The 46,628-nt window shown below is 66.3% G+C and carries 27 protein-coding genes and 1 pseudogene; 10 read left to right on the forward strand and 18 right to left on the reverse strand.

The features are described from left to right. Positions 1–1,315, forward strand: a pseudogene (locus tag ACIBK2_RS31530) (hypothetical protein); the annotation flags it as partial. Between the two features lie 96 nt (positions 1,316–1,411). On the opposite strand, the gene ACIBK2_RS31535 reads toward ACIBK2_RS31530, so the two are convergent. The 8 genes from ACIBK2_RS31535 to ACIBK2_RS31570 all read right to left on the reverse strand — a co-directional run bounded on the left by ACIBK2_RS31535 (position 1,412) and on the right by ACIBK2_RS31570 (position 12,780). Beyond that, on the reverse strand, positions 1,412–2,224 hold the full coding sequence (locus ACIBK2_RS31535; protein WP_396972441.1) for a hypothetical protein: 813 nt from the start codon (positions 2,222–2,224) through the stop codon (positions 1,412–1,414). 59 nt (positions 2,225–2,283) lie between these two features. Then, a complete protein-coding gene (locus ACIBK2_RS31540; protein ID WP_396972442.1) occupies positions 2,284–2,994 on the reverse strand; it encodes a response regulator in 711 nt (236 codons plus the stop codon). Next, positions 2,991–4,091, reverse strand: a complete 1,101-nt coding sequence (locus ACIBK2_RS31545) for a sensor histidine kinase (protein ID WP_396972444.1) — start codon at positions 4,089–4,091, stop codon at positions 2,991–2,993. The genes ACIBK2_RS31540 and ACIBK2_RS31545 overlap by 4 nt, the downstream gene beginning before the upstream one ends. Positions 4,092–4,325: 234 nt before the next feature. Beyond that, the gene (locus ACIBK2_RS31550) at positions 4,326–5,855 is read right to left on the reverse strand and encodes an alpha/beta hydrolase (RefSeq protein ID WP_396972446.1); all 1,530 of its coding nucleotides are present in this window, start codon (positions 5,853–5,855) and stop codon (positions 4,326–4,328) included. Between the two features lie 207 nt (positions 5,856–6,062). Then, on the reverse strand, positions 6,063–7,364 hold the full coding sequence (locus tag ACIBK2_RS31555; RefSeq protein WP_396972448.1) for a hypothetical protein: 1,302 nt from the start codon (positions 7,362–7,364) through the stop codon (positions 6,063–6,065). Positions 7,365–7,666: 302 nt separating this feature from the next. Next, positions 7,667–8,149 carry a hypothetical protein gene (locus tag ACIBK2_RS31560; protein WP_396972450.1) on the reverse strand — a complete coding sequence of 161 codons (483 nt, stop codon included), beginning with the start codon at positions 8,147–8,149 and terminating at the stop codon, positions 7,667–7,669. Between the two features lie 219 nt (positions 8,150–8,368). Further along, on the reverse strand, positions 8,369–12,022 hold the full coding sequence (locus tag ACIBK2_RS31565) for a DEAD/DEAH box helicase (protein ID WP_396972452.1): 3,654 nt from the start codon (positions 12,020–12,022) through the stop codon (positions 8,369–8,371). A 311-nt stretch (positions 12,023–12,333) separates the two neighbouring features. After that, positions 12,334–12,780: a MarR family winged helix-turn-helix transcriptional regulator gene (locus ACIBK2_RS31570; protein WP_396972454.1), complete on the reverse strand. Its 447-nt coding sequence runs from the start codon at positions 12,778–12,780 to the stop codon at positions 12,334–12,336. Between the two features lie 213 nt (positions 12,781–12,993). Between ACIBK2_RS31570 and ACIBK2_RS31575 the strand changes: the two genes are divergently transcribed. Further along, positions 12,994–14,103 (forward strand): NADH:flavin oxidoreductase, encoded by a 1,110-nt coding sequence (locus tag ACIBK2_RS31575; RefSeq protein WP_396972455.1) that lies wholly within the window; start codon positions 12,994–12,996, stop codon positions 14,101–14,103. A 14-nt stretch (positions 14,104–14,117) separates the two neighbouring features. Here ACIBK2_RS31575 and ACIBK2_RS31580 read toward each other — a convergent pair whose 3' ends face one another. Continuing rightward, positions 14,118–14,609 carry a helix-turn-helix domain-containing protein gene (locus ACIBK2_RS31580; protein ID WP_396972456.1) on the reverse strand — a complete coding sequence of 164 codons (492 nt, stop codon included), beginning with the start codon at positions 14,607–14,609 and terminating at the stop codon, positions 14,118–14,120. Positions 14,610–15,107: 498 nt separating this feature from the next. Here ACIBK2_RS31580 and ACIBK2_RS31585 point away from each other — a divergent pair, with 498 nt between their 5' ends. Further along, a complete protein-coding gene (locus tag ACIBK2_RS31585; protein ID WP_396972520.1) occupies positions 15,108–15,644 on the forward strand; it encodes a DUF5753 domain-containing protein in 537 nt (178 codons plus the stop codon). A 141-nt stretch (positions 15,645–15,785) separates the two neighbouring features. On the opposite strand, the gene ACIBK2_RS31590 is transcribed toward ACIBK2_RS31585, so the two are convergent. The 4 genes from ACIBK2_RS31590 to ACIBK2_RS31605 are packed head-to-tail and all read right to left on the reverse strand — an operon-like array spanning position 15,786 to position 32,918. Continuing rightward, positions 15,786–17,390 carry an FAD-dependent monooxygenase gene (locus tag ACIBK2_RS31590; protein WP_396972458.1) on the reverse strand — a complete coding sequence of 535 codons (1,605 nt, stop codon included), beginning with the start codon at positions 17,388–17,390 and terminating at the stop codon, positions 15,786–15,788. Then, positions 17,387–22,216: an alpha/beta fold hydrolase gene (locus tag ACIBK2_RS31595; protein WP_396972460.1), complete on the reverse strand. Its 4,830-nt coding sequence runs from the start codon at positions 22,214–22,216 to the stop codon at positions 17,387–17,389. Before ACIBK2_RS31595 ends, ACIBK2_RS31590 begins: the two co-directional genes overlap by 4 nt. Continuing rightward, the gene (locus ACIBK2_RS31600; RefSeq protein WP_396972462.1) at positions 22,213–27,513 is read right to left on the reverse strand and encodes a beta-ketoacyl synthase N-terminal-like domain-containing protein; all 5,301 of its coding nucleotides are present in this window, start codon (positions 27,511–27,513) and stop codon (positions 22,213–22,215) included. Before ACIBK2_RS31600 ends, ACIBK2_RS31595 begins: the two co-directional genes overlap by 4 nt. Then, positions 27,513–32,918: a type I polyketide synthase gene (locus ACIBK2_RS31605; RefSeq protein ID WP_396972464.1), complete on the reverse strand. Its 5,406-nt coding sequence runs from the start codon at positions 32,916–32,918 to the stop codon at positions 27,513–27,515. Before ACIBK2_RS31605 ends, ACIBK2_RS31600 begins: the two co-directional genes overlap by 1 nt. Before the next feature lie 732 nt (positions 32,919–33,650). On the opposite strand from ACIBK2_RS31605, the gene ACIBK2_RS31610 reads away from it, so the two are divergent. Next, complete coding sequence (locus tag ACIBK2_RS31610) at positions 33,651–34,760, forward strand: methyltransferase (RefSeq protein WP_396972466.1); 1,110 nt, start codon at positions 33,651–33,653, stop codon at positions 34,758–34,760. Between the two features lie 56 nt (positions 34,761–34,816). Here the strand turns inward: ACIBK2_RS31610 and ACIBK2_RS31615 are convergent, their stop codons facing one another. Further along, entirely contained in the window at positions 34,817–36,007 is a 1,191-nt protein-coding gene (locus ACIBK2_RS31615) for a cytochrome P450 (RefSeq protein ID WP_396972467.1), read from the reverse strand. Then, positions 36,004–36,747: a tRNA-dependent cyclodipeptide synthase gene (locus ACIBK2_RS31620; RefSeq protein ID WP_396972468.1), complete on the reverse strand. Its 744-nt coding sequence runs from the start codon at positions 36,745–36,747 to the stop codon at positions 36,004–36,006. The genes ACIBK2_RS31615 and ACIBK2_RS31620 overlap by 4 nt, the downstream gene beginning before the upstream one ends. A 307-nt stretch (positions 36,748–37,054) precedes the next feature. Here ACIBK2_RS31620 and ACIBK2_RS31625 point away from each other — a divergent pair, with 307 nt between their 5' ends. After that, the gene (locus tag ACIBK2_RS31625; RefSeq protein WP_396972470.1) at positions 37,055–38,302 is read left to right on the forward strand and encodes a hypothetical protein; all 1,248 of its coding nucleotides are present in this window, start codon (positions 37,055–37,057) and stop codon (positions 38,300–38,302) included. Here ACIBK2_RS31625 and ACIBK2_RS31630 read toward each other — a convergent pair. Continuing rightward, positions 38,293–38,508 carry a DUF6881 domain-containing protein gene (locus tag ACIBK2_RS31630; protein ID WP_396972472.1) on the reverse strand — a complete coding sequence of 72 codons (216 nt, stop codon included), beginning with the start codon at positions 38,506–38,508 and terminating at the stop codon, positions 38,293–38,295. The two genes, ACIBK2_RS31625 and ACIBK2_RS31630, sit on opposite strands and share 10 nt — an antisense overlap. Before the next feature lie 53 nt (positions 38,509–38,561). Beyond that, positions 38,562–39,365, reverse strand: a complete 804-nt coding sequence (locus ACIBK2_RS31635) for an alpha/beta hydrolase (RefSeq protein ID WP_396972474.1) — start codon at positions 39,363–39,365, stop codon at positions 38,562–38,564. 89 nt (positions 39,366–39,454) lie between these two features. On the opposite strand from ACIBK2_RS31635, the gene ACIBK2_RS31640 reads away from it, so the two are divergent. Further along, on the forward strand, positions 39,455–40,174 hold the full coding sequence (locus ACIBK2_RS31640) for a Type 1 glutamine amidotransferase-like domain-containing protein (protein WP_396972476.1): 720 nt from the start codon (positions 39,455–39,457) through the stop codon (positions 40,172–40,174). On the opposite strand, the gene ACIBK2_RS31645 is transcribed toward ACIBK2_RS31640, so the two are convergent. Then, entirely contained in the window at positions 40,164–41,444 is a 1,281-nt protein-coding gene (locus tag ACIBK2_RS31645; RefSeq protein WP_396972478.1) for a helix-turn-helix domain-containing protein, read from the reverse strand. The two genes, ACIBK2_RS31640 and ACIBK2_RS31645, sit on opposite strands and share 11 nt — an antisense overlap. 80 nt (positions 41,445–41,524) lie before the next feature. On the opposite strand from ACIBK2_RS31645, the gene ACIBK2_RS31650 reads away from it, so the two are divergent. From ACIBK2_RS31650 to argS, 4 genes are all read left to right on the forward strand, one after another. Then, complete coding sequence (locus ACIBK2_RS31650; protein WP_396972479.1) at positions 41,525–43,042, forward strand: pyridoxal phosphate-dependent decarboxylase family protein; 1,518 nt, start codon at positions 41,525–41,527, stop codon at positions 43,040–43,042. A gap of 98 nt (positions 43,043–43,140) precedes the next feature. Then, positions 43,141–43,959, forward strand: coding sequence for a class I SAM-dependent methyltransferase (locus tag ACIBK2_RS31655; RefSeq protein WP_396972480.1), 819 nt, complete (start codon positions 43,141–43,143; stop codon positions 43,957–43,959). After that, entirely contained in the window at positions 43,956–44,711 is a 756-nt protein-coding gene (locus ACIBK2_RS31660) for a hypothetical protein (protein WP_396972481.1), read from the forward strand. Before ACIBK2_RS31655 ends, ACIBK2_RS31660 begins: the two co-directional genes overlap by 4 nt. A 32-nt stretch (positions 44,712–44,743) precedes the next feature. Further along, positions 44,744–46,510: an arginine--tRNA ligase gene (gene argS, locus ACIBK2_RS31665; protein ID WP_396972483.1), complete on the forward strand. Its 1,767-nt coding sequence runs from the start codon at positions 44,744–44,746 to the stop codon at positions 46,508–46,510. The last annotated feature ends 118 nt before the right edge of the window (positions 46,511–46,628 follow it).

Raw genomic sequence — 46,628 nt, forward strand, 5'->3', positions numbered from 1 at the left:
CGCACCAATTGTCTTGGGGCTGCTGGCACTTGGCGCACTCGCCATCGGAGCAGTGGTCATCGGCGGACCAATCCTGTTGGGACTGGGCGCACTCGTGCTCGGGGCACTGGTCGTCGGCGCACCAATCGCCTTGGGCCTGCTCGCATTGGCTGTCGGGGCGGTCGTGATCGGCGGACCGGCGCTGCTGGCCGCGCTCGCTGCGGCCGTCGTCATCGGGGGGCCGATTGTCCTGGGGCTGTTGGCGTTCGGGGCACTCGTGACCGCGGCGGTCATCATCGGCGGGCCGCCGCTGTTGGCCGCTTTGGCTGCGGCGGCCGCGACGGTCGGCGGAGCGATCGTGCTGGGGGCGCTTATCTTCGGCGTGCTGGCGGCGGCTGCGGTGGCCATCGGTGGTTCGCTGGCCCTCGGTGCCATCGCCGCTGCGATCGTGGCCGCGCTTGCGGTGGCGGCCGTGGTGATCGGCACGCCGATTGTGTTGGGCGCGTTGCTTATCGGTGGGCTCGCGGTCGGCGCGGCGGTTGTCGGCGCTGCGGTGCTGTTCGGTGCTGTCGCCGCCGCGATCGGTGTGCCCCTCGTACTGGGTCTGCTGGCGATGGTCGCGGTCGCCCTGGCCGCGCTGGCCACATTGGCCGCGGGCGCGGCGGTGGTCGGCACGGTGATCGCGGCCGGTGCGGCGTTCCTTACGGCGGTTGTCGTCGGCGGTCCGTTGCTGGCGGGCGGTATTCCGATTCTCCTTGCCGCGCTGGCTCTTGCGGTGGCGATGATCGGTATTCCGGTGTTCGGCGCGTTCGTCTTGGGTGCGGCGGCCGCGGTCGCGGCGTTCGCGGTCGGCGGTTTCGCGCTGGCCGGGCTGGTCGCGGTGGCGGTGCCGATCGTGGCCCTGGCGCTGGCGGCGCTGGCGCTGCCGATGGTGGTCGTGGTGCCGCTGCTGTTCATCATCCCGATCGTGCTGATCGTGGTGGTGCCGATCATCAACATCAACATCAATAACAACACGGTGCAGACGAACTCCAATCCGGTAGTGGAGTATCTCATTTCGGCGCTGCGAGCTGGGCAGGACCAGTTCGGCCCCGATCGCGACTGCACCGGTGGCGCCATGCGGACGGGCACCCAACTGCTCGACGGCATTCCTCAGACGACACCCACCGCAGCGCTGATCGCCTCGCTGCAGCAGGTGCTCGCTCCGCTGCCGCGCACCGAGCAGGCCGCCGCACCGACGCCGCGCGAACCCGCACTGCCGCTGATCGGACACAACGCGGCGGACGGTTCGGTGCACACCGCGGCACCACGGGAGTTGGTCAGCGTCACGCTGTAAGGCACTGACCTGCTGCAGGACCGGTTCGGCGGCCATCCCCCTCGTCAGCGGCCGCCGAACCGATCCGTAATACCCGCCAAGGAACTCGCCGCGTGATCACCGGCCGCCCAGGTCCACCTGGGTGCCGACCTGGTCGTCCGAGGGCACGTCGATTCGTACGGGCGAACCCCAGTCGCGGTAGCGGACCGTGCTGCCGAGCGGGCCGATCTTCGGTATCGGGGTGACGACGGTGATCTTGGCGGGCAGGTCCTGCTCGTCGACCCAGAAGTCGACCTCCACGATCGAAATACCTTCGTCTGCAAGGTATTTCATCTGAGACCGCTGCTCGCTGTAGGTGGCATCCCTGGCAGCGGTGGCGGTATCGATGTGCAGGGTGTATCGAGTTGTCGCCGAGCCATCGATGGTGCCCGGCAGCACACGCACGATCGTGGCTCCTGCGGCCGGAATCATTTTCTCGGCAACGGTCAGATCGCGGATCTGCTCAGCGTCGATCCCGAACAGACCGGAGTCCGCACCTGGCCGAATCTTCAACCAGGACGTCCGATCGGAATGGCCATGTCCCGCAGGAATTTCGATGTACATCGCCGCTGGTGTCAGGACGAAATCGGCTCGACCGGGTTTGGCGCTTTCCACGCTGGTGAGCGTGCAACGGTAGGCGTAGTCGCTCGGCGACTCCGCGTGAAATGCACAGTTGCCCTTGCTTTCTCGACCGAGATCGAGATCCATCGATACGCTCTTGTGTTTGTCGACGGCGCGGGTGGCCGTGGCAAGCAACTCAGCGGCGCTGTGGTGCCAGGCGGCGGTTTCCGCGTCGCCGCTCGGCGACGCCCGACTCGCACCGGAACACCCGCAGAGCAGAAATGCCAACCCCGCGAGCACAACTCGTGCGCCTACCTTCGATTTCCTCATGTGTATCGACAGTAGGCAGCCCATCGTGCCTGGTCGTCACCCTGGAATGGCAACTCCGACTACCCCACCGGAGGTATCGCCCGACGATCGGACGGACGCCGTACGACGGCCGGGGTGACGAGTCCGGTCTCGTAGGCCACCACGACGGCTTGCGCGCGGCTGGCGAGCCGCAGTTTGGCCATGATCCGTTTGACGTGCGTCTTGACCGTCTCCGCGCTGAGCACCAGCCGTTGCGCGATCTGGGTATTGCTCAGCCCGTTCGCGACCAAGCCGAGCACCTCGATCTCCCGGGGAGTCAGCTCGGCCAGCTGCGGCGAGCTGAACACCGCGGATCGGTGCTGCTCGGCGAACGTCTCGATCAGCCGCTGCGTGATGGTCGGCGCGATCAGCATGTCCCCGGCGGCGATCGTGCCGATCGCGCCGATGATCCGTTCCGGCGGTGCGTCTTTGAGCAGGAACCCCGACGCGCCCGTACCGAGCGCGGCGTAGACGTATTCGTCGAGATCGAAGGTGGTCAGCACGACCACCCGCGGCGGATCGACATCGCTTGCGCCGCTGAGGATTTGCCGGGTGGCGGCGATGCCGTCCAGCACGGGCATGCGGATGTCCATCAGGACGACATCGGGGTTGCTCTCGGCGGCCAGCGCGACCGCCTGGGCACCGTCGGCCGCCTCGCCGACGACGTCGATGCCGGGCGCGGCACGGAACAACGCGACGAGACCCGCACGAATGAGCACCTGGTCGTCGGCGACGAGCACGCGGATGGTCATTGATCCCCGTTCATCGGAAGTCGCAGCAGTACGGCGAACCCGCCCTGCTCGCGCGGGCCTGCGGTCAGCACGCCGCCATACAGTTCCGCACGTTCACGCATGCCCGTAATCCCGTGCGGCGTAAGCGATCCGGACGAGCTCGCCACGCCGACACCGTCGTCCGCGACCCGGAGTGTGAGGGTACTGTCTCCGTAATCGACCTTCATCCGGGCGCGGGCTGGACCGGCATGTTTGAGGACATTGGTCAGCGCTTCCTGAGCTACCCGATAGGCGCACAGGTCCGGTCCCGGCGGCAACTCCCGGGACGTCCCGGTGATCTCGAGCTCGACCGGCAGGCCCGCGCTGCGGGTTCGGTCGACCAGCTCGGCCAGCTGCGCCAGGCCGGGTTGCGGACTGTAATCGGTGTCCGAATCCACCCGCAGCACATCGAGCAGGCGGCGCATCTCGGCCAATGCCGCACGCCCCGAGTCGTTCACGGCCGTCAGCGCTTCGCGTACGGCCGCCGGATCGGTGTCCAGCACATATCGCGCCACTCCCGACTGCAAGGAAATGACCGCCATGTGATGGGCGACGATGTCGTGTAATTCTCGGGCGATCCGGACCCGTTCCGCGGCGGCGGCCCGCTCGGCTCGCTTGGCCAGTCGCTTGTTGCGCCGCGCCCAACGCTGAACGGTGTCACCCAAGACCCAGGCCGTGACCGCCTGCAACAGCCCATTCACGACGGTCGGCCACCCGCTGGGGGCCGCGGTGGGGAGGCTGAGCCACATGGTCAGGATCATGACCGCCACCCAGGCGATCGCCGCCACGCGGGTGGACCGGTGCCGGGCCACGGTGTAGAGGCTGACCAGGATGCCGATGCCGAAGATCGGGAAGTCGGCGTGGCCGAGCAGGGAGTAGACGATCATCGCGCCGCCGATGATCAGCATCGTCACGATCGGCGCGAACCGGCCGAGCACGATCGGCGCGGTCGTCAACACCGCCAGTGCCAAAGCTTGCGGATCGGCACGCTCGGCAAGCGGCATGCCTGCCACGGTCAGCGCGGTCAACACCATCGCAAGAAGCAGGTCGAGCAGGATCGACCGGATATTCACCCGCACTGTGACACGCTAACGGTCCGGTTCGGATCCGGTCGTCCCTCGATGACGGTATATATGCCTACCCCCGTGGGGGTAGGCAACGCCACGTCACGGGTACGGACCCGACTGCCCGCCGTCACGGGCGTAAAGCGCCGGGCCACCCGGGTACTCGAAAGGCCTGGCGCTCGGCTCGTCCGCGACCGGTGTGCCGAACGCAACACCCGGGCCGACCATCCGGCCGCGGACGGGCGGGCCTCAGTCGGCGTGGCAGGTGAGATCGGTGGCGGGCAACGTGCCGTCGCGTAGATAGGTGGCAACGGCTTGCCGGACACAGGCACTGGGCAGGAACGAGACGCCGTGCACGGCCGCGTCCTGCAAGGTGACCAAGCGCGAGGCCGTCATGTCGTGGTGCAGTGCGACACCGCCCTGGTAGGCGGTGCGCGGGTCGCCGGTGGCCTGCAGGATCAGTGCGGGGACCGCATTGCGTACGGCGGTGGGCGGTTCCACGGGTGCGGGCCAGAACGCACACGGCGAGATGTTGTTGACGAACGGGCCGAACACCGGCTGCGTCGCCCGGCTGGCTTCGATATTGCGCCAGTACCACTGGGGATCGCGCGGCGCGGACACATCGCCGCACAGGATGACCGAGTTGGCGGCCATATCGTCGGGTTGCGCCGTCAAGATGAAGCGCAGGTCCTCGTCGAGTTGTGGATTCGGCTGGACCGGCGTGCCCGCATCGGCGTCGGTGAGCTCACGAATCGTGGCCGCGAGGGCGTCGTAGCGCCGCGGATCGGCAAGCGCGACGAACAGCAGCGTCGGTATCCAGCGGCCCTCGACGGAATGCTCACCGATCCGGATCGGCCGTCGTGCCGCATGATCGATCAACGCCGCGGCGGCGGCCCGGACCTCGGAACGTGTTGTGCCTAGATGATATTCGCCGTTCCGTGCGGCGATCCAGTCGGCACCGGCGTCGAGTGCGGCCTCGTTCGGTGCCCCCATGTCCTGCGTCTGCGCGACGCCGTAACGATCGGGATCGACCGCGCTGTCGAACAGGAGCCGATCGACGCGGTCGGGAAACATCTGGGCGAACACCGAACCTAGATACGGCCCGTAGGACATGCCGAAATAACTGATGCGCTGCTCGCCGAGCGCGCCGCGAATCACGTCGACGTCACGCGCGGCGTTGCGGGTGGTGATGTACGGCAGCACGTCGGGCGCGGACGCCTGGCAGCGCGCCGCCAAATCCGCGTGAGTTTCCACGGATTTCGTGAAACTGACCTGATCGGCGCCCGCGGAGAACAGCGAGAGACCGATCGGCCAATGACAATGCACCGGCGCCGAGCGGCCGACACCGCGCGGGTCCATTCCGATCAGGTCATAGTTGTTGTGAAATTCCGGCGGCATGAACGCACTGGCCTGCACGGTGAAATCCAGTCCGGCGCCGCCGGGGCCACCCGGGTTGGTCATCAGCGCGCCGTGCCGGGCGGCGGGCTCGGCGGCCCGGATCCGGGAGATCGCGATATCGATCGTCCGTCCTTCGGGCGCAGCGTAATTCAGCGGGACCCGCACCTCGGCGCACTGAGCACCAGCCTTGTCCAGCGCGTCGTTGTGGCACGGCTGCCAGTTCAGCTGCTGACGATAGAACCGATCCATACCGGCCGCAGGGCCCGTCTCGGTCGGCGCCGCCGCCGACATTCCGGCTCCGCTGACTACCCCCACCACCGCGACCGCCGCAGCCGCCATTCGACCCACCGAGCTCATGCCCACACCGATTCCCGTCCTCATGCACCCCACCACCGCGGTCGGGTTCGCAGATATCACGGTAGAAATCGAACCGCCCGTGCGAATCCCACCGAGAGGTGATTCGGACTACCGGCTTTCCCCTACCACCAGCGGGTCAGCAGCTGGAATCGCGTTCGCCGAATCGCCACACAACAACAGGACGGACCGGAGTTGCTCCGGTCCGTCCTGTCGCGCTGCGAACGAGATCTGTTACGCCGCTTCGGTTTCCGCGTCCACCTCCGTCTCGTCCGCCGGGTCCGGCAGCTCGCGCAGCAGCACCTTCTCCTTGCCGTTCTGGAGCGTCACCTCGATCACCTCGACGTAGATCTCCTCGCCCACGTCGACCTGCCCGTCTGCCAGGTCGCCGCGCAGATCTTCGGACATGTCCTTGCACAGCAGCATCGCGGGCCGCTGCCTGCCCTCGATGCTCAGCAGGATGAAGCCGCCGCGCCCGTCGACGAGCGGCACGCATCGCTCCACTCGCCCGTAGCCGCGCACGCCGACCAGCGGTTGCGCCTTCGGCGCGGCGGTATTCGCGACCGAGGTGAGCACTCGGTTGAGCCGCAGCCCTACCTTCCTGTTCACCACGTCGAGGTTCGCGACCCTGACTTCGACCCTCGAACCGGCCGGCGGAACCGGCCCGGACAGCGTCTTCTCCGGCAACAATCCCTCGACACCGTGCTTGACCGCGACGAACGGCCCGAGGTTATCGATGACCTTCGTGACGGTGCCGGTGAACACCGTGCCGACAGCGAACTCGTTCTTCAGCACCAGCCACGGATCCTCCTGCCCCGCAAGCCTGGTGTACTTCGCCGTCCCGTTGACGGTGTCGACGACGAACGCACCATCGACTCGGTCACCCACCTTGAACCACCGGCTCATATCCGCGATCTTGCGGGTGTAGTCGACGTCCATGCTGGTCATCACCAGCGGCGGCTTCGAGGGATCGTCGAGGCGTACCAGGACGAAGTCCTTCGCCACCTGCATGACCGTCGCCGGCATGATGTCGACGCGCCCGGGGCTGGGCAGTGGGTACAGCCCTTTCTCCTGGCTCTCTTCCGCCATGGTGGCCGTAATCTGTTCCGTCAGCGACTTTTTCAGCGCCTGGACGTCCTCGTACATCATCGAGTACACCAGCACCCGATGACCGCGGAAGTCCGGCGGAACGTCGTCGAGATCCTGACTGATCACGATGACCTTCTTGCCGAACACCAACGACATGCCCAGCTGCATTGTGACGGTGTGGTTCTTGAGGGTGAGGTCGAAAACCACGATCGCCGCACGCTGGATCGTCCGCGACGTCAACTCGGTCTTTCCGGTCGGGCCGTACACGTCGTCGAGCCGTTCGGCCCGCAACCCCATCGCCTCGATGGTGCGGGCGAGGATCGCGTACACCTTGTCGAAGTCGAAGTCGGAGCCACGCGGACCGAGTTGCTGGACACCGGGCGGCATCGCGATGACGACCAGGTCCTTCTCCGGCTGATGGGTCCGTTCAATGGCATTGGCAGCCATGATTTCCTTTCGTTGGGCCGGCCCCGCTGTCGCGCTTCCCAGCAGGCGGGACCGGCACCTTCCTTGCGCCACCGGCGAATCCGATAGCTACCAATAAGCCTGGACGCCGGGCGGTTTCACGTCCACCACGATGGCGAGGGGGAATTTTCAGCTGCCCCGCGATAGCCCGGGCCTGCTTCACCCGGGTTTCGCCGAAGGTCGGCGGTTTCAGCCGGGCCTGCCCTACACTTCATCGATGTTGGGCTGGTCCCGCTGTCGCCTTCCCAGCAGGCGGGACCAGCACCTTCCCTCGCGTACGCGAACTACCAGGCACGTTCCGTGCTCGGCTCGGCAAGGGTCGCCTGCAGCTGCTTCTTCAACGACACCTTCAGCTTCTCGACTCGGTCGTACTGCAGTCCATAGGTCAGCACTCGATGGCCGCGGTAGTCGGAGGGCACGTCGGCGGTGTTCTGGGTGATCATGACGATCTTCTTGCCGAGCGCGAGCGCCAAGCCGAGCTCGAGCGTCACGTTGTGATTCTTCGTCGTCAGATCGAAGACCACGATCGTCGCCCGCTGGATGCACTGCCAGACCAGGTCGATCAGGCCCGTCGGGCCGTACACCTCGTCGAGCCGTTCCGAACGCAGTCCGGCCGACCGGATGGTATCGGCGATGATCGGATAGATGCGGTCGAAATCGCATGTCGCGCCGTCGATTCCGTTGAGCGGCTTGGTACCGAACGGCATCGCGACGAACACCAGGTCCGGCTCGGGGCGATGGGTGCGTGCCAATGCGGTGGTAACCATGATTCTCCTTCGTTGGGTCCCGGCCCGCTGTCACCTGTCCCAGCGGCGGGTGGGGCCCCCTTCCACGGCCACCAGCGATTCCGGTAGCCACACGACAGCCTGAATCCTGCGCGGCTTCAGGTCGACGGCACGACGAGGAAACTTCTTCGGAGCACGCGACGTATCGACGGCTCGCTTCAGCCGATTGCTGCCACGACGTCGCGACTTCAGTCCCGAGTGCTACTCGGGGCTGTCGGTGGGTTCGATGCGGTCGGTCTCCGCGTCGACCTGCTCCGGCGCGGGCACCGGCCGGTCGCCCCACGGCGGCGGCCCGGCACCGGGCAGCGTGCCTGCGGCCAGATGCGTCACGACGGCCTTCGGCTGCGCCGGCTCGTCGACCTCGCGCAGCACCATGCCGATGGTCTGCGCGACGGTCCTCGGCTCGACGAATCGGGCGCTGCCCGGCGTCGCCTCCGCGACGAGGGCCTCCGCGCGATCCGACATGCCGCGCCAGCAGACCACGATGCCGCCCCCTGTCGTCGTCACCTCGTCGGCGAGCACCCGCCCTTCCGGAAACCGGATCGTCACGGTGGCGTCCTCCGCAGTCCAGATCGAGGTGCCGGGCTCGGCGCCGTCGGTACAGTCGATCCCCAAGTCCGACGCCAACTTTCGCCACGCGTCGCGATACCTCGTCGGGTCGTCCAGGTCGCCGAGCTGCGCCAGCCAGTCGCCGAGCGTCACCATCTGCTCACCGCCACCGGGCAACTCGAGGTGGAAGACGTCCTCGTACAACAGATGCCGGATCTCGTGCCCCTCACCGGTCAGCACGGCCGCATAGGTCTCGCGGATCCGGTGCAGATCTTGCTCGCTGACGTGCTCGGGCGACCGCAACAGATCCGCGATGTCCTCCCAGCTGTCGTCGTGTGGATCGCTCTTGCCCGCGATGTCCAGCAGCCGTTCCCGATGCAGCGTCAGCACACGTAGATTCGCGATCCGCACCATCGATACGGGCACACCGGCGCCCACGGAGGCCGCGAGCGCGCGCAGCCGCACCTGGGCGAGTGGGGCGCGCGCGGTATCGACCGTGTCGGCGGCGGCCGCCAGCACGCTACTCAGCTGTTCGCAGAGTTGGATGACGTCCGAGATGTACAGCTTGAGCGTCGCCCGCTGCTTCTCCTGATTGTTTCGCCGCTGCTCGAGCGGGGTGGTTCCGAGCAGAATACGTGGTGAGACAACAGCTTTCAGTCGAGCCTTGATGTGCTTGAACCGCTCGCCACGCGACCATTCGAAGGCTGTCACGGCGCGAAGCAGTGCATCGGCCCTGGCGTCCTCGATGTCACCCCGGTCGAGGTCGACCACCGCGCTGAGCTCCGTATCCGGTTGCACCGTTGTCGCCTCGAGGAGTTCCGGCGAACGCTGAGCGGCTCGCGCGATGGTGAACCGCCCGTTGAGATAACGGTCGTTCTGGGTGCGTTGGGCGAGCGGCTCGGCGTAGATGTGCGCGTAGTCGCGAAGGTTGTCGACGAGCTCGGCCAGTTTGTCGCCCGCCTGTGGCGGCATCGCCACCCATTTGATGGTGTCGTGTATGTACTGCGTGTTCGCCGCCTCGTACAGGAGTCCGATCGCATCGCTGTCGTCCTCTGCCAGCCTGGCTATCCGCTGCAGGCAGTCGGCCATCGACAGCGGCAGACCCGCTCTGCCGACCGCACGCCCGAGTCCGGTCAGCTCGAGGTCATCGCGCCGCACTCGCGCAAGGAGCGACAGCCCTTCCAACTGGCCGATGATGTCGTCCGGGCGGGGCAGCTGATCGAGGTCGCCGTCTACTTCCGCTGCCCGCAGCGTCGCCAGGAGCAGGTCCTGAACTCGTTGCCGCAGTCGGGCCCTCGGCTGCCGGCCCTGGTCCCGACAGCACAGCGCGATCAGCACGAACCGTGCCATCGACTCCAACTCGTTCAGGTGCGACTTGATCTCGGTACCGCGCCCCGGCGTATCGATGTACTCGAGAAAGATCTCGTGCGGATCGAGCAGTCGTTCCATGTCCTGCTGGCTCGGGCGGGCGCGCTCGAGCACCTTCTCCGACGGCGGCGTGATCAAGTAGAAGGTTCCGTGATCACGGACGGTCTTGCCGAGTCGCCCGGCGCGCCCGGCCTTGTTATCCATCTCCGACGGGGTGAGGATGGCCTCCTCGCCACGGCCGACGTACCCGGTGATTCGCGTCGCGATCACGGTGTCAGCAGGGAGGTTCATGCCGATCGCCAGCGTGTCGGTCGCCACGATTACTCGCAACAGACCGTTGGGCTTGAGGAACTCGGCCTCTACCTGTCGCCGGATGTAAGGCAGGAACTGCGCGCTGTGCGCGGCGACGCCGGTGCGCAGCCAGCGGATGAATTCGGCGGCGTACTCCATCCCCTGCCGCTCGAGTGTGCGCAACTCGTCGTACATCTCGGGCACGTGGGCCGCGGCCGGGTCGGCGAAACGACCATGCTGCCACGGATCGCCATCACCCACCGAAGGGAGATCGGTCTCCTGATCGAAGAGCTTCGCCAGTGCGTCGACGAGACTCGTCGCCGCGCTGCGCGACCGCACAAACACCAAAATTCTTCTCGGCCAAGGCCTTTTCTCCTTTCGGAGCAGGTCACGCACTATCATCGCCGCAACACGCTCGGGCTGCTCGAGCGTGCTGTTCGAAGCTCCGTCAGCCGGTCGGCAGTAGTCGTGACAGCGGAGCTCGAATGGTTGCCGCTCGGCGTCCGGATGGCCGATCAAGTGCGCGTTCGGCTGGAAGAAATCCAGGTACTTGCCGGACTTGTCGGGCCGAGTCGCCAGCACGTGCGCATCCATCGGCACCGGCCGTTCGATACGGGGTGAGATATTGTCCGCGTCGATGCCGAGCCAGCGCAGCAGCGGATCGTGCGGGCCGAGCCGCACCGTGGCCGAAAGTCCCACTACCGCAGGACGATACTGTTCCGGTATCAGCCGAACCAGGGTGAGCAACGCCTCCAACTTGAACCCGCGTTCCCCCGTATCGCCGAGATACTGCATTTCGTCGATGACAAGCACCCGGGTGTGTGCGAGCGGTCGCGCACCCGCGGCCAGATAGGCACCGATGGTTTCGTAGATCGCCAGGGCGATCTTGAAGCGTCCGTTGGCAATTCGACTGTCGTTCTCCGGATAGTCACGGGAGGCAGGCAGCACGTCCCACCCGCTGAGGCGCGCCATGTCGAGCAGCGCCGTCCAGTCGTCGGCTTCCTGAGTCACCAGCGCCTTGAGCGGCAGCACCGATACGGCGGTGCCGTATCGGTCGTGCGCGCCGTGCGCGAGAATCGCCTGCGCGATCTTGCTCTTCCCCGTACCGGTCGGTGCGACGATGAGCAGCGAGGACTTCTTCGTGATGATGTCGGGGATCTTCTCCAATGCCCACCGCTGCATCGGATTCAGCTCGCCGAGGCGGCTCGCCATCGCCGCCGCCAGCCGGGGCGGCATGAGGTGCCGGAAGAGCCGGTCGCTCGGACCGTCCGGCAGCGGCACATCCAGGTCCTCGGCGATTTTGCCGAGATCATCCCAAATGGCGAAACAAAAATTCTTCAACCATGCGGCAACGCCGACCTGCGTCGGCATTTTCTCGCTGCGCAAGCCGGCCTGTCTGACATAGTCCGACATCACCGACGGGCCGACCGCGGTGTCGAAGTACTGCTCCATTATTTTTACTGGTTTGTCGTCTGGACTATTTTTCCCGGTCGCATACAACCACGAGGCGACGCCGCCGTCGTCGCGCCGCATCGGATGTACCGCAACACAGCGCGCCCACATGTAGAACGATAATCTGGGCACCGGATCCGCACCGGGGATCCGCTCCCCCGGCTTGGGGCGGAACCGCTGCCAGTCATCCGTCACGACCTTGATAATCACCTGATAGAGGCGCCTGCCCGCTTCCGCGCGGTCGGGGGGCTCGGCCAGATCGGCAGACGACCACAATTTTCCGTCGCTCAGCAATTCGTACCGGTGGGCCGAAGTGGGATCCTTGGCGTCATCGTGGGAAATCGAATGGACTTTTGGTATCAACTGGACCAAAGAGTTTGCAAATAACAGCCATTCGCTACTTTCCCAGTCCATCCATCGATGGTAGGGGAACCGTTCCGGGACAGATATCGTTCGATCGCATGACAATACGATTCAAATGCCCGAATCCCTCGTACCGGGGCGAGTCAGTCTTGGCTGGTTATCATATGGGAATTTAGTTGTTCGAGGATGCTCTGGAGGGTGCGGCGGCGAGTCGGGGTCAAGGTTTCCAGGGCGGCGTGGACGCCGTGCATGCCGTCGCGGACCTGTTGGGCGAGGGCGGTGCCTGCGGGGGTGGCTACGACCTTTTTGACTCGGCGATCGGCTTGGTCGGTGTGCCGTTCGACTAGGCCGCGTTGCTCGAGTCGATCGATGAGCAGGGTGATGTTGGATGCGTCACAGGACAGGGCTTCGGCCAGTTCACGCATCGCGCGCGGTTCGGCCAGCAGGCAGACGAGTTTGGCTTGGCTGTAGGTCAGATCCAGGCCCTGGGCTGCGGTGAGGAAGTCCTGCTGGTAGACGCGGCAGAAGTCGGTGAGGGTCGCCATGACGTCGACTGCGGTCGGCGCGACCGGCGGTGAAGAGTGCGGCACGGTACCAAAGGTAGGCCTAATACTTGATGAACTCAAGCTTCTCGGGCCAGTGTCACACGGCGGAATGCTTGACAGAATCAAGCACTTGCGGCTGTACTGTCGATGAGTCGCTTGAGTTGCTCAACTATTCGAAGGCTCGAGCACCCCCGCTCTTCCACCTACCGCAGCCGACCATGGCGCTGTCACCAACTCAGCGCCGACTCTGGAGACGATATGACCTCGGCAGTAGACACCACTCGGATCCGGCGGTTGCTGGATCGGCCGTTCACCGTTGGCGATCTGACCGTTTCGAACCGGATCGCGATGGCGCCGATGACTCGGAACATGTCGCCGGACGGTGTTCCCGGACCCGACGTCGCGGAGTACTACGCCCGCCGGGCCGCCAACAATGTGGGTCTCATCATCACCGAGGGCACCTACATCAACCGGGCTGCGGCCGGTGCTTACGACAACGTGCCGCATTTCTATGGTGAGCAGTCGCTCGCCGGTTGGGCACGTGTGGCCGAGCAGGTGCACGTCGCGGGCGGCAAGATCATTCCGCAGCTGTGGCACACGGGTGTCGCACGCACCGCGACCGAGCCGCCTGCCGAAAGCCCTTCCGGCGTAGGCCTTTCCGGCGACCCGACCGGAAAAGCCATGACGCAGCGCGACATCGACGATACGGTCGCCGCGTTCGCCGAAGCCGCTGCGGCAGCGGAACGCCTCGGCTTCGACGGTGCCGAATTGCATGGGGCACATGGCTATCTGATCGACAGCTTCCTGTGGAGCGGCACGAACCAGCGGACCGACGGCTACGGCGGCGATCCCGCGTCGCGCGCCCGATTCGCCGTCGAGATCGTCGAGGCCGTGCGCGCCGCGGTCTCCCCCGGCTTCCCCCTCTTCTTCCGTCTCTCCCAGTGGAAGTCCGGCAACTACCAGGCCAAGATCGCGGACAGCGCGGGCGAGCTCGAGCAGATCCTGACGCCGCTGGTCGACGCGGGCGTCGACGCCTTCCACGCCTCCACCCGCCGCTACTGGCTGCCCGAATTCGACGGCAGCGACCTCAATCTCGCCGGTTGGGTCAAGAAACTCAGCGGCAAGGCGACGGTGACGGTCGGCTCGGTCGGGCTCGACCAGGAATTCGTCGGCGCGGCGGGCTGGCAGAAGCAGGCCGACGTGGCGGGCATCGATCAGCTGCTCGATCGCCTCGAACGCGACGAATTCGACCTCGTCGCCGTCGGCCGCGCGCTGCTGGCCAACCCGGACTGGGCCAGCAAGGCGCTACAGGGCCGCCTCGACGAGACGATCGCCTTCGACCGCGGCGTGCTGAAGTCCCTCAACTGACCCACGAAATCGGATCATGATGCGGCGCGGGCATATTCGGCAGGGGTCAGGCCGTAGGCCTTCTTGAAGGCTCGGATGAAATGGCTTCGGTCCGAGAATTGCCAGTAGGCGGCCAGTTCGGAGACGCTCAGGCGGTTGCGGGAGGTGAGGGCGAGCCGGGCCTCCTGCAGGCGGCGGTGCTGGATGTAGGCGGCCACCGATTCACCTTCCGCGGCGAACGCTCGCTGCAGGGTGCGGACGGAGACGTTGAGTTCGCGGGCCAGCACCGTCGGGGAGAGTTCGGGATCGGCGAGTCTGCGGTCCGCGAGGTTCTTCGCCGCCTGGGCGAGGGCGGGCACATGATTACGCACCACATTGACCGCCGAGGTAGGCGTCCGATCCGACCACAGCCGCGCCGCCAACTCCGTCGTCGACAGCGTCCGCCCAGACTCCGCCGCGAGAATCGCCAACGTCTGCGGCGCCGAAATATCCAGCCGCCGCTCCGCCAGCCGGTGACCAATCGCCACACCGAGCCACTTCCTGGAAGACTCAGCGCAGTGTCACGCACCAACGCCTCGTCGGAGCCACACGATCGAGCTGCCTCTCCGAAGCGTAGGAAGTCCAGCACACCCATGGGTGCACCTTAGCGACAGCTTCGGTGAACATCCGCGCCAACAAACCTCCAGATCCACTGGGATTAGCCATAGCTCGGACAACCGACAACGCGTGGTGTCGATCGACGGCAGCCGAGCTGACTCCGAGCCGCGGCACGCGCTGTGGGGGCTGCATGGCGGGCCACCGGTGGGGTGTCGGTGGGATGCCGCCAGAAAACGGTGCAGCAGTGCGGTCCGGAGGTGGACAGCCGAGGAGCCCCGAATCGCGCCGGTAGCACCCGGCGGGTGCCAGCGGTCGCAGGCAACGCCGAAGCCAGGACTCGACGACGTCTGTGACGCGTTGGTCGCGGAAGGACACGGCAAAGGTCAGATTACCGGCAAGGCGGGCACGCGCACCGACAGCGCCAGTCGATCAAGCTCGAAGGCGAGACGCGACTCATCCGCTGGTTCGACCCTGACACCGTGCCAGGCCTGTTGCAGACCGAGGACTACGCGCGGGCCATATTGCGCATCGGCATCGCCATCGTCGGAGGCCGTGACGACCTGGAAGAGGCGGTAGCGACCCGGATGGCGCGAAAGCTCGTCCTCCAGCGCGGCGGACACCGCTTCCACCTCCTGATCGGCGAGGCCGCGCCGCACCCGACCGTCGGCGATAGCACGGTGATGGTGGCGCAGCTCGAACACCTGCTCAGCGAGCTGGAGCGACCCAACCTCCGCCTCGGCGTGATCCCGCTGGACGCCGAGTATCGCGCCCCCGCAACGAACTTCGTCATCTACGACCGAACCCAGGTGCTCACCGAGACCGTCAGCGCCGAACTCACCATCACCCGCCCGTCGGAGATCGCCCTCCACGAGAAGACTTTCGCCCTACTCGCCGACCAAGCGGCCTACGGCGACGCCGCACGCGCTCTGATCACAAACGCGCTGGCACGGCGCACGACCCACTGAACTCGGCTCCGACCGCTAACTGCGACTCAGCGGCTCAGGTGCGAAAGGCGTTGATAGACAACGGGACAAATATCAGCAGCAGCACTATCGGCCACAGCATATGAGTGGGGATTTGTCGACGAAGCGGCGCTGACGCAGCAGCTACGGGACCAGTGGTCGGGGCTCGTGCCCGAGCACTGTGCGCAGCACCGATTCGGCCTCTGTTGCCGAAACATCGCCCACCTGCCGGTACGCGATGTGCTGGTCGGGGCGCACCAGCAAGGCCGATGCCGTCCCGTCGTTGCGGGACGCAGTGTCCGGGGCCTTGGCATGGTCGATGACGACCAGATCCACTCCGAGCGCGCGAGCCGCGTTCGCGAAAGCGGCTGTCGTTGACCCGTTCTCGGCGAGATTGAGCAACGTCAGCTGCGCACCGAGCGCGTCGTAGAGCGACCTGCCGTCGGCGAGCCAGTGGTGCGGCAGCCGAGCACCGGGGCGAGTGCTCGGCGTGTAGCTCAGCGGCCCGTCCACGGAATCCGGTCCCGGCTCGTCGGCCACGATCACCGGGGAATCGTCGTACCGATAGCCGAGAACCAGTCCGAGACTGTGGAATTCGGCCGCCATGCCGCTCTGGATCGCCGCGGCCACCCCACTCGGTTCCGCGTGCCGGATGCGCAGCACCGCCTGCATGTTCGCCACCGTCTCGGCGACCGTCCGCAACGCGACCGCACGCCGCTCCGGCTCGTAACTGGCCGGCAGCGTCGCGCCGCCCCAACCGGCGAGGGTGGCCGCCAGTTTCCAGCCGATGTTCACCGCGTCACCGATGCCGGTGTTGTATCCATGCCCACCCCACGGCGGATTGAGGTGCGCGGCGTCGCCGACCAGGAAAACCTGTTCGCTGCCGAACCGATCGGCAATCTGCATTCGGGCACTCCACTCGTCCGTGGACAGAATCTCCGCCTCGACCTCAGCGCCCACCAGATCCGCGAGGATGCCTGCGATATCGGTGTCCGCGCCCCGGCCGCTCGCGCCGGCCCACCAGGTGTCGGCCAGATCGAAGCGGCCCAGTACTCCGGTCACCCGGGGGTTGAAAACCCAGTAGTGCACAGCCGGTCCGTGCGGCACCCGCTCGGCGAGCCCGGGCGCGCGGAACACGATATTCAGGTTGCTCAGCGCATCTTGCGATCCTTCCAGTCGCGCGCCGAGCAACTCCCTGGTCCTGCTGTTGGCTCCGTCGCACCCCAGCACGTATCGGGCCGACACCGTGCGCTGGGTTCCGTCGCCGCACACCGCGTCGACCAGGACCTCCTCGGCGGACTCGTGTAACCCCGTCAACGCCCAGCCGGTGACGAAGGTGACATTCGGCAACTGCGCCACCGCCTCCCGCAGCACCTGCTCCACGATCGGTTGCGGAACCTGTTGGCCGGACTCGGCGAACAGCTCCGAGGCCTGTGGCGTCAGACCGAAACAGTCGGTGAATCGGGTGATTTCGGGTCCTAGCAGATTCGTACCGAACACCGCGTCCTGCGACCACGACACCGGGAGTGGCGCCGCCTTACGGATCTCGTCGGCCAGTCCCCACCGGCGGAAGTGCTCCATTGTTCGGATGCTGGTTGTCTTCGCGCGCGGCCGCAGGAACGACACCTCGGCGCGCGGCTCGAGGACCACGCACTGCACGCCCCGAGTGCCGAGTTCCATGGCCGCCGCCAGCCCCACCGGTCCACCACCGGCGATCAGGACGGCCGTGCTGTCAGGTGGCGTGCTCATGCGGACTCTCCTGGGGAAGGGGTGGACGTGCTCGCCCGGTGCAGGAACTGCTCCAGCGCGTCATTGAAGGGCGCGCCCGTGTTCTGCGTGCCGTGACCGCCGGGCACCAGCAGGCGCTGTGCGCCGAGGCGCTCGGCCAGCGCGTCGCTGATCTCCTCGAACACCGGACGTTGCCCACCGCTGACCACCAGGATGGGGATGCCGGCGGCACGCAAGGGCTCGAGCGGGACCTCCGCTTCCCACGGCAAGCGCCCGCCCGCGGCCACCCGCGTCGCGAACTCGCGCAACCCGGCCGGGAGCGTTTCCGGGAAGGTCGCGGTGGGTTCGATAATGCCGAAGAACCGACGGAACAACGCGATCGGATCCGAGACGGGCTCGGCGAAAAGCTGTGTCATCGCACGTTCGTACGCGTCCACGGCCGGCCTGCCGCGGGCCACGAAGCTGGCCGCGCTCTCGATCAGAGTCAGCGAGCGGACCGCTTCGGGCCGGGCCGCGGCGGCGATCATCGCGCCGAGTGTGCCGTAGGACTGGGCGACCACATGCGCACCGTCACCGAGCGCCTCGGCAAGCAGTCGCCCGTCGGTCAGGTAATCCTCGAATTCCGTTGGGGCGCTGTCGTCGTAACCTAACCGGGAGACAATGCGCAATCGCCACCGGTCCGCAAGCGGCAGCTGCGTCTGCCACGATTCCGGCCCACCGAACGCACCTCCGTGCACGAACAGGATCGGTTCGCCGCTGCCATGGTCGACCATGCGCATACCACCGGGGCCGGTGTAGCGGCCGCTGTGTCCCGCATCGGCGGTCACGGCTTGGGTGTGGGTCACCGCCACACTGTCGAGCAGCCTGTCGGCCAGTCCGGCGATACTGGGCAGGTCGAGGAACCAGGCTGCGGGTGGCGAGACCGCCAGTGCCGCACTGACTTTCTGCTGGACCTCGACCGCCAGCAGGGAGTCCATGCCGAGCTCGCCGAGCGGATCGTCAGGTCCGATGTCGCCGGGCGCGCACTCCAATACCGCTGCGGCGGTGCCGGTCAGCAAGTCCCGCAAACGATGTCGCGCGGTATCCCGATCGCCGATCGCGAGCAACTCCGTGATCTCGGTGCCGAGCTGCGACGAGCCCGCCGATGATCCCTGCGCCCAGGCCACCGACATGTGGGCTGCTCGCCGTGGGGCCGAACGGATCGCGGCCAGCAACGCCGCCTGCGTAGTCGCCTTGAGGTGCACGCCGATCATCCGGGCCACCTGCCGACCATCCGGTGCGGCGAGCACGATGTCCGCGGTGATCAGATCGGAATCGCTTGCGCTGCCTCGCATCTTGGCGTGGCAGTACATCTCGCCGCCGTCGTAACCGAAGAAGACGAACTCCTCGATCTCCATTGCCATGACCACGGTCTCGCCGAGCGAGCCCGACTCGCTCAACGGCAGGCACGCGGTCAGCAGTTGGAGCGCGGAATCCACAATCCCCGGATGCAATTCGTAGCCCTGCGCCACTTCCACGGCATCCGCGGGGCGGATACGCGCCAGCGCCTCACCGTCGGTCCGCTTGATCGAGGCCAGCCATTGGGCGGAAGGGCCGAGGTGGATGCGCCGCTGCCAGAGCTCCCGATAGAACGTCGATCCCGCGATCTCGGTAGGGCACCGGGTCTCGATGTCCGTCACCCACTCCGCGCCGAGAGTCCCCCGTGTTTCGGTGGCCGGAACCAGCGTGCCCTGCGCGTGCAGCGGCCACTGCGCGCCGTCCACGCCCCGGCTGTGGTAGGCGAATCGGCGGGCGTCGCCCTCGCCGAGCGTGACCAATTGTGTTGTGAGCCTGCCATTCTCGGGCAGGATCAGTGCCTGCTGCATGACAATGCCCTCGGCGCGCACCCCGGTCTGCCCAGACGTCCAGATCCGCCGCGCGGCCTCGATGATCGTCTCGAGATGGAACCCGGCGTTGACGACCGTGGCGTCCCCGGATACGCAGTCGGCCAGGCTCGGATGCGTCGCGACGCTCAGCTCGGCCTGGTACTGGGCGAGGTCCAGCGGGGAACTGACGCGGCTGCCCAACAGGGTCGGGCTGTCCAGCGGCGGCGCGGTGGGAGACACCACCGGTGCTGCCGATCGCTGAGACTCGCTGAACCAGTGGTGTTTACGTTCGAACGGATAGGTCGGCAATTCGACGCGACGGCGGCGGTAACCCTGGTCGAAGCCCGCCCAGTCGACCACACCGCCGAGGGTGAACAGCGCACCGAGGCTGTCCAGGAGGGTCGTCCACTCGCCCTTGCCGCGGCGCAGCGAGGCGAGCCAGTGGTGTGCGCCGGGCGGCAGGCTGTTCTTGGCGATACTGCTGAGATGTGGTGCCGGGCCGATCTCCACGAACACCGAGCACCCGCGGTCGACGAGCCGCGCCAGCCCGTCGGCGAACCGGACCGGGGAGCGGGCGTGGTCTTGGATGTAGTCGGCGTCGAGGGTGGTGCCGTCGCCGCCGAGGAAATCTCCGGTCAGGTTGGATACCAACGGGATTCGGGGCGAGCCGAACTCGATGTCCGCCGCGAGCCGGTGCAGCTTCTCCAGCATCGGATCGAGCAGTGGCGAATGGAACGCGTGTGACACGGCCAGTCGGCGCGACTTCACACCCCGCTCGGCCAGTGCGGCGAGCACCGAGTCCAAGCGCTCGGCTACACCGGATATCACGACATTCGCCGGTCCATTGATCGCCGCGATAGCCAGTTCCTCCGGATGCACGGCGATCGCCGCGACGACCTGCGGCTCGTCGGCGAAGACCACGGCCATCGCGCCGCCCTCGGGCAGCTCATCCATCAGCCGGGCGCGCTCGGCCACCAGGCGCAGACCGTCCTCGAGGCAGATCACGCCCGCCACACACGCGGCGGCCAGTTCGCCGACACTGTGCCCGACCATCGCGCTCGGCCGCACCCCCCAGCGCATCCACAAGCGGGCCAACGCGTATTGCAGGGCGAACATCGACGGCTGCGTGTAACGGGTCCGATCGATCAGGTCCGCGGTGTCGCCGAAAAGCACCGACAGCAGCGGGCGGTCGAGCAGTCCGACGAGGATCTCCGCGCAGCGGTCGAGGTCGGCGCGGAAGCCGGGATCGGTTCGATACAGTTCGCGGCCCATTCCCGCGTACTGCGCGCCCTGCCCGGTGAACAGGAAGCCGACCTTGGGCTGAGCGCGCTCGGCCCGCCCTCGATGCAGTCCGGACGGGTGACCCCCGTCGGCGAGTTCACCGAGCCGATCACGAAGCTCGGCAACCGAACTCGCGCGCACCGCCACCCGGTGCGGGAACTTCGCGCGACCGGTGTTGGCGGTGAACGCGATATCGCTCAACGACCCGGCGTCGCCGAGGTCCTCGACATAGCGGCGGGCCAGCGTTCGCAACGCGCTCTCGGAGCGGGCACTGAGCGTCACCAGTTGCTCTGTGCGGTCGGCGGTTTCGGCCGCGGCGGCCGGCGCGGGGGCCTCTTCCAGCACGACGTGCGCATTGGTTCCGCTGGCACCGAACGAACTTACACCCGCGAGCCGCGGCTCAGCGGTCCGCGGCCACGGCGTCAACTCCATCGGCAGCGTCACCGGTAGGAGGTCCAGCCCGATCTCCGGATTGACCTCATGCAGGTGCAGTAGCGCGGGAATCTGCTCATTGCGCAGCACGAGAACGGTTTTGATCAGGCCGGCGACACCGGCGGCGGATTCCAGGTGACCGATATTGGTCTTGGCCGAGCCCACGATCACCGGAGACCGCGCGTCGCGGTCCGGCCCGAGTACGGCACTCAGGGCACGCATCTCGATCGGATCGCCCAGCGCGGTGCCCGTCCCGTGCGCCTCGACATAACCGATCCGGGCACCGGACACGGCGGCGTCCGCCAGCGCAGCACGGATCACCGCCTGCTGGGCTTTGCCATTGGGCACGGTGATACCGCTGCTGCGGCCATCGGAATTCACTGCGGAACCACGGATGACCGCGTGGATGTGGTCACCGTCGGCGAGGGCGTCGGCCAGGCGTTTCAACACCACGACACCACAACCCTCACCGCGCACATAGCCATTGGCGCTCTTGTCGAAGGTCTTGCACCGCCCGTCGGGGGACAGCATGTTCGCGTTGGACAGCAACACGAACGCCTCCGGCGCGAGCAGTGCGTTCACCCCACCGGCCAGTGCCATCGAACAATCACCGGCGCGCAGGCTCTGGACGGCTAGATGCACCGACACCAGCGAGGACGAACAGGCGGTGTCGACCGAAAGGCTCGGACCGTTCAGACCCAGCCAATACGACAGCCGCCCGGCCGCGAACGTGGACGCGCTCCCGGTCATGGCGTAGGCGTCGAGGTCCGCCGCGGACGATCGCTGGATGATGCTCTGCAAATAGTCGCCACCGGTGACGCCGACGAAGACGCCGGTCTTCGACCCCTTCAGCGCGTCGGCGGCCTGCCCCGCGTTTTCCATTGCCTCCCAACCGACTTCGAGAAACAGCCGCTGCTGTGGGTCCATGTAGGCGGCCTCACGCGGGGAGATGCCGAAGAACGGTGCGTCGAAGGCGTCCACGTCCTCCAGGAGTGCCGCGCTCTTGGTGTAAGCCTTGCCCTCGGTCCTGCCGTCTCCATCATGGAAGGCGTCGACGTCCCAGCGCGACGGGGGCACCTCGGTCACCGCATCGATTCCCGAGCGCATCAGGTCCCAGAAGGCGGCGGGTCCGTCCGCGCCCGGGATCCGGCAGCCCATGCCGATGATGGCGATGGGCTCGTTGCGGTCGCGCTGGGCGGTTTCCAGCGCCGCGCGCAACTCCCTGATCTCGATGAGCGCACGGCGCAGGACGGTGTCACGGTTGCTCATCGGCGGATGTCCCGTCCTGCACGTACCTGTGCTGCCTTGTCGATCTCCGCCTCCAGCAGCGCCAGGAGATCATCGTCGGAAAGGTCGTCCGAGGGGTCGGCGGTGGCGAGCGACTCTTGCCATCCGGCGTCGGTCTCGACCGGGGCGGCTTCGCTGCGGGCAACAGGCTGGGACCGGGCAACGGACTCGGACTCGGACTCGATGTCGGTGGCGGTGATATCGGTGTGCTGGATCAGGAAGTCGGTCAGCTCACGGACATTGGGCTGCTCGAAGAGCACAGTGCCAGGCAATTCCGTACCCAGATCCTGTTCCAGCAGCCTGCGCAGATCGACTGCCATCATCGAGTCCATGCCGAGTTGGAAGAAACCGTCATCGGAATCGATCTCCACAACGCCGATGCCGAGCAGCGCCGCCGTGTGCGCGGTGATGCGTTCCATCAGCAGTTCCTGCCGGAGGCTGTCGTCCGCGCCGACGAGTGCCCACCGAGTCGGTGGCGTGGGTGTAGCGACCGGTGCCGGTCGCGGGACAGCGCTGGACGCCGAATCGGCCGATCGCATCGCCCAGTACCGCGACCGCTGAAACGCGTAGGTGGGCAAGTCGACTCGGCTGACCGCGACGTGCGCGAACACCTCCGGCCAGGCGGGCACGAGGCCGTGCGCATAGGCCGCGGCCAGCGCCCGCAGGAACTCCGGGACATCACGGTGCGGTCCCAGCGGCGGCGCGGTCTTCCCCGCTGTGCCGATCCACACCGCGGCGGACTCTCCCTGCTCACCCGCGGCGATGGCGGATAGACCGGCGAGCAGTTCCACCCGATTGCTCGCCACCAGCGCCGCGCGATGACGCATCGGCGACCGCCCCGTCGCCAGTGACCAGGCGACATCGGTGTGCGCCAGCTCGGGGTGATCGTTGAGATGGCCGAGCAGTCGCTGTGCCTGTGCGCGCAGCGCGTCGGCCGAGCGGCCGGAGATCGGCACCAGCACCGCGCCGGTAACATCCGCCGGTCCGTTCCGCCTCGCGTCGGCCATCGGCGGGGCCTGCTCGAGGATCACGTGTGCGTTGGTGCCACTCATTCCGAACGCCGAGACCGCCGCCCGGCGCGGCGTCGCATCCGGCCACGGTCTGGCCTCGGTGAGCAGTCGCAGTCCGCTGGAATTCCAGTCCACATGCGAAGACGGCTGCGCCGCATGCAAAGTCGGCGGCATCGTGGCATGCGTCATCGCCTGCACCGTCTTGATCACGCCGCCGACACCGGCCGCGGCCATCGAGTGCCCGATATTCGACTTGAGCGAACCCAGCCACACCGGCCGGTCGGCGGAGTGGGCCGCACCGTAGGTCTGTGCCAGCGCATTGGCCTCGATCGGGTCACCGAGCACCGTCCCGGTGCCGTGCGCCTCGACCAGGTCGATATCGGCGGGGGTGAGATCGGCATTGCCCAGCGCGGCGCGGATAACCCGCTGCTGCGCGGTGCCGTTCGGCGCGGTGAGACCGTTGCTCGTGCCGTCCGAATTCGTCGCGGTGCCCCGGATCAACGCCAGCACCGGATGCCCGTGACGGCGGGCGTCGCCCAGCCGTTCCAGCAACAGCACACCGGCGCCCTCGGCCCAGCCGGTGCCATCCGCGGTGGCGGAGAACGCCTTACAGCGGCCGTCCGCCGACAACCCGCGCTGCCTGCTGAACTCAACGAACGCCGCCGGACCGGCCATCACGGTGGCACCCCCGGCCAGCGCGAGCGTGCTTTCGCCACTCCGCAGCGATTGGGCGGCCAGGTGCAGGGCGACCAGGGACGACGAGCACGCGGTATCCACCGTCACCGCAGGCCCCTCGGTGCCGAGTACATAGGCGACGCGCCCGGACGCGACACTCGGCGCGAGCCCGGTGATCCGGTAGCCGCCGAGCGTGTCCGTGGCGTCCGCGGTACCCGGTCGATAGTCCTGCAGGGCGATGCCGAAGAACACGCCGGTCGGCGTGCCCCGGACGGTGGCCGGGTCGATTCCCGCGCGCTCCAGCACTTCCCAGGATGTCTCCAGCAGTAGCCGGTGCTGCGGATCCATCGCGCTGGCCTCACGGGCGGAGATGCCGAAGAACGCGGCGTCGAAATCGGCGACGTCGGCGAGGAAGCCGCCGTGCCGGGTGTAGCTGGTGCCCGGGTTGTCCGGGTCCGGGTGGTAGAGCAGGCTCGGCCAACCGCGGTCGTGCGGGAATTCCCCGACGGCATCGGTCTTTCCCATCACCAAGCGCCACAGTTCCTCCGGTCCGCGCACCCCACCGGGATAGCGGCAGGCCATGCCGACGATGGCAATCGCATCGAGGTCTTCCGTTGCGCCGGTGCCGAACTCGGGACGGACGTCGGCGCTCGGGACATCGGGGGCCGGGGTGACGTCAGGTGCGGTGGTGAGTGCGGATGCGGCGGTGTCGCTCCGAGCCTGCTGCTCTTGGTCGCGCTGAGCCAACCGCTCGTCGAGGTAGTTCAGCAGCGCGGGCACCGTGGGATGGTCGAAGCCGACCGTCTTGGGGAGGCGCAGACCGGTGACCGATTCCAGCTTCCGATGCAGGGTGAGCATGCCGACCGAGGTGAGCCCGAGGTCGTGGAACGATCCGTCGCCCACCATGTCAGCGTCGGTGTAACCGGCGACAGCGGCGATCAGCTCGCGCACCGAGGCCGCCAGCCGGACGCCGCGCGGCACGTCGTTCGCCGCGGGCTCATCCTGCGCTGCGGCTGCCGCCGGTGTCCGAATTTCGTTGTGCGCGTGCAGGTCCCACCAGTAACGACGCTCGGCGAACGGATACGTCGGGAGCGTGACCCGGCGCGGTTCGGCAGCGGCGAACACCCGATCCCAGTCGACCTCGACGCCGACGGAGTACGCGGCGCCGAGCGCCCGCGCAACGGCATCCGCCTCGTATTCGACAGGGCCGGTAGGTAATACGTCGAGGGCCTCGATACCCGCCATCTCGTTGCCGCACTCTGCGGCCATAGCCGCGACGGTGCCGTCCGGCCCGATACCCAGCAGCGCCGACACACCGGCGAGACGCAGAGCACGGACGGCAGCGGAGAATCGCGCGGGCATCGTGGCATGCCGGACCCAGTGGTCCGGGGATATGAGCCGCTCGCCGTCGTCCAGGTCACCGGTCACCGCAGAGAAGATCGGCAGGTCTGGCCGCCGATAGGACAGGCCCTCCGCGACCGAACGGAATCGGCCGATCGCCGACTCGGCTGTCGCCGCTCCGGAAGGCACTGCGGCTGTCAGCATGCTGTGTGCTGCGACCAGTGCGCAGGCGTCCGCCAAGCTCCAGACACCGGCGACGTAGGCGGCCGTCAGCTCGCCGAGCCCATGCCCGCCGAGGTAATCCGGTCGCACGCCCCACTCCCGCAGCTGTGCGGCCAACGCGGCCTCGAACGCGAACAGTGCGGGCCGCGCGTACTCCGGCGTGGCCAGCAGTGTCGTGTCGGACGGCGTCGTGCTGAACATCAGTTCACGCAGCGGCCGGTCGAGATGCCGGTCGAACTCTGCGGTGATGTCGTCGAATGTACTGGCGAACAACGGGTTTCGGGCATGCAGTCCAGCACCCAGGCCGGGCCGGAGGACGGCTTCGCCGGCGAACAGGAAGGCCACTCTGCCGTGCCCTGCACGGCCGGTGGACACCAGCGGATGCGGCACGCCCCGAGACAGCGCGTCCAGCGCCTCGGACAACCGCGTCCGCGAATCGGTCAGCACGACCGCCCGATGCTCGAACGCGGTGCGGGTAGTAGCCAGTGAGTAGGCCACATCGGCGAGCTCGAGGTCCGGATGGGTGCCCAGGTGATCACGTACGCGCGCGGCCTGCGCGGCGAGCGCCTCGGCGTCGCGCGCGGTCACCGGAACCCACAGCGGGACAGTGGTTTCGGGGCGCGGCGTCGCGGACCGGGCGGGTTCGGGTGCCTGCTCGAGGATCAGGTGGGCGTTGGTGCCGCTGATCCCGAACGAGGAAACCCCGGCGCGCCTGGGCCGATCCACCTCGGGCCAGGGACGCTGCGCGTCGAGCAGCGCGATGTTGCCGCCGGCGAGGTCGACCTGCGCGGTGACCCGGTCGAGATGCAATGTCTTGGGCAGCACACCCGCTCGAATGGCGAGCACCTGCTTGATCACCCCTGCGACACCGGCCGCGGCCTGCGGATGCCCGAAGTTGGATTTCAACGAGCCGAGCAGCAGTGGCCGGGCCGCGCTGTGTCCCGGCCCGTAGGCGTCCAGCAGCGCCTCGGCCTCGATCGGGTCACCGAGTCGTGTTCCGGTTCCGTGCGCCTCCACGGCATCGACCTCCGCGGCGGTCAACCCGGCATCCGCCAGCGCCGCGCTGATCAGCGCTCGTTGCGCGGTGCCGTTCGGCGCGGTCATGCCGTTGCTCGCGCCGTCCTGGTTGACCGCCGAACCGGTGATCAACGCCAGGATCGGGTAGCCGAGCCGCTCGGCCACCGATTGCCGGGCCAGCAGCACCACCCCGGCCCCCTCCCCCAGCACGGTGCCATCGGCGGTCGCGGAGAACGGTTTACACCGGCCGTCCGCCGCGAGCCCTCGTTGCATGCTGAACTCGATCAGCACCTCGGGAGTGGCCATCACCGTCGCACCACCGGCGACCGCGAGCTCGCATTCGCCCGCGCGCAGCGACCGCATCGCCAGATGAATGGCGACCAGCGACGACGAGCAGGCGGTGTCCACGGTGAGGGCCGGACCGGTCAACCCGAGCAGATACGACACCCGGCCCGAGGCGACGCTGGCGCCGCTGCCCGTCATGGCATAGCCGGCGTATTCCACCGGCGTGCGGTCCATTCCGGGGTAGTAGTCCGCGCCGAGCAGTCCGGTGAACACCCCGGTTCTGGTGTCGCGCAGGGATTCCGGCTTGATACCGGCCCGCTCGAGCAACTCCCATGTCGTGGTCAGCAGCAGCCGCTGCTGGGGGTCCATGGCCACTGCCTCGTGCGGTGAGATGCCGAAGAAGCCGGGGTCGAATTCGTCTGCACCGGAAAGGAATCCGCCATGCCGGGTGTAGCACTTGCCAGGCAGGCCCGGCTCGGGGTCGAAGAAGCTGTCGATGTTCCAGCCGCGGTCGGCGGGAAGGGAGCCGACGGTGTCGGTGCCGTCGATCAGCACCCGCCACATGTCCTCGGGACTGCGGACGCCACCCGGCAGCCGGCAGGCCATCGACACGATCGCGATGGGTTCTCCGGCCTGGTGCCGCAGTTGCCGGTTCTCCTTGAGCAACCGCTGGTTTTCCTTGATCGCCTTGCGCAGCGCCGCGACGATCTGGTCCTGGGCGGCAGTCATCACTCGGCCGTTCCGGTGGCCGTACCGCTGCCACCGTTCACGAGGTTCAGCAGGGCGTCGACATCCATGTCGTCGATCTCCAAGTCGTCGATCTCCTCGACCGGGGACACCGTCGGGTGTCGATCCGTGGTCCGGTTGGGCGGGGCCACATTTCGGTCGGCCGATGCGGTGGCCGCGGTCTGGCCGGTCGGTGCGGCCGTGATCAGCCGGTGCAGATGCGCACCGAGCTTGGCCGGCGTGGAATGGTCGAAGATGACCGCGACGGTGAGCCAAGTCCCGGTTGTCGCGCTCAGCCGGTTGCGCAATTCGACGGCACCGAGCGATTCCATCCCGAAGCTGCGGAAGGACTGCTCCGGTGCCAGCGCGTGCGGCGATTCCTGACCGAGCACCGCCGCGGCGTGCTCGCGGACCAGATCCACCAGGGTGCGCCGCTGTTCGGCTTCCGGCATCCGCGCCAGCCGGGCCACGAGCTGCGATGCGGACTGCTCCGGCGACGGTGTGGGATCGGCCACGACGCGGCGGCGGTTGCGCGGCGCCAGCGCGTGCAGGAGTGGCGGAACCGTTGCGGCGGAACCGTTCTGGTCGAAGATCAGCCGAACCGGCACGGCCGCTGTGGTTTCCGACAGCCAGCAGGCGTCGAACAGTGCCAGCCCCTCCGAGGTGCCCATGGCCTCGACCTGAACCCCGGGGGCGACCGACACCCGGTTGCCCGCGTCGATGTGCGCGGTCATCTCACTGCGCTCGTCCCACAAGCCCCAGGCGAGTGTCGTCGCGGCCTGGCCTCTCGACCGTCGCCGCTGGGCGAGGCCGTCCAGCAGCGCGTTGGCGGCGGCGTAGTTGGCCTGCCCGGCAGTGCCGAATGTGGCTGCGCACGAGGAGAACAGCACGAAGGCCGCCAGATCGTGGTCGCGGGTCAACTCGTCGAGATGCAGTGCGCCGGTTGCCTTGGGTGTCATCACCGCGGCCACCTGTTCGGCGGTCAACGATTCGAGGAGTGCGTCGTCGAGCGTGCCTGCGGCATGCAGGACCGCGGTGAGTGGGTGCTCGGCCGGCACGGCGGCCAGGGTCGCGGCCACCGAGTCCCGGTCGCCGGTGTCGCATCGCACGACGGTGACCTCGGCGCCGAGATCCTGCAGGGTGCCGACGAGTTCGCCGACGCCGGGCGCGTCGGCGCCGCGCCGACCGGCCAGCATCAGGTGCCGCACGCGGTGGGTCGCGACGAGGTGCCGGGCGAACAGGCCGCCGAGTGTGCCGGTGCCGCCGGTGATCAGCACAGTGCCGTCGGGGTCGAGTGCACGATTCCCGCGCGGCGGTGTCTGCCGCTGGCGGGCCAGGCGGAACCCGGTCGCCGTTCCCTGGCGCAGTGCGAGCTGAGGTTCGCCGGTGGATCGCACGCCGGGCAGGGCGGTCAGCGAGTCCGGGTGAGCGTCGGTGTCCAGCAGCATGATCCGGCCGGGGTGCTCGGTCTGCGCGGAGCGGGTAAGGCCCCAGATGGCCGCCATCGCCGGGTCGGTGTCCTCGCCGTCCACGGTGGCCACGCCGTGCTCGGTCAGGATGATGAGCCGGGTCCCTGCCAGCCGCGGCTCGGCCAGCCAGCCCTGCAGGTCGCCGAGCACCTCCGCCACCGGTGCGGTGTCGTGCACGGCGACCGGCAGCACCGCGACGTCGGGTGCGGGTTCGCCGCCCGACAGCGCGTCACGCAGGGCGGACACGTCCCGATACTCGGTGACTGACGCTGTGCCCCAGTCTATCTCGGTTGCCGCACCGCCGATTATCGCCCATCGGCCGGTCGGCGGCGTGGCGTCGATCGCCACCGCAGCCCAGTGGGGAACGTACAGCGATGTCAGCCGGGCACCGGCGCGCACCGCGTCCTCGGCGACCGGCAGGACCTCGATCGAGTCGACAGTGAGCACCCGTTGCCCCTGCGCGTCGGTGGCCGTCACCGTGTACGAGCCGGACGCCGCGGGTGCGAGCCGGACACGCAGGCTGGTCGCGCCGGTGGCGTGCAGGCTGACGCCGGTCCAGGAGAACGGCAGCCGGGTCACGCCGTCGCGGGTCACGCCCGCCAGCGCCAAGAGGTGCAGGGCGCTGTCGAAAAGGACTGGATGCAAGCCGAATTGAGCGGCTTCGGGTTCGCGATCCGGGGCGAGTCGTACCTCGGCGAAATATTCTTCGCCCCGCTGCCAGCAGGCGGACAACGCACGGAACGCCGGTCCGTAGGCGATATCGGTGTCGGTGAACGTGGCGTAGACGTCGTCTGGTTCGATCGGATCGGCATCGATCGGTGGCCACTGGTCCTCGCCGTGGGATGGCTCGGTGTCCTCGCGCCCGAGCAAGCCGTCGGCGTGGCGGGTCCACTCATCGGTCGACCGGTCGACGGCCCTGGAGTACATCCGCACGCTGCGGCGGTCGTCGTCGTCCGGCGGGCCGACCGCGACCTGGAGCTCCAGCGCACCTGTTTCCGGCAGCACGACCGGCTGGTGCAGGGTCAGCTCAACAACCCTGCCACAGCCCACCTCGTCTCCGGCCCGCATCGCCAGCTCGGCGACCGCGGCACCAGGCAGGACCGCGCGACCTTGCACCGCATGGTCGGCCAGCCACGGATGAGTGCGCACCGACACGCTGCCGGTGAGCAGGCAGCCCTCGGTGTCCGGAAGCTCGAGCGCGGAGGAAACCAGCAGGTGGCCGGTGCTCCGCAGACCAGGGACCGTGGATTCGCCCGCAGTGTTTTCCTCGAGCCAGAAGCGACGGTTCGCGAAAGCGTACGTGGGCAACTCGATATGCGCCGGGGTGGTCTCGGCGAAGAACGCGGACGGGTCGAGGCCGACACCTCGAACATGCGCTTGGGCGAGGCTGGTGGCGAATCGTGTTGCCCCGCCGTCATCTCGGCTCAGCGAGGCGACCGTCACCGCCTCGGTGGACGCGTCGTGCGCGATGTCCGCCACCGACTTCAGCAGCATCGGATGCGGGCTGGTCTCGATGAACACCTGGTGGTTGTCGGCAAGGGCGGCGTGTACCGCATCGACGAATCGCACCGGCTGGCGCAGATTCCGGTACCAGTACCCGGCGTCGAGTTCGCGGGTGTCGAGGAGCTCACCCGTGACGGTCGAGTAGAACGGCACGGTCGAGGCGATGGGCGTGATATCGGCCAGCGTCTCCAGCAATTCGGCGCGCACCGATTCCACCTGCGGCGAGTGGCTGGCGTAGTCGACCGGGAGCACGACCGCGTGGTGTCCCGCGGTCTCCATCGCGTCGACCATCTCGCCGAGCGCAGTGGCCGGGCCCGCGAACACGGTGGCCGTTGGGCTGTTGCGGGCGGAGATGCTCAGCGGCACCGAGCTACCCGCGAGATATTCGGCGGTGCGGTCGGAATCCAGTGCGACCCAGGCCATTCCGTACTCGGATTCGGAGAGCGTACGCAGGGCTCGGCTGCGCAACGCCACGATGGCGGCGGCATCCGGTAGCGTCAGCGCGCCCGCGATGTGGGCGGCCGCGATCTCGCCTTGGGAATGCCCGATCACCGCGCCGGGGTACACGCCGTAGGACTGCCACAGTTTCGCCAGCGCCACCATGACCGCGAACAGCGCGGGCTGCACGACATCGACCCGGTCCAGGCTCGCGGCGTCGGGCGCCTGGCGCAGCACATCCAGCAATGCCCAGTCACAGTGTGGTGCGAGCGCGTCGGCGCATGCGGTGAGTTCGGCGGCGAACACCGGAGACTGCTCGAACAGTGCGGTGGCCATGCCCGCCCATTGCGCGCCCTGCCCGGGGAAGACGAACACCGCCGCGTTCGTGGACCGGGCGACACCGGCGTGCACGGTGTCGGTGTACTCGCCGTTGATCAGCGCGTCGAGACCGTTCAGCAGATCGATCCGATCCGTTCCCGTCACGATCGCCCGGTGCTCGAATCGTGAACGGCCGTACCACAATGCGGGTGCCAGTGCCGCGACATCGTCGTTCCGATGCTCCCGTACCTGCCGCGCGAGCCTACGGGCCTGTGCGCGCAATGCCATCTCGGTACGCGCGGAAATCACCCACGCTGTCGGTAGGTGGTGCTCGGATCCCGTCGTGGCGGTGGCCAGTTCGTCGGGTGCCGGTGGCTCCTCGATGATGATGTGCGCGTTCGTGCCGCTGACACCGAACGAGGAGATGCCGGCGCGGCGCGGCGTCTGGGTATCGGACCAGTCGACGGGCTCGGTGAGCAGTCGCACGTGTCCCGCCGACCAGTCGATCAACGGGTTGGGATTGTCCACGTGCAGCGTGCGCGGCAGCAGGCCGTGCCGCATCGCGAGGACCATCTTGATGATGCCGCCGATACCCGCGGCACCGACCGTGTGCCCGATGTTCGACTTGAGCGAACCGAGCCACAGTGGCCGGTCGGCCGCACGGTCCTGGCCGTAGGTGGCGATCACGGCGTTCGCTTCGATCGGATCGCCGAGCCGAGTGCCTGTCCCGTGCGCCTCCACCGCGTCGACGTCCGCGGCGACCAGGCCTGCGGCGTCGAGCGCCTTGCGGATAACTCGTTCCTGCGCGGCCGGATTCGGCGCGGTGAGCCGGGTGCTCGGGCCGTCCTGGTTCACCGCGCTGCCGACGATCACGGCGTGCACCGGGTATCCGAGCCGGCGTGCGTCGGACAGCCTGGCCAGCAACAGCATTCCGGCGCCCTCGCCCCAGCCGGTGCCATCCGCGGTGTCCGCGAACGATTTACAGATTCCATCCGGCGACATCGCACCCTGTCGGCTGAACTCGGTGAACACGCCCGGGGTGCCGTGGAAGGTGGTACCGCCGGCCAGCGCGAGCGTGGCATCGCCGGTGCGCAGCGACTGGCAGGCGAGGTGGATGGCCACCGAGGAGGACGAGCACGCGGTATCGATGGACATCGACGGCCCGGTGACACCCAGGAAGTACGACAGTCGCCCGGACACCATGCTCGGTGCGGTTCCGGTCAGCACCCGGCCGCGGATGTCCTCCGGCGTCCGGTGCCAGCGCGGCCCGTAGTCCGGTCCCGTGATGCCGACGAACACCCCGACCTCCTGTTCCCGTAGCGCTGCGGGAACGATGCCTGCGCGTTCGATCGCCTCCCAGGCGGTCATCATGATCAGCCGCTGGGCCGGATGGATCGCCGCCGCCTCACGCGGGGAGACTCCGAAGAACTCGGGGTCGAAATCCGCACCGCCGTCGACGAATCCGCCGAACCGGGTGACGATCGCCCCGGACTGCTCGCCGGGCGTGCCGATCAACCGATCGAGGTCCCAGCCACGGTCCGTCGGAAGCTCGGTGATCGCGCATCGCTCGGCGGCGACCAGGTCCCACAGTTCGCCGGGTGTCGAGACCCCGCCCGGATACCGGCAACCCATGCCGACGATCGCGATCGGATCGGCGACACCCGCACACTGATTGATCACTTTTATCCCTGAGATAGAGAGAAAGTCCCGGGGAGCACGGTATTCAAAAGCCCCCTGACTCGACCACGAGAATCTTCACGAGATTGCCGCGGGTCAATTCGACCGCACGACAATTATCCCGGCGCTGCGCCCTCCCGAGGCATATAGCTCCTTCCAGCGGCAGGAGATCAAGCGAAGTTCCCCGACGGTTCATACAACGGTCTCGAGGATCAGCCGGTTCAATGGCGGCGAGTGTCTATGGTCACATCCTCGGCTGGGCGATCAATCGAGATCCATCGTGCACGATGTATTATTGCACACAAGACCGGCGGCGCATAGGCCGAAACATGTTCAAGATAGACACGGAAGAGCGAGGTCAAGTGGGTCTACGCCCATGTCGTCGGCCCGACCGCCGCTCACTGGACCGAGGTGCCGAGCGGATGAAACGCTCCGGATAATCAATAGCTAACAGGTATTACAAGTTCCATTGCAGAGGGGTGATTGATCCATCAACCCCACCATCCCCTTATCTGTCAATAGATATACACATCCTGGGAATGCTACGAACTGGATCACCGTATAGCCTCGGGGCTATCAGTACGGATTCTCGCTGAATAGCGAGCATCCACCGATTCAGCTAATAGAGTTCGGGCGGACTGATCTGGCCCGACCGGTACGTATGTCAGTTAATGTGTATTGTCTCGGCGACGCGTGGTCGCCGATGATCGCGCTATTCGCCCCAGGGGGACGAAAATGGTCACAGAACAGCCCAAGACCTCGCCGCTGCCCAAGATTCCGCCGTTGCCACTGCTGCGGGCTGTGGATCGATTCCGTAGTCTCCTGACCGCCGCATTGCGCCGCACCGCGCCCGCGCCGGTGGCATTGCTGGATATCGTCCAGGGCGGCTTCCTCATGCAAACGCTCTGCGCGGCAGCCGAACTCGGTGTCGCCGATGCCCTCGCCGAGGGTCCGCTCCGACTCGACGAACTGGCCGCCCGGGTCGGCGCCCGCGCCGACGCACTGGCCCGACTGCTGCGGCCCCTGCTGGCCGAGGGCATCTTCACCCGCCACGGCGACCGCTACCAGCTGACCTCCCTGGCCGAGCCGCTGCGCGCGGATGTCCCCGTCTCGATCCGCGGCATCCTGCAGTTCTACGGCTCCGCCCAGCATCGCGCGATGTGGTCGCAGCTGGCGGAGGCGGTCCGCACCGGCGACCCCGTCGCCGAGCAGGTGCTCGGTATGCCGTTGTTCGACTTCACCCGCAAGGACCGCGAGTTCGGCGAGATGTTCGACGCCGCGCAGACCAGCGCCTCGGAATTGACACTGCTCCCGACCTTGGCCGCCTACGACTTCGCGCAGTACGGCACCATCGTTGACATCGCCGGTGGCCACGGCCGACTGCTCATCGAGCTCTTGACCCGTGCGCCGCGGTCGCGCGGCATCCTGTTCGACATGCCGGAGGTGGTTGCCGAGGTCCCGACGCGTCTGGCCGCCCTCGGTCTGGCCGATCGCTGCACCGTCGCAGGGGGCTCGTTCTTCGAGTCGGTGCCCACCGGCGGCGACGCGTACATCCTCAAGCACGTCCTGCACGATTGGTACGACGCCGACGCCGGCCGCATCCTGCGCACCGTGCGCGCGGCCATCTCGGATTCGGCGAAACTGCTGCTGATCGAGATGGTGCTGCCGTCGGACAACCGCCGCCAGTTCGGCAAACTGATCGACCTGGAAATGCTGGCAGTCGTCGGCGGCCGCGAACGCACCGAACAGGACTTCCGAACTCTCCTGTCCGCCAACGGCTTCGAACTCATTCGACGAGTAGAAACCGCGGCCCCCGACAACATCCTGGAGGCCCGCCCAATATGACCTCGCCCCGCCACCGAGCGAGCTCACGACGCCGCACTGCGGTTATCTGTCGGCGGCTACCACAAGACGGGTAGGCGCTCCGGGATCCGTTTCATGAAGCGGGTGCGCCACACGAGTTGGTCGATCGGCACGGCCAGATCCAAGCCCGGTATGCGGTCCAGTAGCACTTCCAGGCCGATTTGGGCGTGTCTGCGGCCGAGCGCGGTGGCCGGGCAGAAGTGCTGACCGCCGCCGAACGATAAGTGCGCACTGGCGTTGGGGCGATGCAGGTCGACCGTCTCGGGTTCGGGGAAGGCGGCGGGATCGAAATTGGCGCCCTCCACCAGTACCAGCACCAATTCACCCTTGCCGATCTGGACGTCACCGAGCTCGACGTCTTCGGTCGCCAGTCGCGGCAGCGCATCGCCGATGGACAGGTTGATGCGCAGCAACTCCTCCACGCCGGCAGGAATCAACGCCGGGTTTGCCAGCAACTGAGCTTTCAGTTCCGGATGCTGAATGAGCGAAACCAGTGCCATGGTGAGGAAGCCGCCGGTGGAGATTACACCGGCGCCGAACAAGGTGACCCCGACGGTGGCCAGCATTTGCTCCGATACTTGTGAATATTCCGGATCGTCGCGCAATGCCGCGAGTTCGGCCATCAGTCCCGAGGTGGCCGGGTCGTCGAGGCGCTCGACCATGTACGCGATATCCCGATCCCAGTTGAGCTCGGCGGCGGCGATGGGCGCCGCGGAGTTCATGAACGCGATGTGCAGACTGCGCATCAACCTTGGCGCATCCTGCTGCGGAATGCCGAGGATTCGACAGTGCAGTGCGGCCGCGAACGGGTCGGCGAAATCGTTGCGTAGATCGGCGGGCGCACCCTCGGCGACGAGGGTGTCGATCAGCCTCGTCGCCGCGGTTCGCAGAAACTCCTCTAGGCCAGGCGATTTCGGGTTCAGGGCCTTCATCACCGCCTTGCGCAAACCCGCACCGGTGATGTTGCCCATGTTGTTGACCACTTCCGGCGGGATGGTGAGGGCGTATTGGCGGGGCACTCCAGGAGCGGAGGTGTCCTTCAGCGAGAACCGGCGATCTTCCAGCACCTGCTTGCACAGGGCGTAGGAGCTCACCAGCCAGGCCTCGTCACCGGCGATGGTGCGTACCTTGCGTACGGGCGAGGTTTCGCGAAGGACGTTGACCTCATCGGGAATTCGGTCTCCACGGGCCGAGAACGGGAAGGCGAGCTGTGTGTCGACGGTCGTCATGCGGTGCCTCCTTCGATAGGAGTAACGATGGCGTGCCCCTGATTGCGGGATGCGCGAAGCCCGGATCCGCGCGCATACAGCAGTTCCGCCATGGGCAGCAGTTGGTGATAGCAGTTCAGCGACGACGGCACCCCGAGGATCGCGGGCGTGTCCAGGAACAGGGGGACCTCAGCGCGGATGTAGTCGAGACATACCTCGTGCTGGCGCGGGGTCGGTGCGACCCCGTCCTGAGCTTTCGAGGACAGGAACCGCGCCACCAGTGCCTCACACACCGCACGGAATTCCTCATCGTCGGCCGATCGCCTGAGCAGATCCGCGTGCAGGTCCCGGTACGCTTCGTTGGACCGGAATTCCGACATCGCCTTCGCGGACAGTCGCTGTCCCGACGGATCCGCATCATCAACGGCCGCAACGATTTTAGCGCGCACACCGCGAATGTTCTTGTCCGCCTTGCGGCGCGCATCGAGCTCGGAATATCCTGTGGCCGAGAACATTTCGGCCACATACACATCGGTGTAGACAATGTCGACCCGGTCGAAGTGCGCCAGACCCCACCTCGCGAGGTCCCGGATTCGCTGACCGGAGAAGTAGCTGTTTCCCGGCGACACACCGATGACGGCGTGATCACCATCGCGCTGAACAACCTGACAGTGCCGAGTAAAGGGCTGAACCAGAAAGCCCTGCTGGACAGTGGGTTTCAATGGTTCTGTTGCAGATCTGGAGAGCGTTGCCGACGTCACGATCGCGCGCCTTTCACCGAAGGGTGATCTACCGAATTACCCGCTCATTCCCGCGCTGCCGAGCCCGTGGTGCACACCGTTGTCCCCGGGCCCCTGCGTCGCTCACGAGTCCTTTGATCCTCGCCGTACCCACCGAGCCCCGGCAACAGTGAGAGCTCCAATGCCCACAGTCTACCCGCGCGCCGAATTCTCATGTTCACACAGTTCCACCCCCGGGCCGTCATCACCTTCGCGCATGCCGCAGCGGCATCGAAATCCGGTGCACCGTACGCGATTACAGGAACACTTCGTCGTCTACGGTGAGGTGATGACACCGAGCCAGGTCCTGCATCCTGGACGACGACGGAGAGCCGGCGTGGTGCGGCCGTCCGCACCTGCCCTGGTCGCGTTGACGGCGATGGTGATCACCACGTCGGCCTGCGGGCAAGATTCCGCTCCGATCACTGCGGCCGAGATGACCAAGGTGCCGAGCGAGGCGATCGCCGTGGTCACGGTCGGGCCGTCACAACCTCCGATCATGACCAAGATCGACCACACGTCGGCCTTCGCCATCGACGCCAACGGCAACCTCGTCGGCAAGCTCCAGGGCGGCGCGATCGACTCGGCACGCATTGTCAGCTGGAATCGCGGGTTCACCTTCGCCACAGCTGATTCGGTGATGACCGTCGGTCCCTCCGGCCGCACCATGCTCGCGAACAACCAGGACACGGTCGAAGGCATCGCCCACGATGTCGCCTCCGGCCGAAGCCTGATCTGGTTCAACACCGGCACCCGCGGCGGAACAGCGGCGCAGTATCGGCACGACTACGTCCTGACCTCCCCGGACGCAGCACCACTGCCGGGGTCAGTCCCCGGGATCATGCTCTCGGCGGCGCACTGCGGCGAGAGCGCGTTCGGGGTCGTCGTCACGTTCGACGACCTCACCTCGGACCAATCGATGATCAAACACCGACTGTTCGAACTCCCCATCAACGGTGGCGAACCCGTCCTGCGCGGTGAATGGCAGTGGCCCAACATGTTCCGCAGCGAGTCACGGACCTCGACATGCTCGGCGGACGGGTCGGCGCTGTTCAACCTCTACGGCTCGGCCGACGCAAGCTACGACCGCACCGGCGGGCTCGGACTGGAGTTGGTGCAACTCGATACTGGCACCGGTGCGCGCACTCAGTCACACGTGGGTATGGCCGGGCACTCCGCATGGTCCCGGCCGAACACGCTGACCCGGAGCGGGGATCGGCTGTACTGGATCAACGGTGACGACGGGGCAGTACTTTCCATACCGCTGAATCAGCCATCCGAAGCCCGCAAAGAATGGGAACTCCCTGCAAAGGGATTCGGACATCAAGCGACGGTGACCGGAACCACAGTCGCACACATCGACTCCCACAACACACCGGCATACACCGAGTACGACCTGATCACCGGCAAAAAGATGCGCGGCCCGATCGACCTGCCGTGGCTGAAATCGATCGTCGACTCGCAAACCGAAAGCGGCAAAACCACCTACGCAGTGACTGGCATAGCTTGCCTCCCCGCACCACCACCTCAATCCTGACTACCGTGTTGGCTTGCGATCTCGTCGACCGGAGCGATAGGTATCTCAGCGAGACCAGCGGTGTCTGTTTCATGGCTTTCGTCGGCCCGCTCGCGGTGTCCGTCTCGGTAGACCTGAACGCGACGTGTCTCGTAGTTGTCGTCGCCGACTTCGTGGAAGTAGGAGACCGGTTCCTCGTCGAAGTCGTGAGGCCAGACGACTTTCACGTACCTCATGATCTCGCCTGAAGAGATCGAGGGGCCGTCCTTCGACGATCGGATCATCCCCGCACGCGCGGGGAGCACACTTCTTGATCTTGCTGTTCTCGTCGCAATCCACGATTCTTCGTTCGGTTTGCTTCGCGCTGCTTCGACATCACCGAAGAACCCTCGGACAACCACTCGACCGTCACCTCGATCGCCTCATCCTCCCGTTCTCGGGAGTCGAATCTATGATCCGAACCGACCACCGTGTGCAAAGCCGTATCCGGACGGGACCGCGCGAACTCCGATGCGATGTCGTAAGATACCGGCGCATCAACGAGCAGAAACCCGCTGTCCTGCAATACCTTCTGCTGATCGGGGCCGAAATTCTCTCTCCCCCAAGCCAACTCCGGTGTCAGGAAGGTGAGCGACAGATCCAGTACCGGATTCCACAACACCAGACGGTGCAACCCATCGAGCCACGACAGTGACAGCGCTACAGACACCGCCCCGAAACTGGCCGCCACGATTGACAATTGCTGCCCTGGAAAACGCTCGTCCACCGCGGCCATAGCAGCCTGCAGATCCAAGCACTCACCCGCGATCGTCATCCCCTCCGGGGTACCGCCGCTCGCGCCATGCCCTCGGAACGAGAACCTCACGACGTTGAATCCCGACGCCACCAGCCGATCAGCCAAACGAACAAACATTCCCCCGCCCTCATCCATGTCCACCGTGATGCCATGTACCAGTAGCACCACACCTCTCGCAGGATCGACCGGGGTGTGGTGCACCGCGGCATCCAAATGGATCCCGTCTATCGAGGTCAGCTCAAACGTTGCACTGAAGCGCTCCTGTTCACTCGACCACCCGAACCACATAGTCCCGCGCTGCCGGGGGCGTGCCGCCTCTTGGTGTCAGGCGCTCTGAAGCGTCGGCCTAGGACCGATCGCTTTGTTACCGTGCTGAGGTGCCCTCCGAAGCTCCCACGATTCTGGCGACGTCGATGGGGTTCAACCGGGCGCGGGATCCGTGGCAGCCTTCACCGGTATTCAGGTATGCCTTTGAGCTTGCCGGGCAACCCTTGCGGCCGAAGTTGTGCTTCATCGCGACTGGCTCCGGTGACAGCCGGGACAGCATCGACAACTTCTACGCGGCGTTCGCCGACGACGATTCGATACAGGCCAGTCACCTGACTCTGTTCGACAAGCCGAACGTTTCCGACGTGCGGGCGCATCTGCGTGGTCAGGATGTGATCTGGGTTGATCGTGGCAACGTGGTGAACCTGCTGGCTGTGTGGCGTGCCCACGGCCTCGATGAACTGTTGAGTGAGTGTTGGGAGCGAGGTGTGGTCCTCGGCGGTGAGTCGGCCGGCTCGTTGTGCTGGTTCGAGGGCGGGTCGACCGATTCACTCGGGGAGGTCAGCGGCTTTGATGGTGGCCTTGGTCTGCTGCCCTACGTAAATGCTGTGCATTACGCGGATCGGCGCGAGCAGTTCCACGACATGATCGAATCGGGCGACTACTCCGAGGGGTATGCCACCGATGCTGGTGCGGGGCTACATTTTTCGGGCACGAAGCTGGTGGCAGCGATCGCCGATCGGAACGGTGCGGGCGCGTACCGGGTCACCATGGGACCCGATGGCGTGGTAGCCGAGGAATCGGTCGAGGTGTTGCGGCTCAAGCGGTAGTGGCGAGGCGTTGGATGACCGATTGGACATCTTGATGTCCGTGCCACTGGCGCAGGACCGGCAGGGTGCGCCGAAGTTCGCTGAGCGCCGAGAGGGACTTGACTCGGGCGATGTCGTCGAGCGCGGTGTGGGCGATGTGGGCGGATTCGTGTGGTAGTCCGGCGTTGGCGTATGCGCGGGCGAGTTTGGCGCGGGTGATGGTGGCGGTGCGGGCTGAGGATGTGGACAGCGCAGCTAGGCGGGGTTCGAGGACAGGGATCACGCGTTCGCCGCGGCCGAGGTAGATCTCGCAGGTGGTGCGGAAGATGGTGAATAGATCGTCGTCAACGACACTGCGCTGGCCGAGGTGGGTGTCGCTGTCGCGGGCTGGTTTGGCCAGCAGGTGCATTGCCCGGTCCAGAGCGCGCATGCTGGCGTCGGCGTCTCCGGAGAGCGCGTAGCCGAAGGCCATCTGCTTGGCGGCGAGCCCGGCAATGCGCGGCGAGGGATCTGGAGCGTCCAGTACGTCGTGGGCGAGGTCGATGGCGCGGCGGCCGTCGCTGGCGAAGCTGATCGCGATCATGGACCGACGGACAGTGCAGTATGCCGCCATTTCTGGCCAGTTCGTGGTGTTGCTCCACTGCGTGGCCCTGTCGATCCAGTACAACGCGGCGGTTAGGTCTGCGGATTCTTCGCTGAGCCAGCTCAGTGATTCGGCGAAACGTGCTTGCATGTGTGCGAATTCGCGTCGTTGTCGGCCGTGTGTGCGGCGACGCAAGCCTTCGTGAACAGCGACTTTTCCGGTCATCTGGTCGATCAGCGGTGCGGGAGGCATTGCGCGGGCGAAGGATTGGTAGGCCGCGTAGGCGGCCTCGAACGAGGCCAGGCTGTCGTCGTCGATTTCTACTGTGTCGAGGGTCTTGTAGAGGTTCGATAGCAGTTCCCCGCCTCCGATTCCGATGCCCAGATAGAGCAGTAGCTCTCGCCTCGACAGCGGCATCGCAGCGCCTCCTTCCAGCACCTCCACGACCAGCGTATCGCTGTGGGCAGCGAGGCTGTGGTCGGTCGTAGCCGAGCGGGAGGTACATGTGAGTGCGGTGATTACCCCGCCGGTGTCGTAGATCGCGTCCAGACGTGTGGCTAGCCAGGGATGGAGGTGTCGATGCCCGGACTCGATGTAGGAGACCATCGATTCCGCGCAGTCGGCCCGACGGGCTACTGCGGCCAGCGTCAGGTGCCGGACCTTGCGCAACTCGCGCAGGACCGCCCCCAGTTCGGCGTTGCCGGGCATGTCGGCCACCCTCTTGACAGTTCTTCACAGGTCCCTGTGACTGATCGCCTTCGACCAGTGAAGCACATCACACTATGAAGATGAGCCTCGTTGACCTAGACCCTCGTCAGCAGCCAGATGTTTCTTCGGCGATCCTGCACCACGCCCTCGACCTTGGCTTGCGATTCAAACAACAACCGGACATCTTCGGAAAGCGATTGCCTGCAAAGGACATTCGAGACCTCCTGCTGACACGGCTTCCAGCCGATCCGACCAGTGTGCAGGAGGTGGTGGAGATCTTCACCAATGATGTGTTGCCGCTGTGCAAGAACGAATCGAGTCCCCGATTTCTTGGTTTCGGTGACACCGGTGACGATCTGGGCGCGTTGGCTGGGGGGATACTAGCGATGCTCACCCAGCAAAACATGATCAACCAGAGCTTCGATGCGCCCAGCGCCACCTTCATCGAAATCGCGGTGCTGCGGTGGTTGCGTGAGTTGATCGGCTACGCCAATCCCGCTGTCACCGATGTCTCGACAGTATGGGACGTCGGCGGAGTGATCACGCACGGCGGCACGTCGAGCAACACGATGGCGATGATGTTGGCGCGCGAGGCCAAGGCACCCGACACGATGCACAACGGGGTCACCGACGCCGAGCAGTTCGGTGTCGTGGTACCACGCGGTATCGGCCACTACAGCGTGAAGAGCGCACTGACGTGGATCGGTGTGGGTGCTCGAGCGATCGAGGTCGCCACCCGTGGATATCGCTACGACCTCGATGACCTGGCGCGAACGCTGGACGGACACGCGGGTCGGATCATGGCAGTAGTCGCCTACGCCGGAGACAGTCGCACCCAGACGATCGACAGACTTCGCGCAGTCCACGATCTGGTTCGTGCGGCGGATCCGGCCATTCACCTGCATGCTGATGCATGCTGGGGATTAGTCGCCACTTTCAGCGAACGACTGCGCGCCCGCGTCGATGGCATCGACTTGTTCGACAGCGTGACCGTCGACCCGCACAAGGTCATGGCCATCCCGTACGGACTGAGCGCGTTACTCGTGCGGCATCCACACGCACTACGCTCGACCGCCAGCTATTCGGATCTGATCATGCAGGAGGACTTCGCTTTCGGGCAGGTGACCCCGTTCATTGGGACGAAAGGTTGGCTGTCGCTGAAGCTGTGGATGATGATGCGCACTCGTGGCCGTCGCGGACTGTCCGAGCTCGCCGAGCAACGCATCACACACGCGCGACAGTTCGCCCAGCTGCTCGACGCTCATCCACGCATGCGGCCACTCAACACCCCGGATCTGGCGGCGGTGGCGTTCATCTATCTCCCACAAGAACTCAACGCCGGACGCGAGTTGCGCCAAGGCGAAATCGATCTGGTGAACGAGATCAACAAGCGGGTGTACCAGCGGATGCTCGATGACGGTCGCTGGTATCTGCACCAGTTCAGCATCCCCGATGACAACGCGGTGCTGCGGCATGGCGCGATCCTGCATCCGCTTCGATTCATGGCCAACAACCCCAATCTCACCCAGACCCACATGGTCGATGTGATCAGCTACGTCGATCGGCTCGGAGCCGAGTTCGAAGCGGGGCCGCGATGACTGACCTGCACACCTTCCGTTCGGTCTATGAAAGTGCCGGAGTCTACGACCGGTACCTGCTGCCGCACTATTTCGACGGTGACGAGGACATCGACCTTGTGACCGAACTGCTGCACAACAGCTTCGGTGATCCGATCGGATCGTTCAGTGTCGCCGAGTTCGGTTGTGGCACTGGACGAGTCACTCAAGCACTAGCACCGTACGCACGCAGATTAGTCCTTGCCGACTACAGCCCCACCATGATCGAGGCGGTCACCACCAAGTTCCCAGACGCCGAAACGTTGTGTGCCGATACCCGAGGCGCCGTCGAGCACCTGCACATGCAGGGCTGGGATGGCGGCTTCGAAGTGGTCGCGGCATTTTGGTCGCTGAGCTATCCGCTGGGAGAGTTCTTCGAGACGTTGTCCGCCAACGGAATCGAGCCCTGCGCCGACCTGGGACAGGCTCGGGTGGAGGCTATGCGGTTTCTCCGGCGTCTGGTTCGTCTGGTGGCCCCGGGAGGGCATCTGCTGGCGTTGTTCTTCGACGCTGATACCCGCGAGCAGCGCCTGGTCACCCGGCAGTGGGAACGGATCGCCCCCTTTCCCGAAGGCGGTCGCGGCTACACCCGCGATCTACTAGTGACCGGCCTGCGCGACGCCGAGGACGCCGGTTTGGGCACGCTGACTCACACTCGCCGCGGCGGCGCAGCGTGGGCCCCAAGCCGTGAAACCGCCCTCGCCTGGCTACAAGTGGTGCATCTCAAAAGCCACCCTGCTCTGATCGGCGACTCTCGAGTGCGCGAAGAACTGAGCGCATTCGTCGACCGGTACGTCCAGCCGGATGGTTCGGTACATCTGCCGAGCGGGGCGCACGTGATCGACTTCCACCGCAGCAGCCACCCCATCTGCCACGTGCCTCTCGGTAGCCGACCATGACCGGCAGCATCAAGAGCGCGCTCGATGACGCCCAGCAGATTCGCCGTGATTACGTCGGACGAGACGGTTACGGACTCGTTTACGGCTCACATGCTGATGGGTCCGGCACGTCGAGATCAGATTTGGATCTGGTGCTCGTGGGATCAGATCCGCTCTCGCTGGACACTATGACGCTGCTGGTTGCAGCGGTGTGCTCGCTACACCATCGCCATGGCTTGGCACTGGACACCGAGGTCGACTACGAGACCAAGCTGTTCGCCACCTTCGCCGAGGTCACCGAAGCGACCACGCTGATGTGCTTCGACACCACACCCACCGGCCTCGACGTCGTCCCCGTGGTGGTCGAGCCGTGGTTTCTTAACTCACATCGGTTCAAATTGCGGCTGCTCCTCAACGCCTTGACCAGCCCGCACATCTTTCTCGGCGGAGACATCGACCGATACCGCATTCACCGCGACCAAGCCGAGCGCGCGCTGGCGTTGCTCGCTCTCTCGATGTGCACGCACACGGTCATGACCGTTGCCGACCTCACCGAAGTAGTCATCCATGGTCCAGGAGTTGCGGGGAAGGATTTTCTCGGTTATCGCGACGGCCCGCAGTTGCGCTCGACGTTGATTCGTGGCCTGGCCATTCTTGCCCGAGCACGGATCGTGGTCGAACTCGACGGCGCCCGATTCAGGAAACGTCCCAAGCCCGTGCTCGCCGCGATCAACCGGTCACGACCACACGGTCGAACCCGCCTGGGATACTGACTCGTCCCTACCCAATCAGGAGGAATTCTGTCGTGACCCATCCCGGGGTTGTGCCACTGCTCGATCACGTCGCTGATGCCGTTTCCGAGGCCATCAGCCGAACCCGCCCGGAAATGGCGGGAGCAGACCCGGTGGTCCGACGATCCACACACGCCGACTTCCAATCCAACGCCGCACTCGCCTTGGCCAAACGCCTCGCAATCAAGCCCTCCGATTATGCCGGCGAGCTCGCCTCGGCCCTGCGCTCCACGCCGGATTCAGCGGTCGCGTCAGTAGAGCTGTCCGGCAAAGGCTTCCTGAACATCACCGTGCCCGACCGAGCCGTCTGGCAGCAGGTGGCCGTTCGCTTGGCTGACGAACGCCTCGGCATCGGCGCTCCAGAAGCCGGTCGCCGCACCGTGATCGACTACTCCGCGCCCAACATCGCCAAGGAAATGCACGTCGGGCATCTGCGCACCACGATCATCGGAGACAGCCTCGCCCGCGTGCTGGGATTCCTCGGCGCGAGCGTGATCCGCCAGAATCACCTCGGGGACTGGGGAACCCAGTTCGGAATGCTGATCCAATACCTCGACGAACATCCCGACGCACGCTGGCACCAAGACGACCTCGACAACGACAGCTCGGCCGTGTCAGCTCTCGACCAGCTCTACAAACAGGCCCGCGCCGCCTTCGACGCCGACACCGCCTTCGCCGACCGATCACGCGCACGCGTCGTCGCGCTACAAGCCGGTGACCCGGCAACCACAGCACGATGGCGTGAAATCGTCACCGAATCGGAAAAGGCATTCGGCCATATCTACGAACGCTTGGGAGTGCTGCTCACCCCCGACGACTACGTAGGTGAATCCTTCTACAACCCCATGCTCGCCGACACCATCGACGAACTCATCACCAAACAGATCGCCGTCGACAGCGACGGCGCACTCGTCGTGTTCTCCGAGGAAGTAACCGGCCCCGACGACAAACCGGTCCCGTTGATGGTGCGCAAACGCGACGGCGGCTACGGCTACGACACCACTGACCTCGCAACCATCCGATACCGGACCACCACCCTGCACGCCACGCGGCTGCTCTACGTCACCGATTCCCGACAGTCGCTGCACTTCCAGCTCATATTCGAAGCCGCCCGCAGAGCAGGCTGGCTGACCGAGGACATCGAGGCCCAACACATCGCATACGGCACAGTGCTCGGCCCCGACGGCAAACCGTTCAAAACCCGCGCCGGTGGAACCGTACGACTGATGGACCTGCTCAACGACGCAGTCACTAGAGCTCGTGAAGTAGTCGCAGAAAAGAACCCGGATCTAGAACCCGCCGAGCTCGACCTCATCGCCGAGCAAGCAGGCATCGGCGCGATCAAATATGCCGACCTTTCCACCTCACGAGTCAAGGACTACACCTTCGAACTCGACCGTATGACCGCCCTCAACGGCAACACCGCGGTCTACCTGCAATACGCCCAAGCTCGAATCCGCTCAATCCTGCGCAAAGCCGACGAGCACGATCCGGTCATCGACGTCGAGCTGCCCCTCGAACCTGCCGAACGCGCGCTGGCAATGGAACTCGACACCTACAGCAACACCCTCGCCGACGTCAGCACCACTCTCGAACCCCACCGCCTCTGCGGCTACCTCTACGACCTCGCGCGGGCGTTCACTACCTTCTACGACACCTGCCCCGTACTCAAAGCAGACCAACCCACCCGCACCAACCGCCTCGCACTATGCCAACTCACAGCACGCACACTCCAACACGGGCTGCACCTGCTTGGAATTAACGCACCCGAAAGGATGTAACGGCGGCCATCGGCAGCCACGGCGGGACTGTGGATTTAACGGTGGTTCCGGCCCAACACGCTGAACGATGTTCAGCGAGGAAGGTGCCGTGATGACGACACTGGATGCCGTGGCATCG

Origin of the sequence: Nocardia sp. NPDC050175, assembly GCF_044459885.1 — a bacterium.
Lineage (GTDB): Bacteria > Actinomycetota > Actinomycetes > Mycobacteriales > Mycobacteriaceae > Nocardia.

Coding starts and splice junctions, on each gene's coding strand:
- ACIBK2_RS31645 (WP_396972478.1), bottom strand. CDS start 41,444: ATGCCCGGCAACGCCGAACTGGGGGCGGTCCTGCGCGAGTTGCGCAAG.
- ACIBK2_RS31610 (WP_396972466.1), top strand. CDS start 33,651: ATGGTCACAGAACAGCCCAAGACCTCGCCGCTGCCCAAGATTCCGCCG.
- ACIBK2_RS31590 (WP_396972458.1), bottom strand. CDS start 17,390: ATGAGCACGCCACCTGACAGCACGGCCGTCCTGATCGCCGGTGGTGGA.
- ACIBK2_RS31595 (WP_396972460.1), bottom strand. CDS start 22,216: ATGAGCAACCGTGACACCGTCCTGCGCCGTGCGCTCATCGAGATCAGG.
- ACIBK2_RS31600 (WP_396972462.1), bottom strand. CDS start 27,513: ATGACTGCCGCCCAGGACCAGATCGTCGCGGCGCTGCGCAAGGCGATC.
- ACIBK2_RS31555 (WP_396972448.1), bottom strand. CDS start 7,364: ATGGCTGCCAATGCCATTGAACGGACCCATCAGCCGGAGAAGGACCTG.
- ACIBK2_RS31575 (WP_396972455.1), top strand. CDS start 12,994: ATGACCTCGGCAGTAGACACCACTCGGATCCGGCGGTTGCTGGATCGG.
- ACIBK2_RS31625 (WP_396972470.1), top strand. CDS start 37,055: ATGACACCGAGCCAGGTCCTGCATCCTGGACGACGACGGAGAGCCGGC.
- ACIBK2_RS31635 (WP_396972474.1), bottom strand. CDS start 39,365: ATGTGGTTCGGGTGGTCGAGTGAACAGGAGCGCTTCAGTGCAACGTTT.
- ACIBK2_RS31660 (WP_396972481.1), top strand. CDS start 43,956: ATGACCGGCAGCATCAAGAGCGCGCTCGATGACGCCCAGCAGATTCGC.
- ACIBK2_RS31615 (WP_396972467.1), bottom strand. CDS start 36,007: ATGACGACCGTCGACACACAGCTCGCCTTCCCGTTCTCGGCCCGTGGA.
- ACIBK2_RS31550 (WP_396972446.1), bottom strand. CDS start 5,855: ATGAGGACGGGAATCGGTGTGGGCATGAGCTCGGTGGGTCGAATGGCG.
- ACIBK2_RS31540 (WP_396972442.1), bottom strand. CDS start 2,994: ATGACCATCCGCGTGCTCGTCGCCGACGACCAGGTGCTCATTCGTGCG.
- ACIBK2_RS31535 (WP_396972441.1), bottom strand. CDS start 2,224: ATGAGGAAATCGAAGGTAGGCGCACGAGTTGTGCTCGCGGGGTTGGCA.
- ACIBK2_RS31560 (WP_396972450.1), bottom strand. CDS start 8,149: ATGGTTACCACCGCATTGGCACGCACCCATCGCCCCGAGCCGGACCTG.
- ACIBK2_RS31650 (WP_396972479.1), top strand. CDS start 41,525: ATGAGCCTCGTTGACCTAGACCCTCGTCAGCAGCCAGATGTTTCTTCG.